Source organism: Mesobacillus maritimus, from assembly GCF_019749255.1.
In the GTDB taxonomy this organism is placed as follows: domain Bacteria; phylum Bacillota; class Bacilli; order Bacillales; family Cytobacillaceae; genus Mesobacillus_B; species Mesobacillus_B maritimus_A.
The window spans coordinates 1-54,446 of sequence record NZ_JACWFH010000003.1 but is presented as its reverse complement, the minus strand read 5'-3'; the positions used below and the strand labels follow the sequence as shown (position 1 = coordinate 54,446).

At 39.9% G+C, this 54,446-nt stretch carries 54 protein-coding genes and 2 tRNA genes; 53 read left to right on the top strand and 3 right to left on the bottom strand.

Annotation, left to right across the window (positions count from 1 at the left end; genetic code table 11):
• Positions 1–405: 405 nt before the first annotated feature.
• From H0185_RS01540 to rsmI, 10 genes are all read left to right on the top strand, one after another.
• Positions 406–609 carry a sigma factor G inhibitor Gin gene (locus H0185_RS01540; RefSeq protein ID WP_221870536.1) on the top strand — a complete coding sequence of 68 codons (204 nt, stop codon included), beginning with the start codon at positions 406–408 and terminating at the stop codon, positions 607–609.
• 347 nt (positions 610–956) lie between these two features.
• Positions 957–2,393, top strand: coding sequence for an aminotransferase class I/II-fold pyridoxal phosphate-dependent enzyme (locus tag H0185_RS01535; protein ID WP_221870534.1), 1,437 nt, complete (start codon positions 957–959; stop codon positions 2,391–2,393).
• Positions 2,394–2,421: 28 nt separating this feature from the next.
• Positions 2,422–3,060: a dTMP kinase gene (tmk, locus tag H0185_RS01530; protein ID WP_221870532.1), complete on the top strand. Its 639-nt coding sequence runs from the start codon at positions 2,422–2,424 to the stop codon at positions 3,058–3,060.
• Between the two features lie 146 nt (positions 3,061–3,206).
• On the top strand, positions 3,207–3,536 hold the full coding sequence (locus tag H0185_RS01525) for a cyclic-di-AMP receptor (RefSeq protein ID WP_221870530.1): 330 nt from the start codon (positions 3,207–3,209) through the stop codon (positions 3,534–3,536).
• 41 nt (positions 3,537–3,577) lie between these two features.
• On the top strand, positions 3,578–4,585 hold the full coding sequence (gene holB, locus H0185_RS01520) for a DNA polymerase III subunit delta' (protein ID WP_221870528.1): 1,008 nt from the start codon (positions 3,578–3,580) through the stop codon (positions 4,583–4,585).
• Entirely contained in the window at positions 4,578–5,408 is an 831-nt protein-coding gene (locus H0185_RS01515) for a PSP1 domain-containing protein (protein ID WP_221870526.1), read from the top strand. The genes holB and H0185_RS01515 overlap by 8 nt, the downstream gene beginning before the upstream one ends.
• Before the next feature lie 13 nt (positions 5,409–5,421).
• A complete protein-coding gene (yabA, locus tag H0185_RS01510; RefSeq protein ID WP_221870524.1) occupies positions 5,422–5,784 on the top strand; it encodes a DNA replication initiation control protein YabA in 363 nt (120 codons plus the stop codon).
• A gap of 290 nt (positions 5,785–6,074) precedes the next feature.
• A complete protein-coding gene (locus H0185_RS01505; RefSeq protein WP_221870523.1) occupies positions 6,075–6,818 on the top strand; it encodes a tRNA1(Val) (adenine(37)-N6)-methyltransferase in 744 nt (247 codons plus the stop codon).
• A complete protein-coding gene (locus H0185_RS01500) occupies positions 6,805–7,092 on the top strand; it encodes a GIY-YIG nuclease family protein (RefSeq protein ID WP_221870521.1) in 288 nt (95 codons plus the stop codon). The genes H0185_RS01505 and H0185_RS01500 overlap by 14 nt, the downstream gene beginning before the upstream one ends.
• Positions 7,070–7,948 (top strand): 16S rRNA (cytidine(1402)-2'-O)-methyltransferase, encoded by an 879-nt coding sequence (gene rsmI / locus H0185_RS01495; protein WP_221870519.1) that lies wholly within the window; start codon positions 7,070–7,072, stop codon positions 7,946–7,948. The genes H0185_RS01500 and rsmI overlap by 23 nt, the downstream gene beginning before the upstream one ends.
• 178 nt (positions 7,949–8,126) lie before the next feature.
• Here the strand turns inward: rsmI and abrB are convergent, their stop codons facing one another.
• Positions 8,127–8,414 (bottom strand): transition state genes transcriptional regulator AbrB, encoded by a 288-nt coding sequence (gene abrB / locus H0185_RS01490; RefSeq protein ID WP_221870517.1) that lies wholly within the window; start codon positions 8,412–8,414, stop codon positions 8,127–8,129.
• Positions 8,415–8,777: 363 nt separating this feature from the next.
• Here abrB and metG point away from each other — a divergent pair, with 363 nt between their 5' ends.
• The 27 genes from metG to H0185_RS01355 all read left to right on the top strand — a co-directional run bounded on the left by metG (position 8,778) and on the right by H0185_RS01355 (position 35,137).
• The gene (metG, locus tag H0185_RS01485) at positions 8,778–10,724 is read left to right on the top strand and encodes a methionine--tRNA ligase (RefSeq protein ID WP_221870515.1); all 1,947 of its coding nucleotides are present in this window, start codon (positions 8,778–8,780) and stop codon (positions 10,722–10,724) included.
• Positions 10,725–11,081: 357 nt separating this feature from the next.
• Positions 11,082–11,849, top strand: coding sequence for a TatD family hydrolase (locus H0185_RS01480; RefSeq protein ID WP_221870513.1), 768 nt, complete (start codon positions 11,082–11,084; stop codon positions 11,847–11,849).
• Between the two features lie 237 nt (positions 11,850–12,086).
• Positions 12,087–13,283 (top strand): G5 and 3D domain-containing protein, encoded by a 1,197-nt coding sequence (locus tag H0185_RS01475; protein ID WP_221870511.1) that lies wholly within the window; start codon positions 12,087–12,089, stop codon positions 13,281–13,283.
• 184 nt (positions 13,284–13,467) lie between these two features.
• Complete coding sequence (gene rnmV, locus H0185_RS01470; protein ID WP_221870509.1) at positions 13,468–14,028, top strand: ribonuclease M5; 561 nt, start codon at positions 13,468–13,470, stop codon at positions 14,026–14,028.
• Positions 14,021–14,899 carry a 16S rRNA (adenine(1518)-N(6)/adenine(1519)-N(6))-dimethyltransferase RsmA gene (gene rsmA / locus H0185_RS01465; protein WP_221870507.1) on the top strand — a complete coding sequence of 293 codons (879 nt, stop codon included), beginning with the start codon at positions 14,021–14,023 and terminating at the stop codon, positions 14,897–14,899. The genes rnmV and rsmA overlap by 8 nt, the downstream gene beginning before the upstream one ends.
• A 123-nt stretch (positions 14,900–15,022) precedes the next feature.
• Positions 15,023–15,904: a sporulation peptidase YabG gene (yabG, locus tag H0185_RS01460; RefSeq protein WP_221870505.1), complete on the top strand. Its 882-nt coding sequence runs from the start codon at positions 15,023–15,025 to the stop codon at positions 15,902–15,904.
• Between the two features lie 357 nt (positions 15,905–16,261).
• Positions 16,262–16,525 (top strand): biofilm formation stimulator Veg, encoded by a 264-nt coding sequence (gene veg, locus H0185_RS01455; protein WP_221870503.1) that lies wholly within the window; start codon positions 16,262–16,264, stop codon positions 16,523–16,525.
• 196 nt (positions 16,526–16,721) lie between these two features.
• Positions 16,722–16,901: a small, acid-soluble spore protein, alpha/beta type gene (locus H0185_RS01450; RefSeq protein ID WP_221870501.1), complete on the top strand. Its 180-nt coding sequence runs from the start codon at positions 16,722–16,724 to the stop codon at positions 16,899–16,901.
• A gap of 168 nt (positions 16,902–17,069) precedes the next feature.
• The gene (locus tag H0185_RS01445) at positions 17,070–17,384 is read left to right on the top strand and encodes a hypothetical protein (protein WP_221870499.1); all 315 of its coding nucleotides are present in this window, start codon (positions 17,070–17,072) and stop codon (positions 17,382–17,384) included.
• A 493-nt stretch (positions 17,385–17,877) separates the two neighbouring features.
• Positions 17,878–18,750 carry a 4-(cytidine 5'-diphospho)-2-C-methyl-D-erythritol kinase gene (gene ispE, locus H0185_RS01440; protein WP_221870497.1) on the top strand — a complete coding sequence of 291 codons (873 nt, stop codon included), beginning with the start codon at positions 17,878–17,880 and terminating at the stop codon, positions 18,748–18,750.
• 75 nt (positions 18,751–18,825) lie between these two features.
• Positions 18,826–19,668: a pur operon repressor gene (gene purR, locus H0185_RS01435; protein WP_221870495.1), complete on the top strand. Its 843-nt coding sequence runs from the start codon at positions 18,826–18,828 to the stop codon at positions 19,666–19,668.
• A gap of 3 nt (positions 19,669–19,671) precedes the next feature.
• Positions 19,672–20,046: a 2-iminobutanoate/2-iminopropanoate deaminase gene (ridA, locus tag H0185_RS01430; RefSeq protein ID WP_221870493.1), complete on the top strand. Its 375-nt coding sequence runs from the start codon at positions 19,672–19,674 to the stop codon at positions 20,044–20,046.
• 292 nt (positions 20,047–20,338) lie between these two features.
• The gene (gene spoVG, locus H0185_RS01425) at positions 20,339–20,626 is read left to right on the top strand and encodes a septation regulator SpoVG (RefSeq protein ID WP_046525179.1); all 288 of its coding nucleotides are present in this window, start codon (positions 20,339–20,341) and stop codon (positions 20,624–20,626) included.
• Positions 20,627–20,847: 221 nt separating this feature from the next.
• Positions 20,848–22,221: a bifunctional UDP-N-acetylglucosamine diphosphorylase/glucosamine-1-phosphate N-acetyltransferase GlmU gene (gene glmU / locus H0185_RS01420; protein ID WP_221870491.1), complete on the top strand. Its 1,374-nt coding sequence runs from the start codon at positions 20,848–20,850 to the stop codon at positions 22,219–22,221.
• A gap of 15 nt (positions 22,222–22,236) precedes the next feature.
• A complete protein-coding gene (locus H0185_RS01415) occupies positions 22,237–23,193 on the top strand; it encodes a ribose-phosphate diphosphokinase (RefSeq protein ID WP_221870489.1) in 957 nt (318 codons plus the stop codon).
• 168 nt (positions 23,194–23,361) lie between these two features.
• Positions 23,362–24,006, top strand: a complete 645-nt coding sequence (locus tag H0185_RS01410) for a 50S ribosomal protein L25/general stress protein Ctc (protein ID WP_221870487.1) — start codon at positions 23,362–23,364, stop codon at positions 24,004–24,006.
• A gap of 242 nt (positions 24,007–24,248) precedes the next feature.
• Positions 24,249–24,809: an aminoacyl-tRNA hydrolase gene (gene pth, locus H0185_RS01405; RefSeq protein ID WP_221870485.1), complete on the top strand. Its 561-nt coding sequence runs from the start codon at positions 24,249–24,251 to the stop codon at positions 24,807–24,809.
• A gap of 96 nt (positions 24,810–24,905) precedes the next feature.
• Entirely contained in the window at positions 24,906–25,136 is a 231-nt protein-coding gene (fin, locus tag H0185_RS01400; RefSeq protein WP_221870483.1) for an anti-sigma-F factor Fin, read from the top strand.
• 143 nt (positions 25,137–25,279) lie between these two features.
• The gene (mfd, locus tag H0185_RS01395) at positions 25,280–28,816 is read left to right on the top strand and encodes a transcription-repair coupling factor (RefSeq protein WP_221870481.1); all 3,537 of its coding nucleotides are present in this window, start codon (positions 25,280–25,282) and stop codon (positions 28,814–28,816) included.
• Positions 28,817–29,107: 291 nt separating this feature from the next.
• Positions 29,108–29,644 carry a stage V sporulation protein T gene (gene spoVT, locus H0185_RS01390; RefSeq protein ID WP_221870479.1) on the top strand — a complete coding sequence of 179 codons (537 nt, stop codon included), beginning with the start codon at positions 29,108–29,110 and terminating at the stop codon, positions 29,642–29,644.
• 183 nt (positions 29,645–29,827) lie between these two features.
• A complete protein-coding gene (locus H0185_RS01385) occupies positions 29,828–31,426 on the top strand; it encodes a putative polysaccharide biosynthesis protein (protein WP_221870477.1) in 1,599 nt (532 codons plus the stop codon).
• Between the two features lie 13 nt (positions 31,427–31,439).
• Positions 31,440–32,903 carry a bifunctional methyltransferase/pyrophosphohydrolase YabN gene (gene yabN, locus H0185_RS01380; protein WP_221870475.1) on the top strand — a complete coding sequence of 488 codons (1,464 nt, stop codon included), beginning with the start codon at positions 31,440–31,442 and terminating at the stop codon, positions 32,901–32,903.
• A gap of 13 nt (positions 32,904–32,916) precedes the next feature.
• The gene (locus tag H0185_RS01375) at positions 32,917–33,183 is read left to right on the top strand and encodes an RNA-binding S4 domain-containing protein (RefSeq protein WP_221870473.1); all 267 of its coding nucleotides are present in this window, start codon (positions 32,917–32,919) and stop codon (positions 33,181–33,183) included.
• Positions 33,184–33,260: 77 nt separating this feature from the next.
• Complete coding sequence (gene yabP / locus H0185_RS01370) at positions 33,261–33,563, top strand: sporulation protein YabP (RefSeq protein ID WP_221870470.1); 303 nt, start codon at positions 33,261–33,263, stop codon at positions 33,561–33,563.
• Positions 33,560–34,201 carry a spore cortex biosynthesis protein YabQ gene (gene yabQ, locus H0185_RS01365; RefSeq protein WP_221870468.1) on the top strand — a complete coding sequence of 214 codons (642 nt, stop codon included), beginning with the start codon at positions 33,560–33,562 and terminating at the stop codon, positions 34,199–34,201. Before yabP ends, yabQ begins: the two co-directional genes overlap by 4 nt.
• 16 nt (positions 34,202–34,217) lie before the next feature.
• Positions 34,218–34,592, top strand: coding sequence for an FtsB family cell division protein (locus H0185_RS01360; protein ID WP_221870466.1), 375 nt, complete (start codon positions 34,218–34,220; stop codon positions 34,590–34,592).
• A gap of 104 nt (positions 34,593–34,696) precedes the next feature.
• Positions 34,697–35,137, top strand: coding sequence for a S1 domain-containing RNA-binding protein (locus tag H0185_RS01355; protein ID WP_221870464.1), 441 nt, complete (start codon positions 34,697–34,699; stop codon positions 35,135–35,137).
• 499 nt (positions 35,138–35,636) lie between these two features.
• Here H0185_RS01355 and H0185_RS01350 read toward each other — a convergent pair.
• Together H0185_RS01350 and H0185_RS01345 are read right to left on the bottom strand one after the other, a co-directional pair.
• Positions 35,637–35,708, bottom strand: a tRNA-Glu gene (locus H0185_RS01350).
• 245 nt (positions 35,709–35,953) lie between these two features.
• Positions 35,954–36,027: transfer RNA gene (locus H0185_RS01345), tRNA-Met, on the bottom strand.
• 192 nt (positions 36,028–36,219) lie between these two features.
• Here H0185_RS01345 and spoIIE point away from each other — a divergent pair.
• The 16 genes from spoIIE (at position 36,220) to lysS (ending at position 54,161) form a co-directional block, all read left to right on the top strand.
• Positions 36,220–38,691, top strand: coding sequence for a stage II sporulation protein E (gene spoIIE / locus H0185_RS01340; RefSeq protein ID WP_221870462.1), 2,472 nt, complete (start codon positions 36,220–36,222; stop codon positions 38,689–38,691).
• Positions 38,692–38,774: 83 nt separating this feature from the next.
• The gene (locus H0185_RS01335) at positions 38,775–39,515 is read left to right on the top strand and encodes a vWA domain-containing protein (protein WP_221870460.1); all 741 of its coding nucleotides are present in this window, start codon (positions 38,775–38,777) and stop codon (positions 39,513–39,515) included.
• Positions 39,484–40,467, top strand: coding sequence for a serine/threonine protein kinase (locus H0185_RS01330; protein WP_221870539.1), 984 nt, complete (start codon positions 39,484–39,486; stop codon positions 40,465–40,467). The genes H0185_RS01335 and H0185_RS01330 overlap by 32 nt, the downstream gene beginning before the upstream one ends.
• Before the next feature lie 72 nt (positions 40,468–40,539).
• Positions 40,540–41,964 (top strand): tRNA lysidine(34) synthetase TilS, encoded by a 1,425-nt coding sequence (tilS, locus tag H0185_RS01325; protein ID WP_221870458.1) that lies wholly within the window; start codon positions 40,540–40,542, stop codon positions 41,962–41,964.
• On the top strand, positions 41,948–42,493 hold the full coding sequence (hpt, locus tag H0185_RS01320) for a hypoxanthine phosphoribosyltransferase (protein WP_221870456.1): 546 nt from the start codon (positions 41,948–41,950) through the stop codon (positions 42,491–42,493). Before tilS ends, hpt begins: the two co-directional genes overlap by 17 nt.
• Positions 42,494–42,612: 119 nt before the next feature.
• A complete protein-coding gene (gene ftsH / locus H0185_RS01315; RefSeq protein WP_221870453.1) occupies positions 42,613–44,577 on the top strand; it encodes an ATP-dependent zinc metalloprotease FtsH in 1,965 nt (654 codons plus the stop codon).
• Positions 44,578–45,668: 1,091 nt separating this feature from the next.
• Positions 45,669–46,445 (top strand): type III pantothenate kinase, encoded by a 777-nt coding sequence (locus H0185_RS01310; RefSeq protein ID WP_221870451.1) that lies wholly within the window; start codon positions 45,669–45,671, stop codon positions 46,443–46,445.
• A gap of 31 nt (positions 46,446–46,476) precedes the next feature.
• Positions 46,477–47,358 carry an Hsp33 family molecular chaperone HslO gene (gene hslO / locus H0185_RS01305; protein ID WP_221870449.1) on the top strand — a complete coding sequence of 294 codons (882 nt, stop codon included), beginning with the start codon at positions 46,477–46,479 and terminating at the stop codon, positions 47,356–47,358.
• Between the two features lie 22 nt (positions 47,359–47,380).
• A complete protein-coding gene (locus tag H0185_RS01300; RefSeq protein ID WP_221870447.1) occupies positions 47,381–48,253 on the top strand; it encodes a peptidyl-prolyl cis-trans isomerase in 873 nt (290 codons plus the stop codon).
• Between the two features lie 162 nt (positions 48,254–48,415).
• Positions 48,416–49,339: a cysteine synthase A gene (gene cysK / locus H0185_RS01295; protein ID WP_221870537.1), complete on the top strand. Its 924-nt coding sequence runs from the start codon at positions 48,416–48,418 to the stop codon at positions 49,337–49,339.
• Positions 49,340–49,490: 151 nt separating this feature from the next.
• Complete coding sequence (gene folP / locus H0185_RS01290) at positions 49,491–50,333, top strand: dihydropteroate synthase (protein WP_221870445.1); 843 nt, start codon at positions 49,491–49,493, stop codon at positions 50,331–50,333.
• Positions 50,326–50,685: a dihydroneopterin aldolase gene (folB, locus tag H0185_RS01285; RefSeq protein WP_221870444.1), complete on the top strand. Its 360-nt coding sequence runs from the start codon at positions 50,326–50,328 to the stop codon at positions 50,683–50,685. The genes folP and folB overlap by 8 nt, the downstream gene beginning before the upstream one ends.
• Position 50,686: 1 nt before the next feature.
• Positions 50,687–51,199, top strand: a complete 513-nt coding sequence (folK, locus tag H0185_RS01280; RefSeq protein WP_221870442.1) for a 2-amino-4-hydroxy-6-hydroxymethyldihydropteridine diphosphokinase — start codon at positions 50,687–50,689, stop codon at positions 51,197–51,199.
• Positions 51,151–51,372: a helix-turn-helix domain-containing protein gene (locus tag H0185_RS01275; RefSeq protein ID WP_221870440.1), complete on the top strand. Its 222-nt coding sequence runs from the start codon at positions 51,151–51,153 to the stop codon at positions 51,370–51,372. The genes folK and H0185_RS01275 overlap by 49 nt, the downstream gene beginning before the upstream one ends.
• 24 nt (positions 51,373–51,396) lie before the next feature.
• Positions 51,397–52,401 (top strand): tRNA dihydrouridine synthase DusB, encoded by a 1,005-nt coding sequence (gene dusB, locus H0185_RS01270; protein ID WP_221870438.1) that lies wholly within the window; start codon positions 51,397–51,399, stop codon positions 52,399–52,401.
• 275 nt (positions 52,402–52,676) lie between these two features.
• On the top strand, positions 52,677–54,161 hold the full coding sequence (gene lysS / locus H0185_RS01265; protein WP_221870436.1) for a lysine--tRNA ligase: 1,485 nt from the start codon (positions 52,677–52,679) through the stop codon (positions 54,159–54,161).
• Positions 54,162–54,446: the final 285 nt, after the last annotated feature.

Genomic DNA, 54,446 nt, shown 5'->3' with positions numbered 1-54,446 from the left:
CGTTGCCAGGCACATGAAAGAACAGCTGAATAGCAGCTGTTCTTTTTTGTTTTAGCTGAAAAAGGTCATTTTTTCTTACTTTTATCCTAGTTCACCTGAAGAAAATCAGTCAAAGTGAGTGGACAATGCTTGATTTTTATTCCCTGTAGGAGAATAAAGATCATAAGTATACGAGGAATTAAAGCTACCGCATTAAGGTAAATCCCCCTAAAGAGAATAAAACAAGCCAAAACCTAAGCATTTTAAACCAATTTGAAATATGAATAGTAAATTTCTATATAGACATACAATGAATTGCGATACTCAACATACACTATAAATCAAGTAAACTCCAAAAGAGATTATTCTAAAGATTGTATACAAATGGGAGGACCGGGGCAGAATAGGTGTATGGAGGTGGAGAGTATGACTAGGATTTTAGCTCAGGAACATATGGGGGAATCTTGCGTAATCTGTGAACAGGTAAAACCAATGGGGATACATCTATACACTTCTTTTATCTGCACGGAGTGTGAAAGAGGCATGATTGATACGGACACGAGTGATCCAAAATATAAATTCTATGTAGATAAGCTAAGAAAGGTAACTAAGCCAGAAATTTTTTCATAAGTTTTTGTATAACCAAACAGCAATAACCTACCTTATAAGCTCTTTTAGGGCTTTATTTTTTTGTCTAAAGGCACCCTAGACGCTAAGGGCCAGTCTGCCCGGGAGCAGTGACCTTTACTAGCAGCGCGTCGGTCATCGCAGGGAAAGCACTGCACCACTGTCACCAGCGCGAGACCGCAAGCCTAGCGTAACCTAATGTTCTCAAATCCCCTTGACCAAAAAACATTATCTACTTTAACTCAGCTTTCGAAACCCAATTACCTTTTACTCAGAGAAAGAAAACAGCAAAGTTAGTGCTGGTTTGGTAAAATAGACAAGTACATTAATATTTATTAGATGGTGAATACATGAATAATCAAATCCATACGCCTTTACTTGATCAGCTCCTTATACATAATAAGAAACAACCAGTATCTTTTCATGTTCCTGGACATAAGTATGGAGAACTATTTCCGGGGAAGGGCCGAGAGTTTTATCAATCCTTATTAAAATTGGATGCAACCGAGTTAACAGATTTAGACGATCTTCATTCTCCGGAAGGCGTAATTTTAAAAGCTCAGCAATTATTATCGAACTTATATCAGACTAGCACTAGTTTCTTCCTTGTGAATGGATCAACCTCTGGCAATTTAGCGATGATTCTTGCGACAATAGAGGAAGATGATATTGTTCTTGTACAAAGAAACTCCCATAAATCGATTATGAATGGAATCAGGTTAGCAAATGCTCAACCTATCTATCTTAATCCTGAATATGATTCTGAACTCATGGTTGCTTCTGGGGTAAGTCTTGAAACCATTAAAGCAGCTATTCAATCAAACCCAAATGCTAAAGCACTGATTCTAACATACCCGAATTATTATGGAATGGTTTATAATCTAAAGGGCATTATTGAACTTGCCCATGAGCATGGGATTCCTGTTTTAGTTGATGAAGCACATGGAGTTCACTTTGTTGTGGGTGACCCTTTTCCGCCTTCAGCTGTCTCATTGGGCGCAGATGTGGTCGTTCAATCTGCACATAAAACCTTACCGGCCATGACAATGGGTGCTTATCTGCATTTTAATAGTAGTATCGTCTCTTTAGAGAAACTAAGTGAATATTTACAGGTGGTACAATCAAGTAGTCCTTCCTATCCAATCATGGCTTCATTAGATGTAGCTAGAAGTTATCTAGGCACATTTACTAAAGAAGATATACAATCATTGGTAAAAAGAATCAATGCTTTTAAAACAGAATTAGAAAGGATAGATGGACTGACAGTTTACTCACAAAGCAAGCAAGACCCACTAAAGTTGGTTTTACGAGCAAATGGTTATAGTGGGTTTGAACTTCAGGAAATTTTTGAACGGCAGGGTATTTTTGCTGAATTAGCAGATCCAAACAACCTTTTAATGGTTCTTCCTTTATATAATGAGGAAAGTACGAATGGTTTAATAGAGGCAGTGGCAAAAATAAAAGAAGCAATGCAAGGAGCGAGTAGCTCCTCTAAGCATCTTGAACCAACAAGACTTCCGAAGTTTGAAGGGCAGCTAGTTGAGAGATTAGCTCTGTCCTTTAAGGAGATGTCCAAGAAGGAGCGAAATTTCACTTCCCTTTCCCAAGCAGTTGGAAAGATATGTGCTGAGTCAATTATCCCATATCCACCAGGAATTCCACTGGTTTTACCCGGGGAAAGGGTTAAGAAAGAACATATTAAAAGTCTTGAATACTTATTGAAGATTGGAGCCAAAATTCAAGGTGGTGAAAGGCTTAAAGCTGGAGAACTAAAGATTTTTAAATAAAGCAGACAGTATGGAGGAACATTCCAATATGAAACAAGGTTTATTTGTCTCTTTCGAAGGACCTGAAGGAGCAGGGAAAACAACCATTATAGATATGTTGATTGAAGATTTAAAGAAAGAAGGCTTTCAAGCTATTTCCACGCGAGAACCAGGTGGAATTGAAATAGCCGAACAAATTAGAGAAGTCATTTTAAATAAAAATAATACGGCAATGGATGCGAGAACAGAAGCCCTTCTATACGCAGCTGCACGCCGGCAACATCTTGTTGAAAAGGTAAAACCAGCGTTAGAGGCAGGTAACGTTCTATTATGTGATCGGTTTATTGATAGTTCTCTGGCTTATCAGGGCTTTGCACGTGGCTTAGGAATTGATGAAGTACTTTCTATTAACCAGTTTGCAATAGAGGATATGATGCCGAGGGTGACGTTTTATTTTGATTTAGACCCTAAAATTGGTTTAGAACGAATACATAAGAACGACGGTCGTGAAGTAAACCGTCTTGATCTTGAAAAGATAGAATTTCACCAAAAAGTCAGAGAAGGATACCTAATTGTTGCAGACAGGTATCCAGAGAGAATAGTTAAAATAGATGCATCGAGACCACTCCAACAAGTATTTGATGAAGCAAAAGGGAAATTGAAACAAATCCTTATTCCTACACCTTAAAGAAAATTCTTTAAGGTTTTTTACTGTTCGATGATATATAATATTGGATAAAGTTGGGAAAGTATATTCATCACTGTCTAGCTAGTAAAATATTGTTATAATAAGGTTAAACTAATCGGACCAATAATTGATGTGGAGGGATAGGGATGAAGTTAATATTAGCAGTTGTTCAAGACCAGGATAGCAACCGACTTTCTAAAGCGTTAATCGACCATAATTTCCGGGCAACAAAGTTGGCAAGTACGGGTGGTTTCTTAAAATCGGGCAATACCACTTTTATGATTGGAACTGAGGATATTCGCGTAGATAAAGCGTTGCAAATTATAAAGGACAATTGCCAATCGAGAGATCAACTTGTTGCACCAGTTTCACCAATGGGAGGAAATGCGGATTCATATGTTCCTTACCCTGTAGAGGTTGAAGTTGGCGGAGCAACAGTATTTGTTCTTCCGGTTGAGCAATTCCATCATTATTAACACGAATAACCCCTATTAATAGATAAGCGAGTGATGCTAGATTGACAAAAACATGGGAAGAACTAGAGCAGCTTCAACCAATTGTACTAAAAATGTTGAAAAACAGTTTATTAAAGGATCGGGTTGCTCATGCCTATTTGTTTGAAGGAATGAGGGGGACAGGAAAAAAGGATATTGGATTCCTGTTGGCAAAAAGTGTTTTTTGCCATGAACCGATTGAGGGGTATCAACCTTGTGAGGCTTGTACGAACTGCAAGCGAATTAATCACGGGAATCACCCTGACATTCACCTCGTTGAGCCGGATGGGCTGTCGATAAAAAAGGCACAAATCCATGCTTTACAGGAGGAGTTCGCAAAAACAGGAGTGGAATCAAAGAAAAAACTATACATGCTTGTTCATGCAGATAAAATGACCACAAATGCTGCTAATAGTTTGCTGAAATTTCTTGAAGAGCCTCACCCAGGAACGATGGCAATTTTAATAACAGAGCAGGCACAACAGATATTGCCAACCATTCTATCAAGGTGCCAAATTATTGGTTTTACACCATTATCTCCTAAAAATTTGGAAAAGAAATTAGTCCAGCAAGGGGTAAACCCACAAATGGCGCCAGTCCTCGCTTCGTTAACCAACAATCTGGATGAAGCTCTAGAAATGAGTCATGATGATTGGTTTGTACAAGCACAAAAAATAGTGGTAAAATTATATGAAGTGTTAAAGAAGAATTCTCTTGAAGCAATGGTCACACTTCAGGAAAATTGGTTTCCGCACTTTAAAGAAAAAGAACAAGTTGACCGTGGATTGGATTTATTACTTCTTATTTTTAAGGATTTACTATATATCCAGCTTGGGAAGATAGATCACATCGTAACCCTAAGCGAAAGTTCCCGCTTGGAGCAATATGCGCTACAGACATCTGGACGGCGTCTGACTGAGCAGATGGCAGCAATCTTAGAAGCGAAACGGAAATTGCACGCCAATATGAATCCCCAGCTATTAATGGAAGAGTTGGTGTTAAAATTGCAGGAGGGATCTTCACTTGTATGATGTAGTTGGTGTCCGCTTTAAAAAGGCGGGGAAAATATATTATTTCGATCCTGGAGAACTAGACATTCAAAAGGACGATTTTGTTATTGTTGAAACTGTCAGGGGTGTGGAATTTGGCAGAGTAGTCGTCGCAAAGAAACAAGTAGGCGAAAACGATGTTGTTCTCCCACTGAAAAAGGTAGTTAGAATTGCTGATCAAAAGGATCGCATTATCGTTGAGGAAAATAAGGCTGCCGCAAAAGAGGCCTATGAGGTTTGCGGTCAGAAAGTAAATGAACATCAACTGGATATGAAACTAGTGGATGTGGAGTATACTTTTGATCGAAACAAGGTGATCTTTTACTTTACTGCAGACGGAAGAGTCGATTTCCGCGAGTTAGTAAAAGACTTGGCTGCTATTTTTCGGACAAGGATTGAGCTACGTCAAATTGGCGTACGTGATGAAGCAAAGATGCTTGGTGGAGTCGGTCCATGTGGAAGAATGCTATGCTGTTCTACATTCCTAGGGGACTTTGACCCTGTTTCGATTAAAATGGCAAAAGACCAAAATCTCTCTCTAAACCCTACGAAAATATCAGGACTTTGTGGTCGCTTAATGTGCTGCTTAAAATATGAAAATGACAATTATGAGTCAGCAAAAGAATTGCTACCTGACCTTGGTGAGTTTATTGAAACTCCAAATGGACGAGGAAAAGTGGTAGGATTGAATATTTTACAGCATGTGATGCAGGTTGAATTCCCTAAAGAGGGGAAAGTGCTCGAATATACACTTGATGAAGTACTAAAAGAAGGCGCCGTTTCAATACAATCATCCACAGATTAATGAGGTGGAAAAGGTGGATAAAAAAGAAATCTTTGACTCAGTCAGTAATATGGAAGCGCAAATCGGAAATCTTTATGTTCAGCTGGGTGAGTTAAAGCAGCATTTGGCAGAAATACTCGAAGAAAATAACTCTTTAAAGCTGGAAAATGAACATCTAAGACGCCGTCTAGAAGAAACAACAGAAAAGAAAGAAAATAAGCCATTAAAGGGCAGAAAGCCTAACAGTGATTCCCGAAATTCAGTGGACATCGGAGAAGGCTATGATAACCTTGCTCGTCTTTATCAGGAAGGGTTTCATATTTGTAATCTAAACTTTGGAAGCCTTCGTAAAGAAGGGGATTGCATGTTCTGTCTGTCTTTTCTTAATAAAAAATAATTGGCTGCCTTCTCCATCGTGAGAAGGTTTTTTTTATAAAAAACATAGACCATGTTACATAACATTAATTGGAGAAAAACCTCTTTTGAGAATACGGGCCAGAGGAGATGGTGGCAGGCGCTTAAGCACCGAGGGGATAAGCTAGATAAAGAAGGTGCCCAAGGGCTATGCGCTGAAGCCCAACCTACCCCAGCCACTCATTCGCTACTTAGAGTGGAAACGAACATCCTTATAGACCACTTTAAAATTAGAAAGAATAAACTTACGCTTATTCATAATGGAGGAACAGTATGATTGAACTTATAGGTGACGAAAGATTGGATTTCCTTTTAGCAGAAGAGTTACGGATTATCCAGAGTCCATCTGTATTTGCCTTTTCCCTAGATGCCGTCCTGCTTGCTAAATTTGTTTATGTCCCAATCCAGAAAGGGAAATTAATTGACTTGTGTTCAGGGAATGGAGTCATTCCATTATTTCTAAGTACAAGAACGAAGGGAAGTGTTATAGGGGTTGAAATTCAAGATAGGCTTTATAGCATGGCTGTAAGAAGTATACAATATAACCAGTTGGACGAACGTATTTCGATGATCCATGGTGATATTAAAGAAATGCCTAAGAGATTAGGCTATGGAAAATTCGATATTGTGACATGTAATCCTCCTTATTTCCCGACACCTGCAAAAAAGGAAATCAATGAAAATGAACATCTGGCTATAGCACGACATGAAATTCTCTGCACACTAGAAGATGCGATTAAAGCCTCGAGCCAGCTAGTCAAACAAGGGGGAAAAGTGGCTTTTGTTCACCGTCCAGGTAGATTAATCGATATCATTGAATTGATGAGGAGATACCGCCTTGAGCCGAAACGAGTCCAATTTGTTTATCCGAAACAAGGGAAAGAAGCGAATACTCTCCTGATTGAAGCGGTAAAGGACGGAAGTCCAGATTTAAAGATTGAAAACCCGCTTATTGTCTATAATGAAGAAAATGAATATACACCTGAGATTAGAGAAATTTTATATGGCAAGGAATGAACATTATTTTTATGTTCTCTTGTGTCGGGATGGTAGTTTATATGCTGGGTATACAAATGATCTCCCCCGACGCATACAGCAACATAATGAAGGAAAAGGTGCAAAGTATACGCGTGGCCGAGGGCCAGTTACCCTTTTGTTTTCAAAGCTTTATGAAACAAAAGGGGAAGTACTTAAGGCAGAATACGCCTTTAAACAATTGCCGAGGGTGAGAAAAAAGGATTTTTTAAAAAGAGAGCTAGGTGAAGACGATGCAACAGCAAAAAAGCTATGAGCATGAAGATGAAAAAGGAATCTTATATCTTGTTCCGACACCAATCGGGAATCTTGAAGATATAAGCTTTCGTTCCTTGAGAATATTAAAAGAGTCCACTGTTATTGCGGCAGAGGATACTAGGAATACCAAGAAACTGTGTAACTACTTTGAAATTGAGACACCTGTAACGAGTTATCATGAACATAATAAGGAAATAAGTGGGCAAAAAATTATTAGTCAGCTGAAGGAAGGGGCAAAAGTGTCTCTCGTCAGTGATGCCGGCATGCCAACGATCTCAGATCCTGGATACGAGCTTGTTCGAGCCGCGATTGAAGAGGATTTAACGGTGGTTCCATTGCCAGGGGCCAATGCAGCCTTAACAGCTTTGATAGCGTCGGGCATACAACCACAGCCTTTTTATTTTTATGGATTCTTACAAAGAGGAAAAAAAGAGAAACGGAAAAAATTAGAAAAGTTAACCAAACAGTCCTCAACGTTAATTTTTTATGAATCCCCACATCGCTTAAAGGAAACATTGGTTTTAATGAGTGAGATATTGGGGAAAGATAGAAACATTGTATTATGTCGTGAGTTAACGAAGAAGTTTGAGGAATTTATTAGAGGTACTCTAAGTGAAGCCGTTACCTGGGTGGAAAACAGTGAGGTTAGGGGAGAATTTTGCTTGATTGTTGAAGGCGGAGATGGACTCGAAGCAGATGAAGGTGCTAGTTGGTGGGAGAGTTTAAGCATTGAGCAACATGTAGAACATTATCTTGAGAATCAAGGGATGACGTCAAAAGAGGCCATTAAACAAACAGCCAAGGACCGTGAGATGAATAAGCGAGATATTTATCAAGCGTATCATGTTCAGTAGTGAGAAACAGATGCGCCCAGCAAAAAGACGTTGGGCGCTAAGTCATATTCACTAAAATCGTCTTCACATTTACGTTTCTCATAATAATAAAGCGTAATCCAGCCTGTTTGGAATCTAAAAGTAACAAGCTTTGAGAAAACGGCAAAAAAAAAGCCTCTCCATTTAGGAGATGCTTAAATTAAGCTTTAACAGGCTCAAATGAGTTTTGAATTTCAGCTAGTAGTTGTTCAGCACCTTCACGGCTTAAAATCAACTTACCACCAGCAAGTGAAATATTGTTGTCAGAAACTTCACCTGTAATATGACAAGTCATATTAGGCTTATATTTCTTTAAGATAATACGATCATCATCGACATAAATTTCAAGAGCATCTTTCTCAGCGATACCTAGTGTTCTTCTTAATTCAATTGGAATAACTACGCGACCAAGTTCATCAACTTTACGAACAATACCAGTAGATTTCATTAGTAATAGTCCCCTCTCTCTCAATATATTTCTCTATGTTTCGTCATAATTCGACATTTATTTTTATAGTCTTAATAATACCAGCCATTCCCATATACGTCAATTATTTTATTTTTTCATGTTTTGGTAAATATTAACAAGAGTGATAAGCGGAGATGACATCTAGTTTCAACTATATTAATAGTAAAAACGTAGGACAAAAACAATCCCAAAATCCTATCGCAACTATAACGATCAAAAACTAGTATTTTTCATATTTCGACAAAATTCGACAAAAACTTCGACAACGTGGAAAACCTTGGAGAAGAAATGTATAATAATGAATTAGAATGATTTGGTTCTCTAGCCTAGGAGGTAGTATTTATGAAGGAAAAATTAAAAACGTTTTACCTAACCACCCCAATTTATTATCCAAGTGGGAATTTGCATATTGGACATGCCTATACAACAGTTGCAGGTGATGCAATGGCGCGATACAAAAGAATGCGTGGATACGATGTAATGTTTTTGACCGGAACAGATGAACATGGTCAAAAGATTCAGAGGAAGGCAGAAGAAAAAGGCATTACCCCACAGCAATATGTCGATGAAATTGTTTCTGGTATCCAAGAGCTCTGGGGAAAATTAGACATCTCTTATGATGATTTTATTCGTACAACGCAAGATCGTCATAAAGAAGTAGTTGAAAAGCTCTTTGCACGTTTAGTGGAACAAGGGGATATTTACCTAGACCAGTACGAGGGCTGGTATTGTACACCTTGTGAATCATTTTATACAGATCGTCAGCTCGAAGGTGGCAATTGTCCCGACTGTAACCGTCCGGTTGAAAAAGTAAAGGAAGAGTCTTACTTCTTTAAAATGAGCAAGTATGCAGATAGACTTCTTCAGTTTTACGAGGAGAATCCGGAATTTATTCAGCCTGAGTCAAGAAAAAATGAAATGATAAACAACTTCATCAAACCTGGACTTGAAGACTTGGCTGTATCGAGAACAACCTTCGATTGGGGAATTAAAGTGCCTGGAGATCCTAAGCATGTGATTTATGTTTGGATTGATGCTTTATCCAATTATATCACTGCTCTCGGTTATGGAACGGAAGACGATTCAAAGTACTTGAATTACTGGCCAGCAGATGTCCACCTTGTAGGAAAAGAAATTGTTCGTTTCCATACGATCTATTGGCCTATCATGTTAATGGCTCTTGATCTTCCTTTACCTAAGAAGGTATTCGCGCATGGTTGGCTGTTAATGAAGGATGGAAAAATGTCGAAATCGAAGGGAAATGTGGTGGATCCTGTCACATTAATTGACCGTTATGGTCTAGATGCACTTCGATATTACTTGCTTCGTGAAGTACCATTTGGGGCAGATGGTGTTTTTACTCCTGAAGGATTTGTTGAGAGAGTAAACTTTGACTTGGCAAATGATTTAGGTAACCTCTTAAACCGAACAGTGGCAATGATTAATCGCTATTTCGATGGAGTCATTCCGACTTATGCAGGTTCAGAAGGTGAATTTGACCAACAGCTTCTTGAGATGAGTAGACAAACCGTGAAAAAGTATGAAGAAGCAATGGAAAAAATGGAGTTTTCTGTGGCACTAACAGCGGTGTGGCAGTTAATTAGCAGGACAAATAAATATATAGATGAAACGCAGCCGTGGGTATTAGCAAAAGATGAGGCTAATAAGCAGGCATTAGGAAATGTAATGGCTCATTTAGCTGAATCATTAAGACAAACAGCGGTGCTGCTTCAGCCATTCTTAACTCAAACTCCGAAGAAGATTTTCACACAGTTAAATGTGTTAGAGGAAGGGTTGACAAGCTGGGAAAGCCTCGAAAGCTTTGGAAGCATCTCAGAAGGCACAAAGGTCCAAAAAGGAGAGCCAATCTTCCCACGTCTAGAAGTGGAAGAAGAAGTGGCATTTATAAAAGAAAAAATGCAAGGTAGTTCCGCTCCTGTGGTTGAGGAAAAACCTGAAACTTTACCAGAAATCACAATTGATGACTTTATGAAGGTTGAACTTCGTGTTGCCCAGGTTATCCATGCCGAACCGGTAAAAAAGGCAGACAAATTGTTGAAGCTCCAGTTAGATTTAGGCTATGAAAAGCGTCAGGTTGTCTCTGGGATTGCCCAGCATTATAAGCCTGAAGAACTTGTGGGCAGAAAAGTTATTTGTGTGACCAACTTAAAACCTGTCAAACTACGCGGCGAGCTATCAGAAGGGATGATTTTAGCTGGTTCAAAGGACGGGGATTTATCCCTTGCTACCATTGCTGAATCACTTCCCTTAGGAGCTAGAGTTAAATAATTTGCTGATATTCTTATAATCGGGACTTCGTGTGAGATACACTTTTTGCATGAAAAACCACTTAAATTAAATATTTCAAATAAAACATAGAAATGTTTCATCTGTAACATTTCTATGTTTTTTTGTTTACTTTATTGAAATACAGTTGATTTTACGTATAGAAAATCGTTATGATTTTGTCAAATTCTTTAGTAAATTTTGTGTCCTTCTTTTCCTTCCCATATTTGGAAATCTCCTTTTCAAGTAAAATAAGGACATAAAATGCAAATTGCATTAGAATAGTTTATTAGGATGGGGAGAATATACCATGAGAGAAAAGTTATTTTCTTTATTACCTAGTAAAAAGGAGTTTTTCTAATGCTATTTGATACGCATGTGCATTTAAATGCGGAGCAGTTCAACGAAGATTTACAAGAGGTCATTGATCGAGCAAAAGCGGAGGGTGTTGAAAGAATGGTTGTTGTCGGCTTTGACCGACCAACAATTACAAAAGCAATTGAGCTTTGTGAGACCTATGAATTTATTTATGCTAGTGTGGGGTGGCATCCAGTTGATGCTATTGATATGACACCTGAAGACCTAGAGTGGCTAAGAGATCTTTCCGCACATCCAAAAGTGGTTGCTCTTGGGGAAATGGGGTTGGACTATCATTGGGACAAGTCTCCAAAGGATATCCAAAAGGAAGTGTTTAGAAAGCAAATCCAACTTGCTAAAGAGGTTAAATTGCCAATCATTATCCACAATAGAGAAGCAACCTCTGATATTGTTGAGATTTTAAAAGAAGCAGGTGCAGCAGAAGTAGGAGGAATCATGCACTGCTTTAGTGGAAGTGTAGAAACAGCTAAGGAATGTCTTGAGATGAACTTCTACATATCGCTTGGTGGGCCTGTTACATTTAAAAATGCAAAAAAACCAAAGGAAGTAGCAGAAGCCATTCCACTCGATCGTTTGTTGATTGAGACTGATTGTCCATACTTAGCTCCTCATCCATACCGAGGAAAAAGAAATGAGCCAGCTTTTGTCAAACTAGTGGCTGAACAAATTGCCGAGTTAAAAGGAATTACCTATGAGGAAGTAGCAAAAGCAACCACAGAAAATGCCAAAAAATTGTTCGACATAAACTGATAGAATATGCTGTCGATTTAGCAAAAGATTTGTCCTATTTTTATTTAAAACTGTAGGTTCTACCTCAATTCTTTGTTACATAGGATAACCATGTCGACAAGTCCTACTTTTCTTTTCGAAAAACATCTTGCATAATGGTGGATATAATCGGGGGGAAGGTATTTGGGTTGACACTTCGGCAGTATAATCTATATAATCACTCGAGAAAAGGAGGCGTTTTTCATAGCGACCCAAAATATGAAAAACCAGGTACCTAAGTCTTTGAGTAAGAAAAAACTGGCTATCCTTTCTGCTAGTTTGCTAGTGTTCATATCTGTCCTTGGTTACTTTCTTTACGAGGGGACAAAAAATACAGTTGCTTTGACACTAGACGGCCAAGAAAAAGTCATTAAAACACATGCAGATACCATACAAGATATATTTGATGATCTAGAAATTTCTCTTGGTAAAGAAGACTATCTTTCAGTTGCGGCAGACACAAAAGTAAAAGATGACCTTAAGGTTGAGTGGAAGCCTGCAAAACAGGTACAGTTGGTTGATGACAAGAGTAAGAAAACCTATTGGACTGCTTCAGATACGATTGAGGAATTTTTGGATGAACAAGAAATTGTTCTAAAAGAACATGACAAGTTAACCCCAGATTTAAATACAGAGATAAAAGATGATTTGGAAATTGACATTCAACGAGCTTTCCCGGTAAAAGTAGTAGTTGGCGGAAAAGAACAGGAAGAATGGTCTACTTCGACTACGGTCGCTGACTTTTTATCACAACAAGGAATTGAACTTGAAAGTTTGGACCGAGTTGAACCAGCACTTACAGAAACAGTGTCTAGCAAAACCTTAATTAAGGTAATTAGAGTAGAAAAAGTCACCGATGTAGTTGAAGAACCAATCAAATTTGCAACTGTAACGAAAAATGACCAAAGTTTAGAAAAGGGAAAACAGAAAGTTGTAACAAATGGCCAAGAAGGTTTAATGGAAAAAAAGTATGAAGTCATCTTAGAAGATGGCAAAGAAGTATCCAGAGAGCTAGTTAACGAGACCAAGGTTAAAGACAAGCAGGATAAAGTTGTAGCCATGGGAACAAAGGTCATTGCTACTCAAGTTTCAAGGTCGGCATCAGCGGCTGCACCTAGTTCAGGTGGGAAAGAATTTTATGTGAATTCTACTGCTTATACAGCAAATTGTAATGGGTGTTCCGGTGTAACGGCTACTGGAGTTAATTTAAAATCTAATCCAAATGCGAAAGTAATCGCTGTTGACCCGAGTGTCATTCCATTAGGAACAAAGGTTTATGTTGAAGGGTATGGCTATGCGACTGCTTCTGATACTGGTGGCGCTATTAGAGGGAATAAAATTGATGTATTTTTCCCTTCCAAGTCCCAAGCATACCAATGGGGAACAAAACGAGTAAAAGTAAAAATTGTAAAATAGTGATTGAATGCAGGGGAAGGAATTTCCGCTGCATTTTTCATTTTGGTGATTTAAGGTATAATATGTTAAGCATCTAAGAACACGTTACAGGTACAAAATAAAATACTTATTATATATATAGACGGAAATGTTGCAAAAATGTTTCAGTTTTATTTTATTTTTTTGCGGAGGAAATTTATTTTTTATGAAAATTAAAGAAGTAATTGTTGTAGAAGGAAAAGATGATACAACAGCGATAAAAAATGCTGTTAACGCAGATACAATTGAGACTAATGGATCAGCGATTAACATGGATACAATAGAAATGATTCGGAAAGCCCAGGAAACCCGAGGGGTAATTGTGTTTACCGACCCAGACTTTCCTGGTGAGAAAATTCGTAAGACAATTGCCGAGCAGGTAGCAGGCTGTAAACATGCGTTTATCTCAAAGGAAAAGGCTGTAGCGAAAAGTGGACGTGGCCTAGGTGTAGAACATGCCACTCCCGAGACCATTCGTGAAGCGTTAAAAGATGCCCAGTTCATGGATGAAAAGGCGAAGGAGGAAATTACCCGAGAAGATTTGCTTGATGCGGGTTTGATTGCTGGCGAAGGGGCGAAAGATAGACGTGAGAAGCTAGGAAAGATTCTAAAAATCGGTTATACAAATGGAAAGCAGTTACATAAACGTTTGATGATGTTTCAAATAAGTGTAGGTGACTTTGCACAAGCAATGAACGTGATTAGACAGGAGGAAGAGAATGCATAAAGATATCGCAACGCCGGTCCGAACCCGGGAAATCCTAGACAAGTATGGTTTTTCTTTTAAAAAGAGTCTTGGTCAAAACTTTTTAATTGATACCAATATCCTAAATCGTATTGTGGACCATGCGAATTTAACCGAATCATCTGCTGCCATTGAAGTAGGACCAGGAATCGGGGCACTAACAGAGCAACTAGCGAGAAGGAGCAAGAAGGTAATGGCATTTGAAATTGATCAACGCCTACTGCCGATTCTTGCTGATACCCTATCTCCTTATCCTAATGTAAAGGTTATCCACCAAGATATATTAAAGGCGGATGTTAGGAAGTATATTGATGAAGAATTAACTGGGATCGATGATATTATGGTCGTTGCAAACCTACCCTATTACGTGACGACACCTATTCTGATGAAGTTATTAGAGGAGAAGCTGCCAATCCGTGGTATTGTCGGTATGCTTCAAAAGGAAGTGGCTGATAGGCTGGCAGCGAAGCCTGGCACAAAGGAATATGGATCATTGTCCATCGCTGTTCAATATTATACAGTTGCGGAGACAGTCATGATAGTGCCAAAAACTGTATTCATCCCTCAGCCAAATGTCGACTCTGCGGTTATCCGACTAACTGTCCGTGAAAAGCCGGCTGTCATTGTAAAAGATGAAGCTTTCTTTTTCCAAGTAACAAGGGCAAGCTTTGCTCAAAGAAGAAAAACCATCCTTAATAATTTGACAAGTCAGTTGCCGAACGGAAAGCAAAACAAAGAACAAATTATTTCCGCTTTAAAAGAAGTAGGAATTGTGGAGTCAAGAAGAGGAGAAACTCTTTCGATTGAAGAATTCGGTCGGTTGAGTGATGCGCTCTATCCTATATTTAACTGATAAACTTTAGCCCTGATTATCCAGGGCTTTTTTTGTGCTCCAACTTCACACTTCAACGTCCACCTGCATAGCCTAAAAAAGAAGAACAATACTCTCAGGCATTGCCTTTTTGGAGTGAAGACAGTGAGTATAAAACTCATGGATATAGTAGGTAGGGTTTCATATAATTGTGATATTATTTTTCGGGTAACCGATATAAAGGTAGAAAATGGTGTCAAAACGGTTGTTTTATATGGCGAAGATTTCCGTTTGGTTGCGGATGCACCATACGAGGATTTGGTTAAGGTTAAGCAAAGTGATCGTCAAAAAATTAGCGCAGAGAGTCGTTCTCGTGAGGAGCAGTCCTATATTCTTTTTCAACAGGACGTTGAATTGCTTAGACAGAAGCAAGAGTTTGAGGTGACCGAATCGTATAGCCATAATATTGGGTATTTTCAACTACCAGGAAAAGTACTTCATATTGATGGGGACCCAAATTATTTGGAAAAATGCTTAGCTCTTTACGAGAAAGTAGGTGTACCTGTCTATGGGATTCATTGTAATGAAAAAGAGATGCCAAATAGAATCAGCGGACTTCTTGATTACTACAGACCAGACATACTTGTTGTAACAGGACATGATGCGTACTCGAAGTCCAAAGGGAAGATGGAGGATATTAATGCCTACCGTCATTCTAAGCATTTTGTTCAAACAGTCCGTGAAGCAAGGAAAAAGATCCCCCATCTTGATCAACTTGTGATTTTTGCTGGGGCTTGTCAATCTCATTTTGAATCTTTAATTCAAGCTGGTGCCAACTTTGCGAGTTCTCCAGGTCGAGTCAATATTCATGCTCTTGATCCTGTATATATTGTTGCAAAGATAAGTTTTACTCCTTTTATTGAAAGAATTCATGTTTGGGATGTGCTCAGAAACACGTTAACGGGAGAAAAAGGTCTAGGTGGAATTGAAACAAAAGGGGTATTAAGAGTCGGAATGCCATTAAACAAACCAGAGGATATAGAATAGGCCGCAGGCAAAAAGCGGCTATTTTTTTTGATGTGTATTTTCACGACCCATTAGAATGCAATGAGATTGAGTTCTAATGGAGTGCAAGGCAAAGGGATAACTTCATAGGAGCAAAGGTGTAAGTGGGTTCCCTGCCTTGCCTAAGGGCGTGAAACAGCTGTGTGCGAAGTATATGACCTATTTAAAAAAAGAATACATAAAATTCAAAGATACAGGATATGCTATCATTGTTGAAAAATAGAAGAAAATGAGGAATGAAATATGTTGACTTTTATTTTTCACTCCTGTTATAATTTATGTTTTTAATTGACGAAAATGGTGTCAGTATGTTATACTTGACATAGTGAGGTGGACCGAATGCCAAAAACATTATTGGACATTAAAAAAGCTCTTGATTCAAATTTGGGCAAAAGGCTTTTGCTGAAGGCGAATGGCGGACGCAGAAAGACGATTGAACGTTCAGGTATTTTAGCAGAAACCTATCCCTCTGTCTTTGTTATTGAACTAGACCAAGAGGAAAATTCTTTTGAACGGGTATCATATAGCTACGCAGATGTTTTAACGGAAACGGTACAAATTACATTCTATGAAGATGCAGCGGGAAATGTTGCTTTAAGTTAATACTATAGGCACACCGGGCAGTGGACAATTGTTTGCTGCTTTTTTGTTGTCTAAAAAAGCATTAGACTTAAATACAGCGCTTAGTCGACTTCTGAAATAGATCTTTATCCTTATCTCTGGATAAATTAGGATTACATGGATTGAGTAAATTTATTCATACTAATCGTAATGCAGTGACGAAAGGAGATGGTTTCTCGTGGGCAGACGAAAAGGAATTATGTCTGATGCGTTTAAAGAAGAGCTTGCGAAAGAACTTGGTTTCTACGATGTCGTCCAAAGGGAAGGCTGGGGAGGAATTAAAGCTAGGGACGCAGGGAACATGGTCAAACGGGCCGTCGAACTTGCGGAACAGCAGCTCATGAATCAGAAACGATAACTTTTCGAACAGGTCAGGCCATGCTTGCACCAAAAACGCCTTCAAGATAAATATCAAATAATGTCACTGCAGGAGACCGGAGCTAATGCTCCGGTTTTTTTTTGTTAGGTTCTTTGATTTTAGATTGAAGGTACAAAAGGTTGCCTTTTTAAGAGTATGGAGATAAAAATGGGGCAACCAAAGCATGAAAAAGGAATCGTAAGTTCGAGTGTAAGTGAGGGGAGGGGCGTATTCGTACAGGGCAAGGAGGAAATATGGTATTGGAGTCCGAATGGAGGGTGTATTCGGACAGAGCAAGGTGGAAAAAGGGTATTGGAGTCCGAATGGAGGGCGTATTCGGACAGGGCAAGGTGGAAAAAGGGTATTGGAGTCCGAATGGAGGGTGTATTCGGACAGAGCAAGGTGGAAAAAGGGTATTGGAGTCTGAATAGAAGGCGTATTAGTACAGGGCAAGGAGGAAATATGGTATTGGAGTCTGAATAGAGGGCGTATTCGGACAGGGCAAGGAGGAAATATGGTATTGGAGTCTGAATAGAGGGCGTATTCGGACAGAGCAAGGTGGAAAAAGGGTATTCGAGTCCGAATGAAGGTTGTATTCGGACAAAACAAGGTGGGAAAATGAAATTCGAGTCCGAATGAGGTGGGGATTCGGACAGAGCAGGTCAGGAAAATGAAATTCGAGTCCGAATTGAGGGTGTATTCGGACAGAGCAAGACGGAAAAATGAAATCCGAGTCCGAATAAAAAAGGAGATAGGAAATCTACACAGAAGCTTAAAAACATAATACCAATCCTCACAATAACAACCTCAAAAAGGCCAATCACTTTACACTAAGTACATGTAATATTCCCTGAAAAAGTGTCAAAAACAAGAAACTTCATGATTTCTTCCTCCGAAAATTCTTCCTTTGAGGTTTTTATGGTAAAATAGGACAAAAAATGGACATCGCCCGAATTTTTTAAAGTAGGTGGAAGGATTGAAGCTTTTAATAAAAGCACCGGCAAAGATAAATTTGTCTCTGGACGTTTTACATAAGCGACCGGATGGTTATCATGAGGTTGAAATGGTGATGACTACAATTGACTTAGCTGACCGAATTGAGATGAGTTTGCTTGATAAAGACACGATCAAAATAAATTCACAAAATCGGTTTGTTCCGGATGACCAACGAAACTTGGCTTATCAAGCAGCTCGTTTACTTAAAGAACGGTTCAATGTTAAAAAAGGAGTCTCAATTACTATTGAGAAGACCATTCCTGTGGCTGCAGGCTTGGCAGGAGGAAGCAGTGATGCTGCAGCGACTTTAAGGGGCTTAAACAAACTTTGGCAGCTTGGTCTATCTATTGATGAGTTAGCAACACTAGGTTCGGAAATTGGCTCGGATGTATCTTTTTGCGTTTATGGAGGAACGGCTTTAGCAACTGGAAGAGGCGAAGTTATTCAACAACTTCCTGCTCCCCCAACCTGTTGGGTGGTTTTAGCTAAACCATTTATCGGCGTATCAACTGCTGAAATTTATCGCCGTTTACAAATTGATGGAATCCATCATCCTAATACCAAAGAGATGGTTCGTGCTATTGAGGAAAAGGACTTTAAAAGAGTCTGCAATCATGTTGGAAACGTATTAGAAGAGGTGACACTTGATCTTCACCCCGAGGTAGCACAAATTAAAGATCAAATGAAACGATTTGGTGCCGATGCTGTACTGATGAGTGGGAGCGGACCAACAGTCTTTAGTCTTGTTGAGCATGATTCACGCATGCACCGAATTTATAATGGGTTGAGAGGGTTCTGTGATCAAGTATTTGCAGTTAGAATGCTAGGAGAACGGCATACAATTGAAGGATAAAGAAAGACTCTCTTGTATAAACCCGTACATTAGTGGTATATTAATGTTATAATATTCGGGTTTTGGAGGTTAGCAATGAAATTTAGGCGGAGTGAACGTTTGATTGATATGACAAATTATTTGCTCGAACATCCCCGCGAACTTGTCCCCCTTACCTACTTCGCAGAGAAGTATGGTTCAGCTAAATCTTCTATTAGTGAGGATTTAGGTATTATCAAGGAGACATTTGAAACGCGTGGGATTGGGATTTTGAAGACCGTTCCAGGAGCGGCTGGAGGCGTCAAGTTCTATGTTCATGTAGGGCAGGAAGAAGCAGCGGCATTAATAGAGGAACTTTGCAATGTATTCGAGAGTCCAGAACGGCTGCTACCAGGTGGATATCTCTATCTGAATGATATACTTGGAAATCCAACCATTGTAAGAAATGTGGGCAGGGTCATTGCATCGGCCTATGCAAAGGCGGATATCGATGCAGTCATGACTGTTGCGACAAAAGGAATTTCCATTGCCTATGCTGTGGCAGGGTTCTTAAATGTGCCAGTCGTTATTGTTCGAAGGGACCCAAAGGTGACAGAAGGCTCAACTGTAAGTATTAACTATGTCTCGGGGTCAACCAAAAGAATTCAAACGATGGTACTTTCTAAACGAAGTCTATCGGAAGGGGCACGTGTCTTAATCGTGGATGACTTTATGAAAGCTGGCGGAACCATTAACGGCATGATTGATTTACTTCAAGAGTTTAATGCATCCGTGGCAGGGATTGCAGTTCTGGTAGAATCGGAAGAAACGGAAGAAAGACTAGTAGACGACTATCTCTCTCTTGTTCGTCTATCAAATGTAAATGTTAGGGAAAAAACAATTAGTGTAAGTGAGGGGAACTTCTTTTCCCGCATTCATTTTAATAACGGGAGTGTGTAGAAAATGAAACCTGTACAAACAAGCAAAGCACCTGCAGCGATAGGCCCATACTCACAAGGGATTATCGTAAATAATTTATTTTATAGCTCTGGCCAGATTCCACTTACTGCAGAAGGAGAAATGGTGACAGGGGATGTCAAAGAGCAAACACATCAAGTATTCAAAAACCTGATGGCGGTACTTGAAGAAGCAGGCGCATCACTAGAAACGGTTGTCAAAGCAACGGTTTTCATTAAAAATATGGATGAGTTTGCTAGCGTAAACGAAGTGTATGGAGAATATTTTAATACTCATAAACCAGCTCGATCTTGTGTAGAAGTTGCTAGACTTCCAAAAGATGCACTTGTAGAGATTGAAGTCATTGCGCTCGTTAAATAAACGGGCGTTTTTTTTATTGTTTATAAGCGGGGAATTTAAAAGCAGCATTATTCTTTCCTATCAACATTTATACTATTTCAAGTTTAGGTGATTAATTTCAACAATCTTTGTGTATAATCGATAAAGTCAATAGGTCTTTGTGCCTGAAACAAGGAGAGGGATCGGTTTATTTTCCTAACATTTAATAAATTGAGGTAAATTTTCTAAATTATTTTATTCAAAAGAAGGATTATACGAATGCCTGTTGAATAAGTTAACTAGAATTTTATCTTTGTTGAAGGTGGTGAACGGAATGGAAGTAACTGACGTAAGATTGCGCCGTGTAAATACAGATGGACGGATGAGAGCAATTGCTTCTATCACGCTTGATAACGAATTCGTAGTACATGATATTCGTGTCATCGATGGAAACAATGGACTTTTTGTAGCAATGCCAAGCAAGCGTACCCCGGATGGTGAATTCAGGGATATCGCTCATCCAATTAACTCTGGCACTCGCGGCAAGATCCAAGACGCTGTATTGGCTGAATACCATCGTCTAGGCGAACTTGAAGTTGAGTTTGAAGAAGCAGGAGCATAATAGAAAAAATTTTTCTTTTCATCAGGGGCCTACTCACAAGTACGGCTCTTTTTTATTTTTATTTCCCCCTTTTACTAAACCATAAACCTAATTCCTCACTTTTTTTCTATAAAAATCCCTTTCAAGCATACAAAATACCCCCATTCTGCTAACTATGTTGAAATGATTCGTATTTTAGGATATATTCTTAATGGATAAAAAGGTAAATTGGAGGCCTGTAAATGTCTAACCGTTATGCCATTATATTAGCAGCAGGACAAGGTACAAGAATGAAATCTAAGCTCTATAAGGTTTTGCATCCTGTCTGCGGCAAACCCATGGTTCAACACGTAGTAGATCATGTAAAAAGTCTTAATATAAACGAAATCGTGACCATCGTCGGGCATGGTGCTGAGAAGGTGAGATCCCAGCTTGGTGAGTCAAGTCACTATGCTCTTCAAGAGAAGCAATTAGGAACAGCACATGCAGTCCTACAAGCAAAAGAAATGCTTGCAGGCAAAGAAGGTACGACAATCGTTGTATGTGGAGATACACCCTTAATTAAAGGAGAGACGATGGAAGCATTGTTTCAACATCATGAAGAAACAGGAGCAAAGGCAACCATCTTAACAGCACGTGCGATCGACCCAACAGGTTATGGTCGAATCATTCGAAACGATCAAGCACTAGTTGAGAGAATCGTTGAACATAAAGATGCTACTGAAGCAGAGCGCAACATTAATGAAATCAATACTGGAACCTATTGTTTCGATAATAAGGCTCTTTTCGAAGCACTTAATAATGTAGGCAATGATAATGTGCAAGGGGAGTACTACCTCCCGGATGTAATTGAAATATTAAAAGAGCAAGGTGAAACCGTTTCTGCGTATGTAACCGGCAGTTTTGAAGAGACTTTAGGTGTAAACGACCGTGTCGCTTTAGCGGAAGCAGAGCGAATTATGAGAAAGCGAATCAATGAAGGGCATATGCGCAATGGTGTCACATTGATTGATCCTGCAAATACGTATATTGGATCAGATGTGAAAATCGGTTCTGATACAATCGTTTATCCTGGCACGACCATTTCTGGTGATACTGTTATTGGTACTGAATGTGTCATTGGACCTAATAGTGAAATCAGTAATTGTGAAATCGGCAATGAGACGGTTGTTCGTCAGTCCGCTGCCTTTGATAGTAAAATTGGTTCAGAAGTAAATATCGGACCATTTGCTCATATCCGACCACAATCAGACATTGATGATCAGGTTAAAATTGGGAACTTTGTTGAAATTAAGAAAGCTGTCTTTGGAAAAGGGAGTAAAGCTTCCCATCTTAGTTATATAGGTGATGCTGAAGTGGGTAGCGATGTCAATATTGGCTGTGGCACCATTACGGTAAACTATGATGGTAAAAATAAATTTCTAACAAAGATTGAGGATGGAGCTTTCATCGGCTGTAATTCGAATCTAGTAGCCCCAGTAACTGTTGGCAAGGGCGCGTATGTCGCTGCAGGATCGACGATAACAGAGGATGTTCCTGGAGAGGGTCTGGCTATTGCGCGAGCTCGTCAAGTGAATAAGGAAGACTACACAGGGAAATTAAATTCAAAGAAATAACTGGGAGGTCCCATAATGACGAATCAGTATTTAGACCCAAATTTAAAGGTCTTTACCCTTAACTCAAATAAAACACTTGCTCAAGAAATTGCAAAAGTAATTGGTGTAGAACTTGGAAAATGTTCTGTTGACCGCTTCAGCGATGGAGAAATTCAAATCAACATCGAGGAAAGTATTCGTGGTTGCGATGTTTATGTCATTCAATCAACCAGTGCTCCTGTTAATGAGCATATCATGGAACTTCTAATCATGATTGACGCTTTAAAGCGTGCTTCAGCAAAAACCATCAATGTGGTTATTCCGTATTATGGCTATGCACGCCAAGATCGCAAAGCGCGTGCCAGAGAACCTATTACTTCGAAATTAGTAGCAAACCTTCTAGAAACGGCTGGAGCGACTCGTGTGATTACTCTAGATTTACATGCGCCACAAATTCAAGGATTCTTTGATATTCCAACCGATCAGTTAATGGGTGTTCCAATCCTAGCAGATCATTTTAGCAACCGTGAATTTACTGGGGATATTGTTATTGTTTCACCTGACCACGGTGGAGTAACAAGAGCAAGAAAAATGGCTGAACGCTTAAAAGCCCCAATTGCGATTATTGATAAACGTCGTCCAAGACCGAATGTAGCAGAGGTTATGAACATCGTTGGGAACATCGAAGGAAAGACTGCTATCCTAATTGACGATATTATTGATACAGCCGGTACCATCACACTAGCGGCAAATGCACTTGTAGAAAATGGTGCGGTTGAAGTACTTGCATGCTGTACGCATCCAGTTCTTTCAGGACCAGCAATTGAGCGTATTCAAAACTCGCAAATTAAAGAATTAGTCGTAACAAATTCAATTGAACTCCCTGAAGAAAAAAGAATCGATAAGATTGTAGAACTATCTGTCGCTCCATTACTAGGCGAAGCAATTATCCGTGTACATGAGGAGCAATCCGTTAGTACATTATTTAATTAATAGGTGAACCGTACATAAGGTTCGACATTTGTAGTACATAGAAGGCTTGCGAAAATGCTAGCCTTCTTCTATTTTTCCCTCCAAACTAATTAATACGTTTAGATTTAGGCTTAATAGGGCATTTTTTTAATGATAAGTCTAAATTTGTAGTTGGAAGGGGACATCTGAATGAGTGCTATATTAAAAGCGAGTGGTCGTAGTAGTAATAGTCAAAAGTCGAGTCTAACTAGACTTCGTGCGGAAGGAAACATTCCAGCAGTGATTTACGGAAGTAAAATGGAGAGTAAACCTGTGTATGTTGATAGTATCGAATTTATTAAAACAATTCGTGAGGTTGGCAGAAACGGGATTATCTCCCTTGATGTTGACGGAAGCAAAACCGATGTTATGTTGAGTGATTACCAACAAGATTCGATTAAAGGAGATATTTTACACGCTGACTTTTTTGCTGTGAATATGAAAGAGGAAAGAACAGCCACTGTAAGAGTAGCCCTTGTTGGTGAAGCTCCGGGAGTTAAGGACGGAGGCGTGCTGCAGCAGGCTGTCCATGAACTATCTGTTACAGCCACACCAGCGAATATTCCACAGTCTATTGATTTAGATATCTCAAATCTTCAGGTAAGTGAACATTTAACCGTTGGTGATTTGAAGAACTCTGGTGGAAGTTATACAATTGATGATGAAGACTCCTTGGTGTTGGTTACAATTCTTCCTCCGAAACAGGAAGAAGAGATCAACTCTGGTGAAGAACAAGAACCAGGGCATCCTGACAATGAAGAAGGTAGAGAAACTGAACCAACTACTGAAAGCTAGTAGAATAGACGTAACCTAATCGGTTACGTTCTTTATTTTAGGCTGTGTTAATGTACATTGTTGATTTTTCACGTTGAATGAAACAGAAGACAGATAGAATCCTGCTGGAGCTAGCAAGATACCATCATGCTAATATGTCTGCGAACAGCCTAAATTGGAAATCAACAGCTACGGTTAACACAGCCTTATTTTAAAAATTTTTATACAGAATGGTAGCACCAAGATGAAGGTGGGGAAGAATCATGAAACTAATCGTAGGGTTAGGAAATCCAGGAAAGCAGTATGAAAAGACAAGACATAATATTGGTTTTGAAGTGATTGATCAGCTTTCAGAAAAAATGAACATTCCTTTGAGTCAAGCGAAGTTTAAAGGACTCTTTGGAGCGGGGATTGTAAAAGGGGAAAAGGTTATTCTACTGAAACCATTGACCTATATGAATTTATCCGGTGAGTCCATTGGCGCCGTTATGAGCTATTATGATATTGAGCTGGAGGATTTACTGGTTATTTATGATGATTTAGATTTGCCAACAGGCAAAATTCGCCTGAGACAAAAAGGGAGTGCTGGTGGGCACAATGGGATTCGCTCCACAATTGCTCATACAGGATCGCAGGAATTTAAGCGTATTCGGGTTGGAATCAGTCGTCCGCAAAATAGAATGCCAATAACAGATTATGTATTGGGGAAATTCTCAAAAGAAGAACAAGTTGAGATGGATAAAGCTGCTCAAAAGGCGTGCGAGGCTTGTGAGGCATGGATGGAAGTTCCTTTTCTTCAAGTGATGAATCAATACAATCAATAACATATAAATAGAGTCTTTACATAGAATAAGCATATGAATAAGTTCCCTTAAATCCGTAAATAATAAGCATAACAGGATGATTAGGGAGGGACAGGCATGGCTATGCATTATTACTGCCGTCATTGTGGAACGAATATTGGGACATTAGACCGATTATCGGTTCAAAGCGAAAGTCTAGGTTTCCATAAGCTGACAGATGAAGAACGCCATGATATGATAAGCTATGAAAGCAATGGTGACATTCAGATAAAGTCAATCTGTGAGGATTGTCAGGAATCGTATGAGCGTAATCCAAGCTACCATGAAAATGACTATCTAATTCACTGACACGCTTTGGACGATTGTTCCAAGGCATTTTTCTGTTTCTATACATGCTTATTTTAGTTATGATAAAATTTTTAGCTAGATTACTGTCTAGCTCCAGTGCCACTTTAAGGTCTGGAGCATTTCTTAGTGAGGGAGAGGTTGGAATGCAAGGGCTGAAAGCTCTTTTTCGTCAACAGGATGACGTCCATTCTGTTGTTTCTGGAATGGAAATAGGCTTAAGAGAACAACTTGTAGCTGGCCTATCCGGTTCAGCAAGAACTGTTTTTTTATCCTCAATTTATGAAAATACAAATCGTTCAGTACTGGTCGTAACGCATAATCTTCTGCAGGCACAAAAACTCTACGATGATTTAGTAGGGTTAGTCGGGGAAACAGATGTTTACTTATATCCGGCGAATGAATTAATTGCCGCCGAGTTAAGTATTTCTTCACCTGAATTAAAGGCTCAACGGATTGAAGCACTAAACCATTTGGCGGGCAATAAAAGCGGAATTGTCGTCGTGCCTATGGCAGGCTTTAAAAAGATTCTGCCGCCCAAAGATTTGTGGATGCGTTTTCAAATACCGTTTTCTGTAGGGGAAGAAATTGACGTTGAGACGGTCCTGAACCAATTTGTCAACATGGGCTATGTGCGTTCAGATCTTGTCTCCGCTCCTGGTGAGTTTAGTGTCAGAGGCGGGATTATTGATATTTACCCATTAACAGCAGCAGACCCGTACCGAATTGAATTATTCGATACAGAGGTTGATTCTATCCGGTCATTTTCATTAGAGGATCAACGCTCCAAGGACAAGTTGACTAAGGTAGTCATTGATCCTGCTACTGAAAATTTACTAGAGTCCAGTCAACTTGCAAGATTGATTTCAGAACTGGAAACCGGTTTAGCAAAAAGTCTTAAAAAGCTCAAAGATGAGAAAGCGAAAAATCAACTTATTCAAAATATCGGACATGAGCTTGAACAATTAAAGAATGGACAGAAACCAGATCAATTGTTTAAATACTTGTCCATCGCCTATGGAAAACCTCAAAGTTTGCTAGATTACCTGAATCCCGATGGGTTTATTTTTATTGATGAGATTAGTCGAGTCCAGGAAATGAATGAATCATTAAACAAAGAAGAAGCAGAGTGGTATACAAGCCTTTTAGGTGAGGGGCAAATTATCCATGATCTGCAACTTTCTCATCATCTTCCGGATTTATTGCAACAGTCAGCAAGGCCGATTGTCTATTCGAGCTTGTTTTTAAGACATGTTCCAAGCACAAATCCGCAAAATATCATCAATATTTCGTGTAAACCAATGCAAAACTTCCATGGCCAGATGAATGTGTTAAAAACAGAGATGGACCGGTGGAAGAAAGGAAATTACACCGTCATCCTCTTAGGGCCAGATGAAGAAAGAACACATAAGCTAGAACGCGTCTTAGAGGATTATGAGATTGAGGTCATTCGAGTTGCGAACACAGACCCAATCAGGGTAGAAAAAGCTCAGATTGTTCAAGGGAGTCTAAACTCCGGGTTTGAAATGCCGATTCAAAAACTTGTGGTCATCACTGAGGAAGAACTTTTTAATAAAAAGACGAAGCGGACAAAGCGCCGACAAAAGCTCTCCAATGCAGAGCGCATCAAAAGCTATTCAGAGCTTAAGGTTGGCGACTATGTTGTCCATGTGAACCACGGGATAGGAAAGTATCTAGGGATTGAGACGTTAGTTATCAATGGTGTTCATAAAGATTATCTTAATATTCGCTATCAAGGAACAGATAAGCTTTATGTACCTGTTGAGCAAATTGACCTGATCCAGAAATACGTTGGCTCAGAAGGCAAAGAACCGAAAATTTATAAGCTGGGCGGAAACGATTGGAAAAAGGTAAAAAATAAAGTCCAATCCCAAGTACAAAACATAGCTGATGATTTAATTAAGCTTTATGCCGAGAGAGAAGCGAGCAGAGGGTATGCATTTTCTCTAGATGGTGATATGCAAAGAGAGTTTGAGACTTCTTTCCCTTATGAGGAAACAGAAGACCAAATCCGTTCCATCCATGAAATTAAAAAGGATATGGAAAATGAACGACCGATGGATCGCCTCCTTTGTGGCGATGTTGGATACGGGAAAACGGAAGTAGCCATCAGGGCAGCCTTTAAGGCAATTGCCGACGGTAAACAAGTGGCATTGCTTGTTCCAACGACAATTTTAGCTCAGCAGCACTATGAAACCATTCGTGAAAGATTTCAGGACTATCCGATTAATATTGGACTTTTGAGCCGTTTCCGTACTCGAAAGCAACAAACAGAAACCATTAAAGGTCTAAAAGCGGGGACAGTGGATATTGTCATTGGTACTCACCGAATTCTTTCTAAGGATATTACTTACAGAGATTTAGGCTTGCTAATCATCGATGAAGAACAGCGATTTGGTGTCACACATAAAGAAAAAATCAAACAACTAAAAACCAATGTTGATGTACTGACATTAACGGCAACACCAATCCCAAGAACCCTTCACATGTCTATGTTAGGCGTTCGTGATTTGTCTGTCATTGAAACACCGCCTGAAAATCGATTCCCTGTCCAAACTTATGTGATGGAATACAATGGGGGTCTTGTACGTGAGGCAATTGAAAGAGAGCTTGCAAGAAATGGGCAGGTTTATTTCCTTTACAACCGGGTAGAAGACATTGAGCGAAAAGCAGAGGAAATCTCGATGTTAGTCCCAGATGCAAGGGTGGCTCATGCACATGGGAAAATGACAGAAAATGAATTAGAATCGGTGATGCTCGGATTCCTTGAAGGGGAATTTGATGTTTTAGTCAGTACAACCATTATTGAAACGGGTGTCGACATCCCTAATGTCAACACACTGATTGTTCACGATGCGGATAAAATGGGGCTATCTCAGCTCTACCAATTAAGAGGTCGTGTAGGACGATCTAATCGTGTCGCTTATGCTTACTTTACTTATCGGAAGGATAAGGTGTTAACGGAAGTCGCGGAAAAGCGTCTTCAAGCCATAAAGGAGTTTACAGAGCTTGGCTCGGGCTTTAAGATTGCCATGCGGGATTTATCCATTCGCGGTGCAGGAAATCTGCTTGGAGCTGAACAACATGGTTTCATTGATTCAGTTGGATTTGATTTGTACTCACAAATGTTAAAAGAGGCCATCGAGGAAAGACAGCCTGACCATGAGCAAAAGAAACGAGCTACGGTCGAACTTGATCTAGAAATAGATGCTTATATTCCTGATTCTTATATTCAAGATGGACATCAAAAAATTGAAATGTATAAGCGTTTCCGCGGATTAGAAACGCTAAATGACATTGAAGAGTTGAAGGAAGAAATGGTTGACCGATTTGGGGACTATCCTCAAGAAGTGACGCATCTATTCCAAGTATCTGAGCTTAAGATCTATGCTGAAACAGCAGCAGTGGAAACCATCAAGCAAGCGAAACAAGAGATTGCTATTTATGTATCTGAAAGTGGAACAAGTCAGATTGATGGGCAAAAGATCTTCAAGATTAGTGATAAATTCCGTAGAAACGTTGGTCTTGGGATGGACGGGAACAGATTAAAGATGGTCATTCATACAAAAGGACTTAAAAAGGAAGAGTGGCTTCATATCACCTTCGAAATGGTTAAAGGGCTTCACGACTCTGTAAGAGAAGAAGAAAACTCAGTATCTTAATCAAACTAATTTACTATGTAACATAAATATTAGCTGGAAAATGTTTCATCCTCTAAAGATGAGGGTAACTCTTAAAGAGAGGATTACCGGAGTGTTTATCCTGATTCTTCCTTACCTAGAATGGCGATTTCAAAAATAGAAATCCTACCACTTAAGAGAAAATATTCTTGGATGTGAATAGAACTTTCCAGATGAAAGATACTAAGTTCAATCATGGTAATGGTGGATAAATAAAGGGTTCAACCATCATTGTCCAAAAATAATCATCAGATGAAAGTGAGGCAACGTTGGATGAAAGCAACTGGTATTGTTCGTCGAATCGATGATTTAGGCAGAGTCGTTATTCCGAAAGAAATTCGGAGAACACTGAGAATTCGTGAAGGTGACCCATTAGAAATTTTTGTAGACCGTGATGGTGAAGTGATTTTAAAGAAATACTCCCCAATTAGTGAATTAAGTGATTTTGCTAAGGAATATGCAGAAGCCCTGTATGATAGTTTAGGGAATCCAGTTTTAATTTGTGACCGTGATACGTATATTGCTGTTGCGGGTGGTTCTAAAAAGGATTACTTAAATAAAAACATAAGTGAGCAGGTTGAGAAAACGATGGAAGATCGCTCTTCTGTTCTCATGAACCAGCAAGGAACCGTTGCGCTGGTCGATGGAGTAGATGATACGATTTCTTCCTATACGATTGGACCAATCATTGCGAATGGAGATCCAATTGGATCGGTTATTATTTATTCTAAAGAAGGTACATTAGGTGAAGTAGAACAAAAGGCTGTCGAAACAGCTGCTGGATTTTTAGCAAGACAAATGGAGCAGTAATAGGACTTTAGTAGATAGATGATAGAAAGGGGATTGATCCCAAAAGCCGTATAGCTTTTGGGATCAGTCTCTTTTCTGTATATAAACAGGTTGAAACAGAAGACCAGAATGAGGGTGAATGCCGTTAATGACGGCACTTTATGATATAATACATTCGATATTCAGAATGGAAGGAGTTGGGTAATGAAGTCTGTATCAGGGTCGCAGGATCTTTTCAGGGGTGCGCTTATTTTGACAGCGGCTGCCTTAGTGACCAAAATATTAAGTGCAATGTACCGTGTACCCTTCCAAAATATTGTTGGCGACATCGGTTTTTATATTTATCAACAGGTTTATCCTTTCTATGGAATCATCCTTGTCTTGTCTACACATGGCTTTCCAGTTGTAATCTCTAAATTGTATAAAGAACAGCTTTCCTCCGATAATCAGAAAGGAGCTACTAGGCTTCTAGCCGTTTCCTTGTTTTTTCTAACAATTATTGGATTAGCTTTCTTTTTTGTCTTTTTTCTAGGTGCTGAAGCGATTGCTTCTTCGATGGGCGATCAAGATTTGGCGACTCTTTTTCGAGTGATGGCCTTCCCATTTCTGTTGTTTCCGTTTATCTCTGTGTTTAGGGGATATTTCCAAGGGGGCGGCAATATGATCCCAACAGCAGTATCTCAAGTAGGAGAGCAACTTATTCGGGTGATTACGATTCTCTTGCTTTCATACATATTGATTAAACAAGACTATTCGCTTTATCAAGCAGGAAGCGGTGCCGTTTTTGGATCAGTGACAGGTGGATTGGTTGGGTTAACAATTCTATGCTACTTTTTTTTGAAGTCATCAGACGGAATTCTCCAAAACCAATACAATCTCAAAGAGTTAGGGGTTACTGCCCTCCCTGTAATAAAGGCATTAATTTTCCAGGGGTTTGCTATTAGTGTAAGTGGAATGGTGCTGATTCTCCTACAGTTAGCAGATGCGCTAAATCTTTATCAATTATTATCCTCAACCGATATGACAATCGAAGAGGCAAAAATTGCAAAAGGAGTTTATGATCGAGGACAACCATTGATTCAACTTGGAACGGTGGTTGCAACTTCTATTGCCCTTTCCTTAGTGCCCGCAATATCAGGGGAAAAACAACGTCAAAAAACGATACAAAATGTGCGTATTGCTTTGCAGTTAAGCCTTTTAGTTGGGGCAGCTGCTGCGATTGGCTTATTCAGTATTATTGAACCAACGAATATTATGCTATTTGAAAATGCAAATGGGTCATTTGTGTTAGCGCAATTAAGTCTTCTAATTTTGCCGGGGTCTGTGATGATCACAATTATTGGAATCCTTCAAGGGATGAATCACTCTTTTTTTCCAGCTTTCATTGTCCTTGGAGGATTTGGGCTAAAATATATCTTGAACTTTTTCCTTATCCCCTCATATGGGACAGCAGGTGCAGCATTTGCGATTATAATTGCTATGATTGTGATGTTGATGATCCTAATTTTTAAGCTTCGGAAAGTCATGCAACAACAGATTCTCTCTACCAGCTTTATTTTAAAAGTATTGCTCATATCTGGGTTGATGGGACTAGTTTTACACTTTTACATAAAAACTGTTCAGTGGCTATTTTGGGAACATCTCACTTTACGGCCGTTGGCAGCATTCCAAGCGATTAGTGCTGTTTTTGTCGGGGCTGTCTTTTATTTAGTGATTGTCATTAAAACAAGATTGTTAGGAGAAAAGGAATTATTAATGCTTCCATTTGGAAGCAAACTACTGTTTTTGTTGCCAAAAAGATAGGAGTCGATAACAAATGAAAAAGATTACTGTAATTGGTCTAGGGGCAGGTGACCTAAACCAGCTTCCTTTTGGAGTTTATAAAGTGTTAACAGAGGGGAATAATATTTTTTTACGGACGAAGGAACATCCAATTGTAGCTGAGCTTGAGGAAGTCGGGCATAGCTTTACTTCTTTTGACTCTGTCTATGAAAAAAATAGTGAGTTTTCTGCTGTTTATGAAGAAATAAGTGAGATATTGTTGGAAAAGGCAGAAGAAGCTGCTGTTGTCTATGCTGTTCCAGGTCATCCACTAGTAGCAGAGCAAACCGTACAATTGTTACTAGAGAAAGGGAAAGCGCGAGGGATCGACATTGAGATTGGTGGGGGACAAAGCTTTTTAGATGCTATATTCCAAGCCTTAAAAATTGATCCAATCGATGGCTTTCAATTGGTAGATGGAACATCTCTATCCCGAGATATGATTCGCTTGAATACACATACCATAATTGGACAGGTTTATGATCAGTTTGTGGCTTCAGAAGTGAAGCTTAGTTTAATGGAAAAGCTCCCTGACGAGTATGAGGTAGCCATTGTTACAGCAGCTGGAAGTAAGGATGAGAAGATTACCTGGGTTCCTTTATATGAATTGGATAGGGAAACCGAAGTGCATAATCTTACCTCCGTTTATGTGCCACCTGTAAAGGATGAGCAAGTTCTCTATCGCGAGTTCTCAACCTTCCGTCAGATTATCGCTGATCTGAGAGGACCAAATGGGTGTCCTTGGGATAAAAAACAAACACATGAATCTTTAAAAAAATACTTAATTGAGGAAGCATATGAGTTAATTGAAGCCATTAATAATGAGGATATTGACCACATGGTGGAAGAGCTTGGTGATGTTCTCCTTCAGGTTATGCTTCATGCACAAATTGGAGAAGATGATGGCTATTTTACGATTGAAGATGTCGTAGAAGGAATTTCAGAAAAAATGGTCCGTCGACATCCTCATGTCTTTGGAAATGTAGAAGCGGAGACAGAGGAAGAGGTATTGTCGAATTGGCAGGAAATAAAACAACAAGAAAAAGGAATCACCCATAAATCCTTGCTGGACGGAGTCGGCAATGGTCTGCCGAACTTGTTAAAGGCGAAAGAGTTACAAAAGAAAGCTGCTAAAGTTGGCTTTGATTGGCCAGATATCACACCGGTGCTGGAAAAAGTGAAGGAAGAACTACTAGAATTGCAAGACGCAAAACAACAAGGCAATCAGCAAGAAATAGAACTAGAGTATGGCGATTTGCTGTTTGCCCTTGTAAATGTGGCAAGGCACTATAACATAGATCCTGAAGAAGCTCTATTTAAAACCAATCAAAAATTTTCTCGACGCTTTAGTTATATTGAAGAGAAAGTGGCAGCAAGTGGTCGTTCCTTCAATGACTATACACTTGAGGAATTAGATGCCTTCTGGGTAGAAGCAAAAACAAACGAAAAAGGGAAATAGGAGTGGATGTAGCATGAGATTAGATAAATTTTTAAAAGTATCTAGATTAATAAAAAGACGGACAATGGCAAAAGAAGTATCTGATCAAGGAAGGATTTTAGTCAATGGCGTAGCTGCCAAAGCAAGTACGAATGTAAAAGTTGGAGATGAGTTAACTATCCGATTTGGACAAAGACGGGTAACGGCAAAAATTGAGCGAATACAAGAAACAACGAAGAAGGAAGAAGCAGCTGATATGTATACGATTGTGAAGGATGAGCGACTTTCTGAATCAGAGTAAATAGGCTTGTTCTATTTAGCCCTCACCACTCATACATATGTACAAACCGTGTATAACGCGATTGTGGGGGATTAAATATGAGCCAGTACTTTGAACCAAATCAACAGAAGACAAACACTCCTGAACATGATGTTATCATGAGAGGAAGGCGGACACTTGAAATTTCAGGTGTCAAACAGGTAGAAAGCTTTGATAATGAGGAATTTCTGCTAGAAACAGTCATGGGTTTCCTTGCGATTAAAGGCCAGAATTTGCAAATGAAGAATTTAGATGTAGATAAGGGGATTGTCTCAATTAAAGGAAGAGTCTTTGACTTGATTTACCTTGATGATCAGCATGGGGAGAAAGCTAAAGGATTCTTTAGCAAGCTGTTCAGATGACACTGACAACCCAGTTTCTGACCATGCTTTCAATGATTGGCATGGGTAGTCTTTTCGGAGCCTCACTTGATACGTACAGTCGTTTTTTACAGAGGCGGAAAAGAAAAAATTGGATTGTATTCCTTAATGATATCCTATTCTGGATTCTGCAGGGACTCTCCATTTTCTATGTTTTATTTATTGTTAATGAAGGTGAACTAAGATTCTACATCTTTCTTGCATTGCTCTGTGGGTTTGCTGCATATCAGAGTCTTTTAAAGCGTGGATATTTAAAAGTATTAGAGTGGTTGATCTCTATAGCCATTTCAACGTATAAGATATCCATTAATCTTTTCAAGACTCTAATCTATCAACCAATACGGTTTTTATTGATTTCAACCTTTTCCCTTTTAATGTTAATCGGAAAAGGGGCCATTACGTTATTGAAGATCATTGGAAAGATAGTTTACTGGGTTCTTAGAGTTGCTTGGAAACCATTTGAACTTTTATTTCTACTTTTATGGAAACTTTTGCCGAAAAGGATTAAAAAAACCGTCGAGAGAATATATAATAAAATGGCAGGATTTACTCGTAAATTCCAGAAATACACTGTATCAATAGTAAAAAGGCTGAAGACCTTTAAAATTTTCAAAAAATAAGGAGGACCGCGAGGGAATGAATGCCATTAGAAAACGGAATATCTCTAAGTTGGAGAATGAGTATACGCAACAAAGTGAAAAAGCAGGAATTGCAGAAAAGAGAAAACGTAAAGTGTTATTCAGGCGCCTCGCAGTCTTTTTTGTGCTTGCAACCATCATATCTGCTGTCATGATTTCTACGTTCATCTCACGAACGTCTGCTCTAGAGACAAAGTTAGATGAAAAGGAAAGACTTGAAACAGAATTAGCAAAATTACAGAAACAACAAAAACACCTTGAAGAAGAAATTGTCAAACTAAATGACGAAGAGTATATTGCTAAACTGGCAAGAAGGGATTATTTCCTTTCGCAAGAAGGAGAAATTATTTTTAACATACCTGAAAATGACTAGGGATTCCCATTCAAAAAGAGCGCAAATTGACACTCTTTTTCCATGTTCGGTATAATATATAGTAGGTTTGATTTTTTATACTTTTAAGGAGGAAAATTCTTTTTATGTCAATCGAAGTAGGCAGCAAGTTGCAAGGGAAAGTAACAGGAATCACTAATTTTGGAGCATTTGTGGAGTTGCCAGAAGGGTCAACGGGGCTTGTTCATATTAGTGAGGTCGCAGACAATTACGTAAAGGATATTAACGATCATTTAAAAGTCGGCGATCAAATTGAGGTAAAGGTTATTAATGTAAAAGACGGAAAGATTGGTTTATCCATTAAAAAGGCAATTGACAGGCCGGAAAGACCTGCAAGACCTGCAAGACCGGAAAGACCAGACTCAAAACGTCAACGTCCAGGTAAACCCAATGATAACCGCAATAGCCGTCCTGAAAATTTTGAATCCAAGATGGCAAAGTTTTTAAAGGATAGTGAAGATCGTCTCTCTTCCTTAAAGCGCCATACCGAATCAAAACGCGGTGGCAGAGGAGCTAGAAGAGGGTAACTTGCTGCTGAATATATTTATATAGATGCCTTTATTAAGACAGATCAATCATTGATCTGTCTTTTTTATCTGGAAAAAACGCTAGCTACTCATAGGAAACCTATGTTCCTTCTCCATGGGACTTCACGGGATACGGTACCGTGTATAGTATTTATTCCTGAACAGGGAATAAAACCTCTCTAACGGGGAATATAATGCTCAAAACAGGGAATAAAATGAATTTTTCCAGTAAAGGCATTCTGAGTGAGGGTATTTTTTCATCAGAATAGAGGGGAAAGGTGGAATTTAGCTGAAAAATACCTAGCCCAAAGGTCAGTAACTAGTATAAATAATCAGGTTTTGAAACAAAAAGGCATTTTTTTGTAGTTTATAAGTATATATAGGGGACAAAAGGTGAGGATTATAGATTAATACTATACGAAGTATGGGTACTTTTCCTGTTAGTATAGACAAAAAGAGCACTGAAATGATCAGTGCTCTTGTGCTTTCCTATTTAAGATGACCCCTACGGGATTCGAACCCGTGTTACCGCCGTGAAAGGGCGGTGTCTTAACCGCTTGACCAAGGGGCCGTAATAATGTTTTTGGCTCAAGTTCATACGTCGCTGAACTAACCAGTTTCGCTTTTCGTTGTCTAGCTGCAGTGCCTAGGGGCTCGGGTCATAAGCCAATCCGCCAAGAAGGTTAAAGAACAACCTTCTCGCCGGCTCGTCTTATGCCTGTCGCCCCTGAACAAGGCACTTCCACTTTTCATTGTCTAGCTACGGCTCCTAGCGACTAGTGGACTTCGCTGAACAGTCGCCTTCGCATTTCATAGTAGCGGCGGAGGGAGTCGAACCCACGACCTTTCGGGTATGAACCGAATGCTCTAGCCAGCTGAGCTACACCGCCATAATTTAAAGCACAAAATCTATAATACTGAGATTTTATTAAACTGTCAATAAAAATATGAAAGAATTTTGTCGGTATTTTACCACATAATCAGTCGAACGAAAATCCAATACTTGTCCTTAATTTTGACAAAGTTTTGACAATGAACCTCTTATAATGAAGCACAACAATAAAATGCAGGGAGTGTATGGTATGCAAAATGTAGAAAGGACTGTGGTAAAGCCTACAAGTGACGTTCGTCTTGATAAGCCGAGATTCGAATTCTCAAAACTGCTTGTCAAACTTCAGACATCCATTGAGAGCTTTTTCCTCAGAAAAGGATATATTTTTCTTTTTATCGGTTTTCTTCTAGGTCGCGCATTAATCTTAGCCAAGCTAACACCTTTTAGCCTTCCCTTTTTTGCGGCCGTTTTCTTTATTCGTAGGGATCGTGCGCCAATTGCCCTCCTTGGACTTGTTGCTGGGGCGGCTACCTTATCTCTTGGGGAAGCAGCGGTTACGTTTGGAACCATTGTGTTGTTTTTAATTCTTTTCCGGGTTACGGGAAGGTGGATGAAGAATGAACTAAGAGGATTACCACTACTGGTATTTTTCACTATATTGAGTATGGAAATGTCAAGAACAGCGGTTATCGAAGGGAATATAACGGTATATGGAAGTGCAATGGCCGGAATTGAAGCCGGTCTAGGGTTAATCCTTGCCTTCATATTTCTACAAAGTATTCCTTTATTAACGGTGAATAAGCGAAGACAATCTTTAAAGACTGAGGAGATTGTCTGTTTAATCATCATGCTTGCTTCAGTGATGACCGGGACCATTGGGTGGACCTTATATGATATTTCAATTGAACATGTTTTGTCCCGTTACCTGGTGTTAGTCTTTGCATTTGTTGCGGGAGCTACAATGGGCTCAACGGTTGGTGTGGTGACAGGACTAATCTTTAGTCTCGCAAATCTATCAAGTTTCTTTCATATGAGCTTGCTTGCCTTTGCTGGTTTGTTGGGTGGCTTGTTAAAAGAAGGGAAAAAGTTTGGTGTTGCCGTTGGATTACTCGTTGCTACACTTTTAATAGGTATGTACGGTGAAACAGGACAACCAATTAACAAGATGTTACTAGAAACAGGTGTTGCGATTTTATTATTTCTTCTAACACCAACCTCATTAACTTCTAAAATAGCGAAATATATACCGGGTACCGCAGAATATTCGGCGGAACAACAGCAATATATGAGAAAAATGCGCGATGTGACAGCGCGTAGAGTGGCTCAATTCTCAAATGTCTTTCAAGCCCTGTCTAAAAGCTTTTCTTCGATTGAAGAGAAGACAGAAGGTGAAGAGCCAGACCGAGACCTTGACTATTTCTTAAGCAATGTCACAGAGAAAACATGTCAAACTTGTTTTAAAAAGGATCATTGTTGGGCGAGGAACTTTAATACAACCTATGAGTTTATGAGTGATATTATGCACGAATTAGATCATACAGGAACAATTTCACCAAAGCTGTCCCGGGATTGGGATAAGCATTGTACGCGTTCAAAAAAGGTAAACGACATTATGCAACATCAGCTGACTTTTTATCAGGCCAACCGCAAGCTAAAAAAACAAGTTCAAGAAAGTAGAAAGCTGGTGGCGAATCAGCTCCTCGGTGTTTCAGAGGTAATGGGTGATTTCGCTAAAGAAATTCAACGAGAACGGGAAAATCATCATAAACAAGAGGAGCAGATCCTTAGTGCTCTTCAAGAGTTTGGTGTTGAAATTGAGAATGTGGATATTTACAGTCTTGAACAAGGAAATGTTGATATTGATATGACCATTCCATACTGCGGGGGTCATGGAGAATGCGAAAAACTAATTGCCCCGATGCTCTCTGATATCTTGGGGGAAACCATTCTTGTTAATTCGGAAGAATGCGCCACCATTCCGAGTGGAGTCTGTCAAGTAACTTTCAGGTCTGCAAAGGCGTTTGCGGTTTTGACAGGAGTCGCCCATGCGGCTAAGGATGGAGATCTTATCTCTGGAGACAGTTATTCAACAATTGAACTTGGTGGCGGAAAATATGCGATAGCCATTAGTGATGGCATGGGAAATGGTGAACGGGCCCATACAGAAAGCCAGGAGACGTTGAAACTACTTCAGCAAATACTTCAGTCAGGGATTGAAGAGAAGGTTGCTATCAAATCCGTCAATAGCATTCTAGCTTTACGAACAACAGATGAAATCTTTTCAACACTTGATCTGGCAATGGTGGATTTACAAAATGCATCTGCTCGGTTTCTTAAAATTGGTTCGACGCCAAGTTTTATTAAAAGAGGAAGCAAAATTATTAAAATACAGGCGAGTAATTTACCAATGGGAATCCTCCAGGAATTCGAGGTCGATGTGGTCAGTGAACAGCTAAAAGCGGGCGACTTGCTGATTATGATGAGTGATGGTGTATTTGAAGGACCCAAGCATGTAGAAAATTATGATTTGTGGATGAAGCGAAAGATCAGTGAGCTTGAAACAAATGAACCTCAGGCCGTAGCGGATCTGATTATGGAGGAAGTGATACGCTCCCGATCAGGAATGATTGAGGATGATATGACCGTGGTTGTGGCAAAGATTGATCATAATATTCCTAAGTGGGCTTCCATTCCTGTTCAATCCATGCTCAAGGAAGCATAAGGTTTATTTTGTGTATTGTTAGTATAATTTATTCCCTACAAGTCGAAAATGGTAACAAATCATGTTACGGAGGGAGATTTTCGATGAAAACGGGGACGTTAAAGCAAGTATTGTTAATTACTGATGGCTGTTCGAATCAAGGGGAGGACCCGATTGCAATGGCTGCCCTTGCCAAGGAGCAGGGGATTTCCATTAATGTCATTGGTGTAATGGAGCAAGATGTTATTGATGATCAAGGCTTAAAGGAGATCGAAGGCATTGCCTTAGCGGGTGGCGGGGTAAGTCAGGTTGTCTACTCTCAACAGCTATCACAAACCGTACAGATGGTAACAAGAAAAGCAATGACCCAGACTCTACAAGGAGTAGTGAATAAAGAGCTTCAACAGATATTGGGTGGGGGAGCAAAGACGATGGAGGACTTGCCACCTGAAAAGCGTGGGGAAATTATGGAGGTCGTGGATGAACTAGGTGAAACCGTTCAACTTGAAGTCTTAATTCTAGTAGACACAAGTGCAAGTATGACGCACAAGTTACCTACTGTTAAAGAAGCTTTGTTAGATTTAAGCTTAAGCTTGAATGCCCGTTCTGGATCTAATCGTTTCTCTGTCTTTGTATTTCCGGGGAAACATAAAGAGGTTGAAAAGCTACTAGATTGGACCCCGAAGCTAGAATCTCTTACAACCATTTTTTCAAAGCTTAAGACTGGAGGAATTACCCCGACTGGGCCAGCGATTAAAGAAGCGATGAGCTATTTTCAACAAAAACGGTCTTTAAGGAGTCTGCTTTCCCGTGATGATGAACAATACTTTGAAGAGTCTATCTAATCTTAGCCCTGGAACCACGATACGAGGGAAATGGTATCAGAAACAATATACGATTATTAAAGAGTTAGGCTACGGTGCGAATGGGGTTGTTTATTTAGTCCGTGATAGCAATCGTCAGGCTGCTTTGAAAATAAGTGATAATCCGTCATCGATTACCTCAGAAGTAAATGTGTTAAAATCCTTCAACAAGGTCCAGGGATCTGCCCTTGGGCCTTCTTTGTTGGATGTGGACGACTGGGAACAGCAAGGCAAGCAGCACAGTTTTTACGTAATGGAGTTTATAAAAGGTCCAGATTTGTTATCTTTTATTCAACAGAAGGGTTCGGAATGGTTGGGAGTCCTAATGCTCCAGCTGTTAGCTGATCTGGAGATTCTGCATCAAAATGGTTGGGTGTTTGGCGACCTGAAGCCGGAAAATTTATTGGTGACTGGACCACCCGCAAGAATCCGGTGTATCGATGTTGGCGGTACAACCATTAAGGGAAGAGCCATCAAGGAGTTTACCGAGTTTTATGATCGCGGCTATTGGGGGCTTGGGAGTAGAAAGGCTGATGAGCGTTACGACTTGTTTGCTGTGGCCATGATTATTGTGAATACGTCTTATCCAAGAAGATTTAATAAAACAACCGGTGGACTTCCCCAAATAATGGGGATGGTCAAACAGAAACAAGAACTAGCAAAATACGAAACGGTGATTAATAAAGCTCTGTCTGGTCATTACCAGACAGCTGGAGAGATGAGAAGGGACGTACTGAGTGTTCTTCAGCCAAGGAAGAGTGGAGCTAGTAGTGCTCAACAAGCACAAGCTAAGTCGCGTGTGCAGGTACATAAAACTAGAACAGGAAAGCACTCAAGTAAACCAAAGAAAAAAAGTCATTTTCTTGAAACGGTATTTCTCATCGCAGCCATCTCAATGATGTACTTTTTTTATCTATATAGTCAGGTTCTTTAATGCATTTAGTGAAACTTTTAGAAGAATTATCCGTATTATAGGGATAGTTTATCTGTAAAAGGAAGAGTATATATGATTGAAAAAAAGGTTCACCGCTTTTTAGAAAGACAAAAATTTGATTTAACAGGAAAGTCCATTGCGGTTGGGGTATCGGGAGGACCCGACTCGCTTGCATTGCTATACTTTCTCTGGCGTTTAAAAGAGAACTATCAGGTAAGGATTGTTGCTGTTCATGTGGATCATATGTTCAGGGGAGAGGAGTCGTATCAAGAGGCCTTATTCGTTCAAGAGTTTTGTGAAAAGCGTTCAATTGCTTTTGAAATGAAACAAGTAAATGTACCGGATTACATAAGAAAAACAGGGAAAAGTTCTCAAGTCGCTGGACGGGAACTAAGGTACCAATTTTACAGTGAAGTGATAAAAAAACATGATTTAAACTATTTAGCCTTGGGTCACCATGGAGACGACCAAATCGAAACCATCCTAATGCGATTAACAAGAGGTAGCTCTGGGGGTGCTAGAGCAGGTATTCCATTTTCAAGGCCTTATGAAGAGGGGGAAATAATCCGCCCCTTTTTGTGTCTAACTAAGCAGGAACTTGAAGAATATTGTCAGAAACACCAACTAGACCCTAGAAGGGACCCAAGCAATGAAAAGGAAACATACAGTCGAAACCGTTTTAGAAAACATGTCCTTCCCTTTTTAAAAAGGGAAAACCCTCAAGTGCATGACCATTTTCAACGGTTTAGTGAAGAAATAAAGGTCGACGACGAATATCTTACTGAATTAACTCAGGTAAAAATGAATAAAGTAATGGAGACAACCAATGAGAAAGTTACTCTTGATAAGGATGCCTTTCTTACAATGCCAATACCTTTACAAAGGAGAGGGATTAAACTAATATTAAACTATCTTTATGGTGAACAACCTTCTTCTCTTTCCGCTATACATATTGATAGTATTTTTTCAATGATTAAAAATCCTCATCCTTCCGGTTCGCTTGACTTTCCAAATGGGTTAAAAGTGATCCGTTCGTATGGAAAGTGTTACTTTCAGCTTCACCCCTCAGAATCCAATCCATTTCAGTTTCAGGTAAATGGCCCAGGGTTGGTAGAATTACCAGAGGGCGGCTTTATAGAAGCAGAGTATGCTTCTAAAGATGCAGATGAAAGCAGGGACATGAAAACATTTCTTGTCCATACGGGCGTAACTGGCTTACCGCTTATCATACGCTCAAGACAAGCTGGTGATCGGATGACGGTGAAGGGCATGGCGGGAACAAAGAAGATTAAAGACATTTTTATTGATGAAAAAATCCCTAAATTTATGAGGGATAGGTGGCCGGTTGTTACCGACCGCGAAGGTACCATTCTTTGGTTACCTGGCTTGAAAAAATCGAGCCATTCAACCAAAGGCGCAGGTACTGGTGAACTAATGCAGCTTAGTATAAGCAATGATTTTTTCAGGGGGCACAAGGATCATGAAAAAGGATATTGAAAAGGTTTTAATTTCAGAAGAACAGTTACAGGAAAAAACAAGGGAACTTGCCGGTGTTTTGACCGAGGAATATAAGGACCGCTTTCCTCTAGCGATTGGCGTTCTAAAAGGGGCAATGCCTTTTATGGGCGACCTGCTAAAGCGCATTGACACTTATTTAGAAATGGATTTCATGGATGTTTCAAGTTATGGGAATTCTACTGTTTCTTCAGGTGAAGTGAAAATTTTAAAGGACCTAGACACTTCAGTAGAAGGTCGAGACATTTTAATCATTGAAGATATTATTGACAGTGGATTGACATTAAGTTATCTTGTGGAGCTTTTCCGTTATCGGAAGGCAAAATCCATTAAAATTGTCACACTGTTAGATAAACCAACTGGTCGAAAAGTGGATCTTAAGGCTGATTATGTTGGATTTATCGTCCCAGATGAGTTTGTTGTTGGGTATGGCTTGGATTATGCAGAAAAGTACCGGAATCTTCCTTACATTGGGGTTTTAAAGCCTGAAATTTATTCAACAAACGAGTAGGATGGCAAAAAAATTCGCACCGCTTGGGATTCTGCTCAACCGAGGGTAATTCCTTGTATAGCAATAATTTTATGTGATAATATTTAGTATAGTCTGTTGATTGTGGGAGGAGGTAAGGGATGAATCGGATTTTCCGGAATACCATCTTTTATTTATTGATATTTTTAGTCATTATCGGTGTTGTGAGTTTCTTTAATGGTAGCAATCAGCCTACACAGCCAATTGCTTACAATGAATTCATTCAAGACCTTGAAAATGGCGAAGTACAGTCACTTACCATACAGCCAGAGCGTGGCGTTTATGAAGTAAGAGGCCAAATGAAGGGCGCAGAAGAAAACGAATCGTTTATTACTTATGTATGGAACAGTGAGGCACAGCTTGCTGAAATAAGAGCTGCAGCTGAGTCTGCAGATGTTGAAGTGCTTCCAGCTAAAGAAACAAGCGGTTGGGTTACCTTCTTAACATCAATCATTCCATTTGTTATTATCTTCATTTTATTCTTCTTCTTGTTAAATCAAGCTCAGGGCGGCGGAAGCCGAGTCATGAACTTTGGTAAGAGCAAAGCGAAGCTCTATAACGATGAGAAGAAAAAAGTTCGCTTTAAAGACGTTGCAGGTGCAGACGAAGAAAAGCAAGAGCTTGTCGAGGTGGTTGAATTCTTAAAGGACCCTCGTAAGTTTGCTGAACTTGGAGCGAGAATTCCAAAAGGGATCCTTTTAGTAGGACCTCCTGGAACTGGTAAAACATTGCTTGCTCGGGCAGTTGCGGGTGAAGCAGGTACACCGTTCTTCTCGATAAGTGGTTCTGACTTCGTCGAGATGTTTGTCGGTGTTGGTGCCTCTCGTGTACGTGATTTGTTTGAAAATGCGAAAAAGAATGCACCATGTATTATTTTCATTGATGAAATTGATGCAGTTGGACGTCAGCGTGGAGCAGGCCTTGGTGGCGGTCACGATGAACGTGAGCAAACATTGAACCAATTGCTTGTAGAAATGGATGGTTTCGGCGCGAATGAAGGTATTATCATCGTAGCTGCAACAAACCGCCCAGATATTCTTGACCCAGCACTTCTACGTCCTGGACGTTTTGACCGTCAGATTACCGTTGATCGCCCAGATGTGAACGGACGTGAAGCAGTTCTTAAAGTACATGCACGTAATAAGCCATTGGCTGATTCCGTTAATATGCGTGCCATTGCACAAAGAACACCTGGATTCTCAGGTGCAGACCTTGAGAACCTACTCAATGAGGCAGCTTTGGTTGCGGCACGACAAAATAAGAAGAAAATTGAGATGGAAGACATTGATGAAGCGACAGACCGTGTCATTGCTGGACCAGCGAAGAAGACTCGTGTCATTTCTAAAAAGGAACGAAATATTGTTGCCTTCCATGAGAGTGGACATACCGTAATTGGTCTGATCCTAGATGATGCAGATATTGTTCATAAAGTAACCATTGTCCCTCGTGGTCAAGCTGGTGGATATGCTGTAATGATGCCAAGAGAAGATCGTTATTTCATGACAAAACCAGAACTTCTTGATAAAATTGTTGGCCTTCTTGGTGGTCGTGTTGCTGAAGAAATTGTCTTTGGAGAAGTTAGTACTGGAGCTCATAATGACTTCCAACGTGCTACAGGTATTGCAAGGAAAATGGTCACTGAATATGGAATGAGTGATAAACTTGGACCGCTTCAGTTTGGTCAGGCACAAGGTGGGCAAGTATTCCTTGGACGTGATATTGGCAATGAACAAAATTATTCAGATGCGATTGCATATGAAATTGACCTAGAAATTCAGCGCATTATCAAAGAATGTTATGCTAGAGCCAAGCAAATTCTTACGGATAACCGTGATAAGCTTGATATCATTGCGAAAACGTTGTTAGACGTAGAAACGCTAGATGCTGAGCAAATCAAACATCTTGCTGATCATGGAACACTCCCTGATCGCAGCTCATCTACAACTGTAACCACAGGTGATGATGATGTTAAAGTGACCATCAACAAGAAAAAGGATGAGTCGCAAGAACAATCTACATCCACTGAGGATAAAGAACCTCAAGATGAAGAAAAACCAAAAGAATAACATACGAAAGACGCTCTGATAAAGGGCGTCTTTTTTTATGGTTAAACTGAGTTAAAGTAAATTGTTGTTTTTCATACGTTGATTGGAGCGAAAGGCACGAAGACTCCTGTGGGAGTACATTCGGACTAAAGCTCCCTTACTTTGGCCAGTACTGTCCGAACTCTACCTTCATTCGGACTCAAAATCCGTTTTTTCTACCTGGTGCTATCCGAACACAACTCTCATTCGGACTCAATTTCCGTTTTCCCACCTGGTGCTGTCCGAACACATCCATCATTCGGACTCCATCTCCCGTTTTCTGTCCGGTGCTGTCCGAACACAACCCTGATTCGGACTCGAATTCCGTTTTTCTATCTGGTGCTGTCCGAACACAACCCTCATTCGGACTCAAAATCCGTTTTTTCTACCTGCTGTTGTCCGAACACAACCTTCATTCGGACTCAAAATTCGTATTTCTACCTGGTGCTGTCCGAACACAACCCAGAACGGGGCTGGGGAGACCCCGCGGGTACTTAAGCACATCGCAAGCCCGGGGAACGCGAGTGTAAATCAACACCCACCTTTAACGCAGCCTATAGTTAAAATGGGTTCAACTTCAATAGACCAGTTCTAGGGACCGTTACAATCAATTGTAGGATCTCCGCTGCAAGATTGCGTCAAGCATGATCTGAGTGGTTTCCATTATCCGCTACCTACGCTCGAGGCCAACCGCCGCTGACCAGGGTGCTTACGCTTTTCTACTGTCCAGCTCCAGCGCTTAGAGGCTCGGGTCATAAGCCACACCGAAATTGAAGGCAAAGAGCGCCTTCTATTCCGATGCGTCTTATGCCTGTCGCTGCTGACCAGGGTGCTTGCGCTTTTCTACTGTCCAGCTCCAGCGCCCTAGCGGCTATTGTCCTTCGCTCTCCACCCTACGATAAGTCAACATCGAATCGCTAACGCTCTTCGTGTTTCCTTTATCTCGGTTGGAGCGCTCCAGGCCATACGCCGCTGACCAGGGCGCTTGCGCTTTTCTATTTAGGAATAGAAAAAACTGTGGTATGATGTTGGCAGGTTTCTAGAAAGAAAATTACTTAAAAGTGGTGAAAACTATGATACTTGTCATTGACGTTGGAAATACGAATATTGTTTTAGGTGTATATGATCAAGATGAGTTGAAACATCATTGGAGAATAGAGACAAATCGTCATAAAAGCGAAGATGAATATGGAATGTCGGTAAAAGCACTTTTTGATCATGTGAACCTTTCTTCTTCAGATATTGACGGAATTATTATTTCTTCAGTTGTTCCTCCTATTATGTTTGCCCTAGAAAGAATGTGTCAAAAATATTTTCATATCAAGCCATTTGTTGTTGGACCTGGTATTAAAACGGGACTAAACATCAAATATGAAAATCCAAGAGAAGTAGGAGCGGACCGGATTGTAAATGCGGTGGCAGCGATCCACGAGTATGGAAGCCCGCTCATTATTGTCGACTTCGGTACGGCGACCACCTACTGCTACATCAATGAACAAAAGCAATATATGGGTGGCGCGATTGCACCAGGAATTGGTATCTCTACAGAAGCTCTCTATACTAAGGCAGCTAAACTACCGCGTATAGAGATTACACGCCCTGAAGGGGTTATTGGGAAAAATACAGTTGCTGCCATGCAGGCTGGAATTTTATATGGATATGTTGGACAAGTAGAGGGAATAGTTAAACGGATGAAAGCAATTGGAAGTGCTGATCCTACTGTCATTGCAACTGGAGGTTTAGCCAGTTTAATTGCAGATGAATCTGATGCTATTGATATTGTGGATCCATATTTAACTTTAAAAGGACTACGCCTCATTTATAATCGTAATCAGGTAACCAAAGCGTAGACCAGGATATATGCATGAAGGGAGTTTACAAATGAACGGAGATTATTTAGTAAAAGCACTTGCCTTTGATGGACAAGTTAGAGCCTATGCAATTAAAAGCACGGATACTGTCGGTGAGGCACAACGACGCCATTATACATGGCCGATTGCGTCAGCAGCACTTGGGCGGACGATATCAGCAGGTGTAATGATGGGCGCTATGCTTAAGGGTGAGGAAAACTTAACCATTAAGGTTGAAGGTGGAGGACCGATTGGTCTTATCCTGGTCGATAGTAATGCAAAAGGCCAAGTTCGAGGGTACGTTTCCAACCCTCATGTTCATTTTGAATTAAATGAACATGGTAAGCTCGATGTTAGACGTGCGGTAGGGACAGAAGGAACACTTTCAGTTGTAAAGGATATTGGACTACGTGATTATTTTACTGGTCAAGTACCGATTGTTTCTGGTGAACTGGGAGAGGATTTTACATATTATTTCGCAACCTCTGAACAGGTGCCTTCTTCTGTTGGAGTTGGGGTACTGGTTAACCCAGATAATAGTATTAAAGCTGCAGGTGGTTTTATTATTCAATTGATGCCTGGTGCTGAAAATGAAACGATCACAAAGATTGAAGAAAGATTAAAGAGTATTCCGCCTGTATCAAAGCTAATTGATAAAGGGTTGTCACCAGAGGAATTATTAAACGAGGTTCTAGGAGAAAACAATGTTAGTATACTTGAAACCCTTCCTGTTTCCTTTACGTGCAAATGCTCGAAAGATCGGTTTGCAAATGCCATTATCAGTTTAGGTGAAGATGAAATTAGAGACATGATTCAAGAAGATGGACAAGCAGAGGCTCAATGTCATTTTTGCAATGAGAAGTATGTCTATACAGAAGCAGAACTTGAACAGTTAATGGAAGAAGCGAAATAAGCTTAATCTGGGGGAAACCATAGTGGAGATATATCGGCTAAGGCGAGCCGTATTGATATTAGTCGTTTTCAACATCCTGACTATTGTCTTTTTTCTTTCCCGACCAGACTGGAAATCGAGTCGAGAAACCGTTGCAACGGTGGGAAACGAAAAAGTTACTAGGCAGGAATGGCTGAATGAGTTAGAGACGAAATATGGGGAAGAAACTCTTCGGGATTTAATCGATAAAAAAGTCATTACCACTTTGGCGAAGGAACATAAGATCAAGGTATCTGATGATGAACTTGAACAAGAGTTGAACATGTATAAAGCGATATATGGGATGCAAGAAAATATTAGTGGTGAGGAATGGGAAGAAAAAGTTAGAGTCAGTCTCCTTTTAGAAGAGCTTTTAACAAAAGATGCTAAGTTTTCTGAGGAGGATTTAGAAGCATACTATCAGGAAAATATGGACCTATTTAATCTCCCTAGTTCATATCATATGTCTCAAATTATCGTCAAAACACTGTCTGAAGCAGAACAAACCATTGAAGAGTTAGAAGAAGGGTCAACCTTCGATGTCCTTGCAATGGAACGGTCGTTAGATGAGTTCTCGGCAAATAAGGGCGGCGATTTAGGCTATATAAGAGAAGATGATGAAACATTGGCATCTTATATTGAGGAGGCGAAGGGAATGACTCCTGGCTCTTGGTCAGACCCTATTCAAGTAGATGGTGGGTATGCGGTTCTCTACCTTCATGATGCAATTGAAGGGAAAAGGTATCCTTTCGAAGAGGTAAAAGATCAAATTCGCCGACAAATTGCCATTGAACAAATGGATATACCTGTTTCCGCACGGCCATTTTGGGAAGAAGCAGAAGTTAGTTGGTTTTATGAAGAGAAAGCAAAACAATAACATCAAGGGCATGAACCTCATGGGTCATGCCTTTTTCCTATTTATTTAGGAAGGTTTAGGAAATAATTCTAAATAGTAGGCAAAAGGATTGACAAATTGCTAGAAGATTGGTAAATTTTAATTAAACCAATAAAAATACTCGGAATAAAGAGAGGGATTATGATGGCACGTATTGCAAACTCTGTTACTGAATTAATTGGCCAGACACCGATTGTTAAGCTAAATGGATTTACGGATGAAAATAGTGCAGACGTATATCTTAAATTGGAATATATGAACCCTGGAAGCAGTGTGAAAGATCGTATTGCGCTAGCGATGATTGAAGCAGCTGAAGAAAGTGGGAAGCTTAAGTCTGGAGATACGATTATTGAACCAACAAGTGGAAACACTGGAATTGGTCTAGCAATGGTAGCTGCAGCTAAAGGATACAAAGCAATCTTGGTTATGCCTGAAACAATGAGTATGGAACGCCGTAACCTTCTTCGCGCCTATGGAGCAGACCTTGTCTTAACACCAGGACCTGAAGGAATGAATGGAGCAATTAAAAAGGCAGGAGAGCTTGCTGAAGAAAATGGTTATTTCATGCCACAGCAGTTCAAAAACTTTGCAAACCCAGCAGTTCATGAAAGAACAACTGGTCCTGAGATTGTTGAGCAAATGGGCGATCAACTAGATGCCTTTATCTCTGGAATTGGTACTGGTGGAACCATCACAGGTGCAGGAAAAGTCCTTCGCGAAAATTACAAAGATATTAAAATTGTTGCGGTTGAGCCAACAGATTCTCCAGTTTTATCTGGGGGAAAACCTGGTCCGCATAAAATTCAAGGAATTGGCGCTGGTTTCGTACCAGATGTTCTTGATACAGAAGTATACGATGAAATTGTTCAAGTGCAAAACGAACAAGCGTTCGAATATGCGCGTCGTGCAGCAAAAGAAGCTGGAGTTCTTGGTGGAATTTCATCAGGTGCAGCCATTTATGCTGCAGTACAAGTAGCTCAAAATCTTGGTAAAGGGAAAAAAGTATTGGCGATTATTCCGAGTAATGGAGAGCGTTATTTAAGCACACCATTGTATCAGTTTGATTAAGAACTTTTTAAAAGAGGCAAGCTTCTAGCTGTGCCTCTTTTTTTATGGGCAAATGAAATTTAAATAGACTTCATGTATGATGTAAAGATGAAATAATCATTCTAGTTGTCTTTAAAGTAAGCTATTTTGACCATTGTTGGAGGATTTGATTATGGAACAAAATCTCGGTGTAATTAAAGCTGGTTCATATGAGCTTAATTACCGCAACAAAACCTTAATTATGGGGATTTTAAATGTTACTCCTGACTCATTTTCAGACGGAGGAAAATACACCCAAACGGAAAAAGCAATCAAGAAAGCCGAACAAATGGTTGCAGATGGTGCCGATTTAATTGATATTGGGGGAGAGTCCACTCGTCCAGGTTATACGCGCATTTCAGATGAAGAAGAAATTGAGCGGGTTGTCCCAATCATTGCGGCAATCACAAAAAACGTAGAAGTCCCTGTTTCGATTGACACCTACAAGTCTAAGGTCGCCAAGCGAGCGTTAGAAGCAGGAGCCCATATTATAAATGATATTTGGGGCGTGAAAGCAGACCCTGAGATGGCTAAGGTTGCTGCAGAGTATGATGTACCTATTATTCTGCAGCATAATCGCAAAGAACGTGATTACGACTTTTTTATCCGAGATGTTTATAATGATCTATATAAAAGTGTTGGACTAGCTAAAGTGGCAGGAGTGAAGTCAGAAAATATTATTCTAGATCCAGGGATTGGCTTTGCGAAGTCACAAGAACAAAACCTTGAAATGATGCGAAACCTCGATACAATGATCGCGTTAGGCTATCCTGTCCTTCTGGGTACATCGAGAAAGGGCTTCATTGGAAATATCCTTCATCTTCCCGTTTCAGAAAGGGTAGAGGGGACAGGAGCAACCATTTGCTATGGTATACAAAAAGGCTGTCAGCTTATTCGAGTACATGATGTGAAGGAAATGGCACGGATGGCAAAAATGATGGACGCCTTAATGGGAAAGGGGAATGATAATGGATAAGATTCATGTAAGCAGGATGGAGTTTTATGGGTATCATGGTGTTTTCCCTGAAGAAACAAAGCTTGGGCAGCGCTTTGCGGTCGACCTTACGGTTGAACTCGACCTTTCAGTGGCAGGGAAAAGTGATCGGTTAGAGGACTCCATTAGTTATGCTGACCTATACCAAGTTACAAAAGAAGTGGTTGAAGGTGAACCTTGTAAACTCGTTGAGGCAGTTGCTGAGAGGATCGCTTCAAATATACTTGAAAAATTCAATAGTGTGGCCCTCTGTCATGTAAAGGTTATTAAACCAGACCCACCAATTCCGGGGCATTACCAATCTGTTGCGATTGAAATTACAAGGGGTCGATAAAGTGGAAAATACGGCATTTATTGCAATTGGTTCAAATATAGGGGACCGATTGCAGTATTTAAAAGATGGAATTAAACAAGTGAACGCTCATGATAAAATAAAAGTGGTAAATGCTTCATCTGTTTATGAAACAGATCCAGTGGGTTTTACTGACCAAGATGCGTTTTTAAATATGGTTATCCAAGTAAAAACCGCACTTGGGCCCTACGAGCTTTTAGATGAGTTGCTATTAATCGAAGAAAAACTTGGTAGAAAACGGGAAATAAAATGGGGGCCAAGAACATTGGACCTTGACATTCTCCTGTATAATCAAGAAAATATAGAATCAGAGAAGTTAATCGTTCCGCATCCAAGAATGCATGAACGGGCTTTTGTAATGGTTCCGTTATTAGAAATTGATACACATATAAAGTTGCCAGGGATGGTCCGTCAAGACTGTTACTCAGATAGAGAAGGAGTTCGAATATGGAAGCGGAAAAATGGGGAAGACGTATTCGCGCTTTTCGGAAGCTAAAAGGATATACACAAGAAACGTTTGCTAGAGAACTTGGGGTTTCAGTCTCTGTCTTAGGTGAAGTGGAGAGAGGGAATCGTATGCCTGATGAATCCTTTAAAAGCCAAGTTGCTTTTATGCTCAATATTAGCGTGGAGGAGCTTGCTCCACCAGATGGGAATCAACAAAGGTAACGCAAAATTAGGCAGGAGGTAAACATGCTTAAAATTGGTGATGTTCAGATTGATAACCCTGTCGTACTGGCACCGATGGCTGGGGTGTGTAACTCAGCATTCCGCCTAACTGTTAAAGAATTTGGTGCCGGCCTTGTATGTGCAGAAATGGTTAGTGATAAGGGTATTGTATCTAAGAATGGTAGAACAATGGATATGCTCTATATCGATGAGCGAGAGTATCCGCTAAGTCTACAAATTTTCGGTGGGGAAAAGGAAACCCTCGTTGATGCCGCTCGATTTGTCGATCAAAATTCAAATGCTGCGATCATTGATATTAATATGGGGTGCCCTGTTCCAAAAATCACAAAATGTGATGCTGGTGCTAAATGGCTTCTCGATCCTAATAAAATCTATGATATGGTAGCGGCAGTTGTTGATGCTGTCGAAAAACCAGTAACTGTAAAGATGCGTATGGGATGGGACGAAGACCATATTTTTGCGATTCAAAATGCACAAGCGGTGGAACGTGCGGGCGGCAGTGCGGTTGCACTCCACGGGCGGACACGGGTTCAAATGTACGAAGGCACAGCCAATTGGGATATCATTCGTGAGGTTAAACAGAATATCAATATTCCGCTTATTGGGAATGGGGATGTTCAAACCCCGCAAGACGCAAAACGCATGCTGGATGAAACAGGTGTTGACGGTGTCATGATTGGGCGTGCTGCATTAGGTAATCCTTGGATGATTTATCAAACCGTTAAATACCTAGAAACAGGTAAATTAGCAGGGGAGCCTTCCGTTCGTGAAAAAATTGACGTTTGCCTGCTTCATTTAGACCGACTTATTGCTCTTAAAAATGAGCATATTGCGGTTCGTGAAATGAGAAAACATGCTGCATGGTATTTAAAAGGGATACGTGGAAATGCAACGGTGCGAAATGCTGTTAATGAATGTAGTACAAGAGAGCAACTCGCCACCCTATTAACTGACTTCGTTCAAGAAGTAGAAGAAAAGATGGAGTTAGCTGAATCAACAGCGGTGTAGGTTGACTTTTTACTCTTCATTTCCTATAATGCATTTGTTATTGACAAGGACTGCCAGAAGCATACTGGCAGTTTTTTTTCTAGAAAAAAGCGTCGATGTTTGGGTTATTTGATATCCTAAGTTGTAAATATGTATCATCTTAGGGTGAAGGCCATCTGTTTTTCTTATTACTTATGCATTTATCATGTCTATTATAGCTGAATTGTGTAAAATAATAGGAGTATTCATATCGAGTTACATATCAACAACAATTTAATCATTGGAGTGAGCAATAAATGAGTCAGGAAGAATTGAACGACCAGTTTATAGTTAGAAGAGAAAAAATGAATGCCCTTAGAGAAAAGGGGCTTGACCCGTTCGGAAAGCGGTTTGAGCGTACTCATGATAGTGGAACGATTGTAAGTGAGTTTGGAGAAGTAGAAAAGGAAGAGCTTGAGAGTCAAAACATCTCTGTGAAAATTGCTGGTCGAATTATGACCAAACGTGGAAAAGGGAAAGCTGGTTTTGCTCATATTAAAGACCTCACTGGTCAAATTCAAATATATGTTCGCCAAGATGCTATTGGCGAGGAAGCATATGGAATCTTTAACGATGCAGACCTTGGTGACCTTGTTGGCATTGAAGGGACTTTATTTAAAACTAAGGTTGGAGAACTATCGATTAAAGTTGGCGAATTCGTCTTCTTAACGAAAGCTCTCCGCCCGCTACCAGATAAATTCCACGGGTTAAAAGATGTGGAGCAAAGATATCGTCAACGTTACCTTGATTTGATTGTAAGTGACGAGAGCAAGGAGACGTTTATTAACCGTAGCCGCATCATTCAGTCCATGAGACGTTATCTTGATGACCATGGATATTTAGAAGTAGAAACACCAATGATGCATTCAATTGCAGGTGGAGCATCTGCTCGTCCGTTTATCACCCATCATAATGCCTTAGATATGACCCTTTATATGAGGATTGCAATTGAGTTACATTTAAAGCGCCTGATTGTGGGTGGACTCGAGAAAGTATATGAAATTGGTCGTGTATTCCGGAATGAAGGTGTCTCGACAAGACACAACCCTGAGTTTACGATGATTGAACTCTATGAGGCATATGCTGACTACCGTGACATCATGTCGCTAACTGAAAATCTAATTGCTTTCATTGCAAAGGATGTATTAGGCACTACGACCGTTCGTTATGGAGAGCATGATATTGAGCTTCAGCCTGAATGGACAAGACTTCATATGGTGGACGCAATTAAAGAATATACAGGTGTAGACTTCTGGAAGGAAATGACGACAGAAGAAGCGCGTGAACTTGCAAAGGAACACGGTATTGAAATCACTGAGCATATGCAATATGGTCATATCGTGAATGAATTCTTTGAGCAAAGAGTAGAGGAAAAACTTATCCAGCCTACCTTTATTTATGGACACCCAGTGGAAATCTCTCCGCTTGCAAAGAAAAATGATGAAGATCCACGCTTCACAGACCGATTTGAATTATTTATCGTTGCGCGTGAACATGCAAATGCCTTTACAGAATTAAATGATCCAATTGACCAGCGTGAAAGATTTGAAGCGCAGCTTAAAGAGAAAGAACAAGGAAATGACGAAGCGCATGAAATGGATGATGATTTCATTGAAGCTTTAGAATATGGTATGCCTCCAACAGGTGGACTTGGAATTGGAATTGATCGTCTTGTTATGTTGCTAACGAATTCAGCTTCCATTCGTGATGTACTATTATTCCCACTTATGCGTCATCGTTAATCTAAAATAAGGGTAAGGTGACTTGTGTCACCTTGCCTTTTTTTATTGCAGGAGATTGGTAAATTGTGTGAAAAGTTTTACTTTAGGTAATCTGAAAAAAAGTTTATAAAAACTATTGCCACGGGTAAATATGGGTGGTATATTAATAAACGTTGTTGCGAGACAATGTGTTATCAAGTTAAGTAATTAAAAAAACTTGTTGACATTGAGTTTCAACCTTGGTATTATATAAGAGTTGCTTCAACAGCAACAGATTGTCCTTTGAAAACTAAACAAACAAGCGTC

Bases quoted from the DNA above. Each gene is read 5' to 3' on its own strand.
- folB (WP_221870444.1), top strand. From the start codon at position 50,326: ATGGATAAGATTCATGTAAGCAGGATGGAGTTTTATGGGTATCATGGT.
- rnmV (WP_221870509.1), top strand. From the start codon at position 13,468: ATGAAAATTAAAGAAGTAATTGTTGTAGAAGGAAAAGATGATACAACA.
- H0185_RS01475 (WP_221870511.1), top strand. From the start codon at position 12,087: ATGAAAAACCAGGTACCTAAGTCTTTGAGTAAGAAAAAACTGGCTATC.
- dusB (WP_221870438.1), top strand. From the start codon at position 51,397: ATGCTTAAAATTGGTGATGTTCAGATTGATAACCCTGTCGTACTGGCA.
- rsmA (WP_221870507.1), top strand. From the start codon at position 14,021: ATGCATAAAGATATCGCAACGCCGGTCCGAACCCGGGAAATCCTAGAC.
- H0185_RS01275 (WP_221870440.1), top strand. From the start codon at position 51,151: ATGGAAGCGGAAAAATGGGGAAGACGTATTCGCGCTTTTCGGAAGCTA.
- H0185_RS01375 (WP_221870473.1), top strand. From the start codon at position 32,917: ATGAGATTAGATAAATTTTTAAAAGTATCTAGATTAATAAAAAGACGG.
- H0185_RS01330 (WP_221870539.1), top strand. From the start codon at position 39,484: ATGATGAACAATACTTTGAAGAGTCTATCTAATCTTAGCCCTGGAACC.
- yabN (WP_221870475.1), top strand. From the start codon at position 31,440: ATGAAAAAGATTACTGTAATTGGTCTAGGGGCAGGTGACCTAAACCAG.
- H0185_RS01335 (WP_221870460.1), top strand. From the start codon at position 38,775: ATGAAAACGGGGACGTTAAAGCAAGTATTGTTAATTACTGATGGCTGT.
- rsmI (WP_221870519.1), top strand. From the start codon at position 7,070: ATGCAACAGCAAAAAAGCTATGAGCATGAAGATGAAAAAGGAATCTTA.
- pth (WP_221870485.1), top strand. From the start codon at position 24,249: ATGAAACTAATCGTAGGGTTAGGAAATCCAGGAAAGCAGTATGAAAAG.
- H0185_RS01385 (WP_221870477.1), top strand. From the start codon at position 29,828: ATGAAGTCTGTATCAGGGTCGCAGGATCTTTTCAGGGGTGCGCTTATT.
- H0185_RS01505 (WP_221870523.1), top strand. From the start codon at position 6,075: ATGATTGAACTTATAGGTGACGAAAGATTGGATTTCCTTTTAGCAGAA.
- mfd (WP_221870481.1), top strand. From the start codon at position 25,280: ATGCAAGGGCTGAAAGCTCTTTTTCGTCAACAGGATGACGTCCATTCT.
- tilS (WP_221870458.1), top strand. From the start codon at position 40,540: ATGATTGAAAAAAAGGTTCACCGCTTTTTAGAAAGACAAAAATTTGAT.
- hpt (WP_221870456.1), top strand. From the start codon at position 41,948: ATGAAAAAGGATATTGAAAAGGTTTTAATTTCAGAAGAACAGTTACAG.
- cysK (WP_221870537.1), top strand. From the start codon at position 48,416: ATGGCACGTATTGCAAACTCTGTTACTGAATTAATTGGCCAGACACCG.
- folP (WP_221870445.1), top strand. From the start codon at position 49,491: ATGGAACAAAATCTCGGTGTAATTAAAGCTGGTTCATATGAGCTTAAT.
- hslO (WP_221870449.1), top strand. From the start codon at position 46,477: ATGAACGGAGATTATTTAGTAAAAGCACTTGCCTTTGATGGACAAGTT.
- metG (WP_221870515.1), top strand. From the start codon at position 8,778: ATGAAGGAAAAATTAAAAACGTTTTACCTAACCACCCCAATTTATTAT.
- H0185_RS01445 (WP_221870499.1), top strand. From the start codon at position 17,070: ATGGGGCAACCAAAGCATGAAAAAGGAATCGTAAGTTCGAGTGTAAGT.
- fin (WP_221870483.1), top strand. From the start codon at position 24,906: ATGGCTATGCATTATTACTGCCGTCATTGTGGAACGAATATTGGGACA.
- ftsH (WP_221870453.1), top strand. From the start codon at position 42,613: ATGAATCGGATTTTCCGGAATACCATCTTTTATTTATTGATATTTTTA.
- H0185_RS01410 (WP_221870487.1), top strand. From the start codon at position 23,362: ATGAGTGCTATATTAAAAGCGAGTGGTCGTAGTAGTAATAGTCAAAAG.
- H0185_RS01415 (WP_221870489.1), top strand. From the start codon at position 22,237: ATGACGAATCAGTATTTAGACCCAAATTTAAAGGTCTTTACCCTTAAC.
- spoVG (WP_046525179.1), top strand. From the start codon at position 20,339: ATGGAAGTAACTGACGTAAGATTGCGCCGTGTAAATACAGATGGACGG.
- H0185_RS01525 (WP_221870530.1), top strand. From the start codon at position 3,207: ATGAAGTTAATATTAGCAGTTGTTCAAGACCAGGATAGCAACCGACTT.
- yabP (WP_221870470.1), top strand. From the start codon at position 33,261: ATGAGCCAGTACTTTGAACCAAATCAACAGAAGACAAACACTCCTGAA.
- H0185_RS01540 (WP_221870536.1), top strand. From the start codon at position 406: ATGACTAGGATTTTAGCTCAGGAACATATGGGGGAATCTTGCGTAATC.
- H0185_RS01500 (WP_221870521.1), top strand. From the start codon at position 6,805: ATGGCAAGGAATGAACATTATTTTTATGTTCTCTTGTGTCGGGATGGT.
- H0185_RS01360 (WP_221870466.1), top strand. From the start codon at position 34,218: ATGAATGCCATTAGAAAACGGAATATCTCTAAGTTGGAGAATGAGTAT.
- H0185_RS01535 (WP_221870534.1), top strand. From the start codon at position 957: ATGAATAATCAAATCCATACGCCTTTACTTGATCAGCTCCTTATACAT.
- spoIIE (WP_221870462.1), top strand. From the start codon at position 36,220: ATGCAAAATGTAGAAAGGACTGTGGTAAAGCCTACAAGTGACGTTCGT.
- spoVT (WP_221870479.1), top strand. From the start codon at position 29,108: ATGAAAGCAACTGGTATTGTTCGTCGAATCGATGATTTAGGCAGAGTC.
- lysS (WP_221870436.1), top strand. From the start codon at position 52,677: ATGAGTCAGGAAGAATTGAACGACCAGTTTATAGTTAGAAGAGAAAAA.
- H0185_RS01355 (WP_221870464.1), top strand. From the start codon at position 34,697: ATGTCAATCGAAGTAGGCAGCAAGTTGCAAGGGAAAGTAACAGGAATC.
- yabQ (WP_221870468.1), top strand. From the start codon at position 33,560: ATGACACTGACAACCCAGTTTCTGACCATGCTTTCAATGATTGGCATG.
- purR (WP_221870495.1), top strand. From the start codon at position 18,826: ATGAAATTTAGGCGGAGTGAACGTTTGATTGATATGACAAATTATTTG.
- ridA (WP_221870493.1), top strand. From the start codon at position 19,672: ATGAAACCTGTACAAACAAGCAAAGCACCTGCAGCGATAGGCCCATAC.
- glmU (WP_221870491.1), top strand. From the start codon at position 20,848: ATGTCTAACCGTTATGCCATTATATTAGCAGCAGGACAAGGTACAAGA.
- abrB (WP_221870517.1), bottom strand. From the start codon at position 8,414: ATGAAATCTACTGGTATTGTTCGTAAAGTTGATGAACTTGGTCGCGTA.
- veg (WP_221870503.1), top strand. From the start codon at position 16,262: ATGCCAAAAACATTATTGGACATTAAAAAAGCTCTTGATTCAAATTTG.
- H0185_RS01310 (WP_221870451.1), top strand. From the start codon at position 45,669: ATGATACTTGTCATTGACGTTGGAAATACGAATATTGTTTTAGGTGTA.
- tmk (WP_221870532.1), top strand. From the start codon at position 2,422: ATGAAACAAGGTTTATTTGTCTCTTTCGAAGGACCTGAAGGAGCAGGG.
- H0185_RS01480 (WP_221870513.1), top strand. From the start codon at position 11,082: ATGCTATTTGATACGCATGTGCATTTAAATGCGGAGCAGTTCAACGAA.